At 49.6% G+C, this 57,671-nt stretch carries 49 protein-coding genes (2 of these 49 running past the window's edge); 5 read left to right on the top strand and 44 right to left on the bottom strand.

All coding sequences use genetic code 11. The annotated features are described in order from the left end of the window. Positions 1 to 716, bottom strand: the 5' portion of a protein-coding gene (locus tag VV089_RS04200) for an ATP-binding protein (protein WP_172541246.1). Its footprint begins 544 nt before the window's first position; the window shows 716 of its 1,260 coding nt (coding positions 1-716); the start codon lies at positions 714 to 716; its stop codon lies off the left edge, out of view. Between the two features lie 152 nt (positions 717 to 868). Next, positions 869 to 2,455 (bottom strand): peptide chain release factor 3, encoded by a 1,587-nt coding sequence (locus VV089_RS04195; RefSeq protein ID WP_334335063.1) that lies wholly within the window; start codon positions 2,453 to 2,455, stop codon positions 869 to 871. Between the two features lie 246 nt (positions 2,456 to 2,701). On the opposite strand from VV089_RS04195, the gene VV089_RS04190 reads away from it, so the two are divergent. Further along, on the top strand, positions 2,702 to 3,778 hold the full coding sequence (locus VV089_RS04190; RefSeq protein ID WP_334335062.1) for a hypothetical protein: 1,077 nt from the start codon (positions 2,702 to 2,704) through the stop codon (positions 3,776 to 3,778). A gap of 232 nt (positions 3,779 to 4,010) precedes the next feature. On the opposite strand, the gene VV089_RS04185 is transcribed toward VV089_RS04190, so the two are convergent. From VV089_RS04185 to fliD (VV089_RS04140), 10 genes are all read right to left on the bottom strand, one after another. Further along, on the bottom strand, positions 4,011 to 4,649 hold the full coding sequence (locus tag VV089_RS04185) for a hypothetical protein (protein WP_172541243.1): 639 nt from the start codon (positions 4,647 to 4,649) through the stop codon (positions 4,011 to 4,013). Between the two features lie 110 nt (positions 4,650 to 4,759). Further along, on the bottom strand, positions 4,760 to 6,304 hold the full coding sequence (locus tag VV089_RS04180; protein WP_334335061.1) for a hypothetical protein: 1,545 nt from the start codon (positions 6,302 to 6,304) through the stop codon (positions 4,760 to 4,762). Positions 6,305 to 6,512: 208 nt separating this feature from the next. Next, positions 6,513 to 8,378 carry a methyl-accepting chemotaxis protein gene (locus tag VV089_RS04175; protein WP_172541241.1) on the bottom strand — a complete coding sequence of 622 codons (1,866 nt, stop codon included), beginning with the start codon at positions 8,376 to 8,378 and terminating at the stop codon, positions 6,513 to 6,515. Between the two features lie 145 nt (positions 8,379 to 8,523). Beyond that, a complete protein-coding gene (locus VV089_RS04170; RefSeq protein ID WP_334335060.1) occupies positions 8,524 to 10,194 on the bottom strand; it encodes a methyl-accepting chemotaxis protein in 1,671 nt (556 codons plus the stop codon). Between the two features lie 3 nt (positions 10,195 to 10,197). Next, positions 10,198 to 11,421 (bottom strand): nucleotidyltransferase family protein, encoded by a 1,224-nt coding sequence (locus tag VV089_RS04165; RefSeq protein ID WP_334335059.1) that lies wholly within the window; start codon positions 11,419 to 11,421, stop codon positions 10,198 to 10,200. A 133-nt stretch (positions 11,422 to 11,554) separates the two neighbouring features. Further along, a complete protein-coding gene (gene fliD / locus VV089_RS04160) occupies positions 11,555 to 12,856 on the bottom strand; it encodes a flagellar filament capping protein FliD (protein ID WP_334335058.1) in 1,302 nt (433 codons plus the stop codon). Between the two features lie 199 nt (positions 12,857 to 13,055). After that, positions 13,056 to 13,808 (bottom strand): cell division ATP-binding protein FtsE, encoded by a 753-nt coding sequence (locus VV089_RS04155; protein ID WP_334335057.1) that lies wholly within the window; start codon positions 13,806 to 13,808, stop codon positions 13,056 to 13,058. Between the two features lie 134 nt (positions 13,809 to 13,942). Continuing rightward, positions 13,943 to 14,347 (bottom strand): hypothetical protein, encoded by a 405-nt coding sequence (locus VV089_RS04150; protein ID WP_172544020.1) that lies wholly within the window; start codon positions 14,345 to 14,347, stop codon positions 13,943 to 13,945. Between the two features lie 12 nt (positions 14,348 to 14,359). Continuing rightward, a complete protein-coding gene (locus tag VV089_RS04145) occupies positions 14,360 to 14,731 on the bottom strand; it encodes a flagellar export chaperone FliS (protein ID WP_172544021.1) in 372 nt (123 codons plus the stop codon). A gap of 79 nt (positions 14,732 to 14,810) precedes the next feature. Next, positions 14,811 to 17,222, bottom strand: coding sequence for a flagellar filament capping protein FliD (gene fliD, locus VV089_RS04140; RefSeq protein WP_334335056.1), 2,412 nt, complete (start codon positions 17,220 to 17,222; stop codon positions 14,811 to 14,813). Between the two features lie 134 nt (positions 17,223 to 17,356). Between fliD (VV089_RS04140) and VV089_RS04135 the strand changes: the two genes are divergently transcribed. The 3 genes from VV089_RS04135 to VV089_RS04125 all read left to right on the top strand — a co-directional run bounded on the left by VV089_RS04135 (position 17,357) and on the right by VV089_RS04125 (position 19,945). Further along, positions 17,357 to 18,148, top strand: a complete 792-nt coding sequence (locus tag VV089_RS04135; protein ID WP_172541129.1) for a ParA family protein — start codon at positions 17,357 to 17,359, stop codon at positions 18,146 to 18,148. Next, entirely contained in the window at positions 18,132 to 19,127 is a 996-nt protein-coding gene (locus VV089_RS04130; RefSeq protein ID WP_334335055.1) for a late competence development ComFB family protein, read from the top strand. The genes VV089_RS04135 and VV089_RS04130 overlap by 17 nt, the downstream gene beginning before the upstream one ends. 86 nt (positions 19,128 to 19,213) lie before the next feature. After that, positions 19,214 to 19,945, top strand: coding sequence for a GTP pyrophosphokinase (locus VV089_RS04125; protein WP_172541131.1), 732 nt, complete (start codon positions 19,214 to 19,216; stop codon positions 19,943 to 19,945). Between the two features lie 123 nt (positions 19,946 to 20,068). On the opposite strand, the gene VV089_RS04120 is transcribed toward VV089_RS04125, so the two are convergent. From VV089_RS04120 to VV089_RS03980, 29 genes are all read right to left on the bottom strand, one after another. After that, positions 20,069 to 21,013 carry an Rpn family recombination-promoting nuclease/putative transposase gene (locus VV089_RS04120; protein ID WP_334335054.1) on the bottom strand — a complete coding sequence of 315 codons (945 nt, stop codon included), beginning with the start codon at positions 21,011 to 21,013 and terminating at the stop codon, positions 20,069 to 20,071. A gap of 337 nt (positions 21,014 to 21,350) precedes the next feature. Continuing rightward, a complete protein-coding gene (locus VV089_RS04115) occupies positions 21,351 to 21,944 on the bottom strand; it encodes an HD domain-containing protein (RefSeq protein ID WP_334335053.1) in 594 nt (197 codons plus the stop codon). Between the two features lie 43 nt (positions 21,945 to 21,987). After that, the gene (locus tag VV089_RS04110) at positions 21,988 to 23,646 is read right to left on the bottom strand and encodes a nucleoside kinase (protein ID WP_334335052.1); all 1,659 of its coding nucleotides are present in this window, start codon (positions 23,644 to 23,646) and stop codon (positions 21,988 to 21,990) included. Between the two features lie 310 nt (positions 23,647 to 23,956). Next, positions 23,957 to 24,730 (bottom strand): Nif3-like dinuclear metal center hexameric protein, encoded by a 774-nt coding sequence (locus VV089_RS04105; RefSeq protein ID WP_334335051.1) that lies wholly within the window; start codon positions 24,728 to 24,730, stop codon positions 23,957 to 23,959. Beyond that, on the bottom strand, positions 24,727 to 25,443 hold the full coding sequence (locus tag VV089_RS04100; protein WP_334335050.1) for a tRNA (adenine(22)-N(1))-methyltransferase: 717 nt from the start codon (positions 25,441 to 25,443) through the stop codon (positions 24,727 to 24,729). Before VV089_RS04100 ends, VV089_RS04105 begins: the two co-directional genes overlap by 4 nt. Before the next feature lie 3 nt (positions 25,444 to 25,446). After that, positions 25,447 to 26,550 (bottom strand): RNA polymerase sigma factor RpoD, encoded by a 1,104-nt coding sequence (gene rpoD, locus VV089_RS04095; protein ID WP_172541017.1) that lies wholly within the window; start codon positions 26,548 to 26,550, stop codon positions 25,447 to 25,449. Between the two features lie 38 nt (positions 26,551 to 26,588). Next, positions 26,589 to 28,352: a DNA primase gene (gene dnaG, locus VV089_RS04090; RefSeq protein ID WP_334335049.1), complete on the bottom strand. Its 1,764-nt coding sequence runs from the start codon at positions 28,350 to 28,352 to the stop codon at positions 26,589 to 26,591. Positions 28,353 to 28,391: 39 nt separating this feature from the next. After that, positions 28,392 to 29,435, bottom strand: a complete 1,044-nt coding sequence (locus tag VV089_RS04085; protein WP_334335048.1) for a deoxyguanosinetriphosphate triphosphohydrolase — start codon at positions 29,433 to 29,435, stop codon at positions 28,392 to 28,394. 123 nt (positions 29,436 to 29,558) lie between these two features. Beyond that, entirely contained in the window at positions 29,559 to 30,125 is a 567-nt protein-coding gene (locus tag VV089_RS04080; RefSeq protein ID WP_334335047.1) for a DUF5662 family protein, read from the bottom strand. Between the two features lie 4 nt (positions 30,126 to 30,129). Further along, positions 30,130 to 32,010, bottom strand: a complete 1,881-nt coding sequence (locus VV089_RS04075; RefSeq protein ID WP_334335046.1) for an alpha-amylase family glycosyl hydrolase — start codon at positions 32,008 to 32,010, stop codon at positions 30,130 to 30,132. A gap of 239 nt (positions 32,011 to 32,249) precedes the next feature. Further along, positions 32,250 to 33,218: a Gfo/Idh/MocA family protein gene (locus tag VV089_RS04070; protein ID WP_334336204.1), complete on the bottom strand. Its 969-nt coding sequence runs from the start codon at positions 33,216 to 33,218 to the stop codon at positions 32,250 to 32,252. Between the two features lie 30 nt (positions 33,219 to 33,248). Next, positions 33,249 to 34,763, bottom strand: coding sequence for an FGGY-family carbohydrate kinase (locus VV089_RS04065; RefSeq protein WP_334335045.1), 1,515 nt, complete (start codon positions 34,761 to 34,763; stop codon positions 33,249 to 33,251). Positions 34,764 to 34,904: 141 nt separating this feature from the next. Beyond that, positions 34,905 to 36,206, bottom strand: a complete 1,302-nt coding sequence (locus tag VV089_RS04060) for a hypothetical protein (RefSeq protein ID WP_334335044.1) — start codon at positions 36,204 to 36,206, stop codon at positions 34,905 to 34,907. 21 nt (positions 36,207 to 36,227) lie between these two features. Then, positions 36,228 to 37,259 (bottom strand): aldose 1-epimerase family protein, encoded by a 1,032-nt coding sequence (locus VV089_RS04055; RefSeq protein WP_334335043.1) that lies wholly within the window; start codon positions 37,257 to 37,259, stop codon positions 36,228 to 36,230. Between the two features lie 9 nt (positions 37,260 to 37,268). Continuing rightward, the gene (locus tag VV089_RS04050; RefSeq protein WP_172541170.1) at positions 37,269 to 37,697 is read right to left on the bottom strand and encodes an RbsD/FucU family protein; all 429 of its coding nucleotides are present in this window, start codon (positions 37,695 to 37,697) and stop codon (positions 37,269 to 37,271) included. Positions 37,698 to 37,801: 104 nt separating this feature from the next. Then, positions 37,802 to 38,842 carry a substrate-binding domain-containing protein gene (locus VV089_RS04045; RefSeq protein WP_172541169.1) on the bottom strand — a complete coding sequence of 347 codons (1,041 nt, stop codon included), beginning with the start codon at positions 38,840 to 38,842 and terminating at the stop codon, positions 37,802 to 37,804. Positions 38,843 to 38,953: 111 nt separating this feature from the next. Continuing rightward, on the bottom strand, positions 38,954 to 39,901 hold the full coding sequence (locus VV089_RS04040; RefSeq protein WP_334335042.1) for an ABC transporter permease: 948 nt from the start codon (positions 39,899 to 39,901) through the stop codon (positions 38,954 to 38,956). Position 39,902: 1 nt separating this feature from the next. Further along, positions 39,903 to 41,414 (bottom strand): sugar ABC transporter ATP-binding protein, encoded by a 1,512-nt coding sequence (locus VV089_RS04035; protein WP_172541167.1) that lies wholly within the window; start codon positions 41,412 to 41,414, stop codon positions 39,903 to 39,905. 348 nt (positions 41,415 to 41,762) lie between these two features. Continuing rightward, positions 41,763 to 42,842 carry a LacI family DNA-binding transcriptional regulator gene (locus VV089_RS04030; RefSeq protein WP_172541166.1) on the bottom strand — a complete coding sequence of 360 codons (1,080 nt, stop codon included), beginning with the start codon at positions 42,840 to 42,842 and terminating at the stop codon, positions 41,763 to 41,765. A gap of 178 nt (positions 42,843 to 43,020) precedes the next feature. Then, positions 43,021 to 44,340, bottom strand: coding sequence for an ABC transporter substrate-binding protein (locus VV089_RS04025; protein WP_334335041.1), 1,320 nt, complete (start codon positions 44,338 to 44,340; stop codon positions 43,021 to 43,023). A 240-nt stretch (positions 44,341 to 44,580) separates the two neighbouring features. Beyond that, positions 44,581 to 45,252 (bottom strand): response regulator transcription factor, encoded by a 672-nt coding sequence (locus VV089_RS04020; RefSeq protein WP_334335040.1) that lies wholly within the window; start codon positions 45,250 to 45,252, stop codon positions 44,581 to 44,583. Beyond that, positions 45,245 to 46,558, bottom strand: coding sequence for a sensor histidine kinase (locus tag VV089_RS04015; protein WP_172540431.1), 1,314 nt, complete (start codon positions 46,556 to 46,558; stop codon positions 45,245 to 45,247). Before VV089_RS04015 ends, VV089_RS04020 begins: the two co-directional genes overlap by 8 nt. Before the next feature lie 43 nt (positions 46,559 to 46,601). Beyond that, complete coding sequence (locus VV089_RS04010; RefSeq protein ID WP_334335039.1) at positions 46,602 to 47,558, bottom strand: sugar ABC transporter substrate-binding protein; 957 nt, start codon at positions 47,556 to 47,558, stop codon at positions 46,602 to 46,604. A gap of 56 nt (positions 47,559 to 47,614) precedes the next feature. Beyond that, complete coding sequence (locus VV089_RS04005; protein ID WP_172540430.1) at positions 47,615 to 48,586, bottom strand: ABC transporter permease; 972 nt, start codon at positions 48,584 to 48,586, stop codon at positions 47,615 to 47,617. Between the two features lie 24 nt (positions 48,587 to 48,610). Continuing rightward, on the bottom strand, positions 48,611 to 50,095 hold the full coding sequence (locus VV089_RS04000; RefSeq protein WP_172540429.1) for a sugar ABC transporter ATP-binding protein: 1,485 nt from the start codon (positions 50,093 to 50,095) through the stop codon (positions 48,611 to 48,613). 144 nt (positions 50,096 to 50,239) lie between these two features. Then, positions 50,240 to 51,280, bottom strand: a complete 1,041-nt coding sequence (locus VV089_RS03995; protein ID WP_172540433.1) for a sugar ABC transporter substrate-binding protein — start codon at positions 51,278 to 51,280, stop codon at positions 50,240 to 50,242. Positions 51,281 to 51,459: 179 nt separating this feature from the next. After that, entirely contained in the window at positions 51,460 to 52,458 is a 999-nt protein-coding gene (locus VV089_RS03990; protein WP_334335038.1) for a DUF4349 domain-containing protein, read from the bottom strand. Positions 52,459 to 52,556: 98 nt separating this feature from the next. Next, positions 52,557 to 53,489, bottom strand: a complete 933-nt coding sequence (locus VV089_RS03985) for a hypothetical protein (RefSeq protein WP_334335037.1) — start codon at positions 53,487 to 53,489, stop codon at positions 52,557 to 52,559. Beyond that, positions 53,473 to 54,033: an RNA polymerase sigma factor gene (locus VV089_RS03980; RefSeq protein ID WP_334335036.1), complete on the bottom strand. Its 561-nt coding sequence runs from the start codon at positions 54,031 to 54,033 to the stop codon at positions 53,473 to 53,475. Before VV089_RS03980 ends, VV089_RS03985 begins: the two co-directional genes overlap by 17 nt. Before the next feature lie 223 nt (positions 54,034 to 54,256). Between VV089_RS03980 and VV089_RS03975 the strand changes: the two genes are divergently transcribed. Then, on the top strand, positions 54,257 to 54,571 hold the full coding sequence (locus VV089_RS03975; RefSeq protein WP_172541151.1) for a YbjQ family protein: 315 nt from the start codon (positions 54,257 to 54,259) through the stop codon (positions 54,569 to 54,571). Positions 54,572 to 54,668: 97 nt separating this feature from the next. Here VV089_RS03975 and guaB read toward each other — a convergent pair whose 3' ends face one another. The 3 genes from guaB to VV089_RS03960 form a co-directional block, all read right to left on the bottom strand. Then, positions 54,669 to 56,126: an IMP dehydrogenase gene (guaB, locus tag VV089_RS03970; RefSeq protein WP_172541150.1), complete on the bottom strand. Its 1,458-nt coding sequence runs from the start codon at positions 56,124 to 56,126 to the stop codon at positions 54,669 to 54,671. 172 nt (positions 56,127 to 56,298) lie between these two features. Beyond that, entirely contained in the window at positions 56,299 to 57,057 is a 759-nt protein-coding gene (locus VV089_RS03965) for an ABC transporter permease (RefSeq protein ID WP_172541149.1), read from the bottom strand. Next, on the bottom strand, positions 57,054 to 57,671 hold the 3' portion of the coding sequence (locus tag VV089_RS03960; protein ID WP_334335035.1) for an ABC transporter ATP-binding protein. Its footprint extends 300 nt past the window's final position; the window shows 618 of its 918 coding nt (coding positions 301-918); the start codon falls outside the window, past its right edge; its stop codon occupies positions 57,054 to 57,056. The genes VV089_RS03965 and VV089_RS03960 overlap by 4 nt, the downstream gene beginning before the upstream one ends.

Raw genomic sequence — 57,671 nt, 5'->3', positions numbered from 1 at the left:
ACATCTTTCCCAATCTCGGATGCAATAGCAGAATAATTCAATATCTCTCCGGTTCTTGCTGCAGCCGCAATCATAAACTGCCTGAAAACATTTAGATCCTGCACCGCCGCCAACTCTCTGACATCCCTCTCTATATAAGTCTTTACATAGTCTGCGTAAAACGAACTCCACTCTTTATTTCCATCCTGGAGTTCCGGATATCCTCCCTTATGAATCATTTCCCAGATATTCTCTGGTTTCTGCAGCGTTTTCCTTCGCTCTGCCACATATTCCAATGTAGGAAGAAAATGCTTATTAAATCCGTCACCCATACATTCCCGCATAGACAAACCGGCAAGCTCCATAATGCCGATTCGTCCGGATAAAGATTCCGATATATTCTGCATCAGATGAAAGGGCTGTGAACCCGACAGGCAGAACAATCCATTTTCCTCGCTTTCATCACATTTAAGCTTAATATAGCGAAACAGTTCTTTGGCCCTTTGCACTTCATCAATGGTGACGGGAGGGGGATTTAATGTCAAAAACATATTTCCCGCTTCTTTTGCCTGTTGTTCCAGAAAAGGATCATCCAAAGATACATATTTTCTGTCCGGAAACACTTTTTTCAGCAGAGTAGATTTTCCTACCTGACGCGCTCCTGTCACCAGGGTTGCTTTATATGCTTTTTCATATCTGCGCAGTCTGTCCTCCAAGGCTCTTGAAATATAATCCATATCTCACCGCCTCCCTTCCGCCTATTTTTATGGCAAATTTAGATTTCAATTCCAAATCTGTCATAATCATAACATAGAATATCCAATTATTCAATCTTTACTCTAACTTCCATCCATAAAAATTCAGCCAGTCTGCGGCGGATTCCGGCCCACTACCTTCCAAACTCCGAAAGCACCAGCCCTGGATTCCGATCCAGGGTCATGCCCACACTCCACGCATTGGCCCAGATAAGCAGCGGACGTCCCTTCAAATCCTTGATTTTCTTCATATCCGAAGTTCCCACAAGCTTCCCCATATCAATCTCTTCATTCTCGATCCACCGGATATGCTCATAGGGCAGAGGCTCCAGCTTAATCTCCACATTATACTCATTTTCCAGGCGGTACTTGAGCACGTCAAACTGCAGGACGCCTACCACGCCCACGATAATCTCCTCCATACCCGTATTATACTCCTGGAAAATCTGGATCGCGCCCTCCTGGGCAATCTGCTCAATCCCCTTCACAAACTGCTTCCGCTTCATGGTATCCATCTGCCGCACCCTGGCAAAATGCTCCGGCGCAAAGGTAGGAATCCCCTCATACTGGATCTTCTTCCCCGGCATACAGATCGTATCCCCTATAGAAAAGATCCCCGGATCAAACACACCGATAATATCTCCGGCATAAGCCTCCTCCACAATCTTCCGATCCTGGGCCATAATCTGCTGAGGCTGCGACAGACGGAGCTTCTTCCCCCCCTGGACATGATTTACCTCCATGCCGGCCGTAAACTTACCGGAGCAGATGCGCATAAACGCAATCCGATCCCGGTGAGCCTTATTCATATTCGCCTGAATCTTAAATACAAAGGCAGAGAACTCCTCCTTCATGGGATCAACCACCCCGATATCCGCCCGCCTTGGAAGCGGAGAAGTCGTCATCTCTAAAAAATGCTTCAAAAAAGTCTCCACGCCGAAATTCGTCAAAGCCGATCCGAAAAACACCGGCGAAAGCTCTCCCTTACTCACCTGAGCCTGATCAAACTCCGCACTTGCACCGTCCAGAAGCTCAATATCCTCGAAAAGCTTTTCCTTCTGCCCTGGATCCAGAATTCCTTCAAGCTTCGGATCCTCCAGATCAAGCTCCAGCTCCTGCCCCTCCTTCGTTCCCTTTTCCGTGTCCGAAAACAGCAGAACCTTCCTTGTATTCCGGTCAAACACACCCTTGAAGGCCTTGCCGGAACCAATCGGCCAGTTCACCGGGCAGGTGGCAATGCCAAGTTCATTTTCAATATCATCCAGAAGCTCAAAGATATCCATAGCATCCCGGTCCATCTTATTGATAAAAGTAAAAATCGGAATATGCCGCATGGCACATACCTTAAACAGCTTCCTGGTCTGAGCCTCCACACCCTTAGAGCCGTCAATCACCATCACCGCTGAATCAGCCGCCATCAGCGTCCGGTAAGTATCCTCAGAAAAGTCCTGATGCCCCGGCGTGTCCAGAATATTAATACAGTAATTGTCATATTCAAACTGAAGAACCGAGGAAGTGACAGAAATACCCCTCTCCTTCTCAATCTCCATCCAGTCCGACACCGCATGACGTGCCGTAGCCTTCCCCTTAACCGAACCGGCCAGGTTGATAGCTCCTCCGTACAGCAGAAACTTCTCCGTCAGCGTAGTCTTACCAGCATCCGGATGGGAAATGATGGCAAACGTCCTTCTCTTCTCAATCTCTTTTACATAATCAGCCATTTCATATTGTCCTTATCTCTAATCTCTCTTATCCTTCATAACCACGCTGTTACCGCGGCTCAAATACATACTTCTATTAGTATACACATTTTCCATATATTTTCAAGACGAAAAACAAAGGAGAATCCACACAATTCTTTTTTCCGCAGGCCTTTTCCCCTTATGCTCCTTCAAAAACCTGTCGAAAGAATAAATAAGAAACTATCGTCAATACGTCAGGTTAATAGAACGAAAGGGGGGAATTCTATGAAGCCTGTTACCAGTCATTACCAGGAAACCAGACTGTGGCAGAACAGCCGCACTACACTGCGCTCTCTGTCCGAACCAGTATCTAAAACCAGCCAAAAGCAGAACACCGTCATAAAAGATCAAGCAGATCTCACCGATCCGCCTTCCGTCAGTCCCGATGCCCGGACCCAGAAGCTCTTAGACCAGTTAGCCAAAAGCTTTCCCGGCATCACCTTTGAGATCGTTCCGGACAGCGACTTTCTGAATCTAAAAGAAAAAGCCGCAGCCTTAGGCCAGGGAAAGCATCTCCTTCTATCCGAATCCTTCATCGCCCGTATGGGCAGCAGCGATAAAGAATTCGAGAACTGCAAGACCATGCTTCTGGCCTCCGTTCTTATGCTGTCCGAAAACCACGCCGCCGGCGTATTCCTAAGCGAAAAACAGGCCGTCTCCTGGAAAATCAACGAAAAAGACGAAAAAAAAGACTCAGAAACCGAAACCATAGCCAAAATGCTGGAAAGCCTAAAAGAAGCCAAGGCCAACAGCTCACAAAAATTCAAAGTATCCTCCAATGTTTCCTACGAAACAGGAGAACTCCACCGAAAGCTGGCCCGGGCCGGCGACAAAGCCCTGGTTCAGTCCGTAATGAGCGAGATCTACCGAAACATAGCCTCACTCCGCCTGATCGCCTGCATGGGAGATGACAAAGAGCGCGCAAAAGCCCAGAAAGCCGTCCGCGCCCTCCAAAAACTCTCCATCCGCAGCCGCCAGAAATTACGCCACCTAGACAAAGAAACACTTCTCAAACTCAAAAGGCAGCGCGCCATAAAACGCCAGGAAGAAACCAAAGCAAGAGAACTCCAAAACGAGCTAAAGAAAAAGCAAGCCAAAAGAATACGCCTAGACAAAAAAATCGTAGAAGAAGGCGACGCCGCTGACCGGGAAATCCGAAGGCTCAAGCAATATCTATCCCAAGCCAGCAATCCCCAACTCCCCGTCTCCTCCGAAATCCCCGCCCCAGGCAGCCTCACCCCAGCCGAAGCCGCCCCAATCACCACCGACCAAATAACCCTATCCGAACCAGTAACCTTCTAACCCGGCTCCGTTGGAGCCAGAAAACCAAACCCCATTCAATCAGACTAACTATACTCAACCCCAGCCAACAACCAGGAAAATAAGCCGGCAGCCTTTTCCGTATCCCCCGCAAGGCGGGAGGATTCCTTATTGCGGGGGATACGGAAAAGGCTGCCGGCTTATTTTTCGTCCACACACAAAAAAAAAGAGCCATCCGGTCCCCCCGACAGCTCTTTTCCACGAAAGCAGCTCCCTACTTCCCAGTCTTCTCATAATACTCACTAAACAGATCATTCACCGCCTTATAAGTCTCACCAGAGATAGAAGGCAAAGATCCGCCCCAAGCTTCCTCAGCCTGCTCAAAGCCCTTCTCAATCGCCTTCTGCATCTTCTCCATCTTCGCCGGATCATCTCCTGCAAGAGCCTGTGCAAAATCAAAGAGTCTCTGAGAAGTCTGCTTCACTCCCCAGTAGCCATCCTCCGAGATAGCAGCCTGGGCCTCAGCCTTCGTCTTGGCATCCACCGTAAAATTACCGCTGGCGATTGTCCTCCAGAAGTCATCGCTGCCTGCCTGCAGACCAGTGATTCCCTGCTTATTGAACACCTGCATCATCATGTTCGTAAAGCGGGTCGTCTGATTCTCCAAATCAGCCTTCAAGCTGTTCACCAGAGATGCGCGCTCAGAATCACTCATCTTCTTCGTAACCTGGGAATCCTTGCTAAACTCCGCCCGATCCGTATTCGGCTTCGCAGCTGCGCCGGAAACGGCATCCACAGCCTTCTGATCCTCTTTCTGTGCCACCTCCGCAGCCTTAACCGCATTATTCACATTAACGGGAGCATATCCGGAAGTTGTCTGGACATTCTGATAATAATTATCTTCAAGTCTCAAACCAATTTCCTCCTTTCTTGTTAAGTACTAAAAGCATTTATTTTCTATATACATTATATCGACCCTTACCTGGAAAAAAATAAGTGTTCTCCCAAAATCCGTATAAAATTTCAGGCAAAAAACACCTTCCAGACCAGATAAATCGCCACAATCCCAGCAGCCACAAGCATCTGCCTGAAAAATACCTTCTCCGCCTTCTGATCCCTGGCCTTCCTGCGCTCCTCCGCCTCCATCACAGCCCCCCAGGGACTATATCTCTGCATCCGAAGCGTAATCCCTTTCCCCTCCTGCCCCAAAGCAGAAAGAAAGTCCCTCCAGTTCTTCTCCAGAAGCCGCACTCCCCTTTGAAGGTCTTCATCCAGGGTCCGGCCTCCAAGCATCTGAAAAAAACCGGCTTCCTCTGAATAGGCTTTCTGATTTCTATAAGACGCCTCCCCCTTCTTCTCCAGAAAAAGACGGTAAGCAAAGACAAGCCCCTCGGCAGCTGCCTTCTGGGGATCCTTCGTCTTCTCGTAAATCCCAACCGTATGGTAATAGGCCTCATAAGCCCCCTTCTGATTGAGGTAGTAATCCACCATCTGATTCACCAGATTTTTCACAGGCAAAGCCATCTCCCCGGACTGCCTGCCTCCTGAAAGATAGATCTCTCCCTTTATGGAAGTAAGGGCCGCCAGATACCCTGCAGCCTCCTGGTTCCCCTTCAAAGTTCCCATACCTTCAAGAAGCCGCCCGCTCTCGCTTAAATGCCTGGCAAAAGCATCCGCCCGAACAAGCTCGCCGACCCCAAAGCTCCTACTCTCCCGGCTTCCGCCACGGACTTCACCGGATGCCAGATTCCGCTGATTCATCTCCATCTGGCCTGATTTCCTGTGAGCGTCAAACTCCTGGCTGACACGCACATCCCTTCCGCCATAGGAGCGATACACGCTTCCCTCCTCGCCAAAGGCCTTCCCTGTCCCCCTTGTCACAGTATGGGAAGCAGTGGCAGCCTCATGCCCTTTCCCAGTACTGCTCCCCAGTGAAAAAAACCGTTTTGCCTCCCTGGGAGAAATATTCTCCCCTGTAGTCCGCTTATACAAACTGCAGCGGATATAGTCAATTGTCTCCCTCTGTCCCACCCGTTCCAAAAGGGAAACAAGATTCTTAAGCCGAACCTCCAGAACCAGATTCAGCTTCTCAGAGAGTATACCGTCCAGCCGCCCTTTCTGTTCCGTCTGCTCCGCTCCTGTCGTATGAATCAGCACAGCCTCCAGAAGAGCCAGATACAGACGGGACAGTTCCTCCAGCTCCTTGGATAAATCTCCTGAAGGCGAAGGCTGCCAGTTCAAAAGAGCCTCCCAGAGCTCCTGCTCCATCTCCAGGATCCATCTGAGATTTGCTTCTGTCAGAAGCTTCCCCTCCAATCCGAACCATCTGCTCTGCCTGGAAAGCTCCGGCGTATCACGCTGTTCCCTTTCCTGTTCCTTTTCCCTGGTCTCAAGACGCTCTTCCTCAAGCTTTGCTCTTGCTTCCTCCGCCTGCTTTGCAGCCTGTGCCACCAGAACCTGCCCGGCCTCCAGCTCCATCAGCTTTCTTGCCGCCCTGTTTTCCGCTCCCGTAGGAGCCGGCAGCGTCTGAAGCTCAGCCCCCTTTGTACTTGTACCAACTTTCTCCATACCCCTCGCCTCATATTGAAAATATCCCGGAAAAATCTGCCAAAGCCTTTCCGGCAGCATTCTCTCCAAGAATAAGCCTAAACTCCTCTATTAAAACTATCGACCGGACTGCCTCTCCTTATAACCATCATTCGTCACAAAGAAACCGCCCTTTCGTGGAAAACTATACCACGAAAGAGCGGCCTCTTTTTTATAAGAATCGTTCTTTTTAATACTTGCTGTTGTTATCTCCCGTATAGTAAGAGCTATAACTCTCCTTGCTGGAAGAAGATGCGGAAACAACCGGATCGGAATCATAAGCCGTATCCATCCCCATGTCCATAGCCGGCGCCGGCTCCTCCTCATAGGTAACAGACGCAGCAGAAACATCAGAACGAAGCTTGAAACGTCTTACCTGGCTCTTGAGCATCTCTGCCTGGCTGGACAGCTCCTCGCTGGCTGCCGCACTCTGCTCTGCCGTAGCGGAATTGGTCTGGACCACGCTGGAGATCTGGTCGATTCCCTGGGTTACCTCCTGGATAGCATTGGACTGCTCTGTCGTAGCCTGCGTAATCTTATCCACAACGTCTACTGCAACCTTGGTGCTCTCCACAGTCATCACAAGGGCGTTGGCTGTGCTGTCGGCAATCTTCGTACCATTCTCCACTGCATGAATGGATTCCTCAATGAGAGCTGTGGTATTCTTAGCAGCTTCCGCACTCTTGGAAGCCAGATTCCGCACTTCATCCGCCACAACAGCGAAGCCCTTGCCTGCGCTTCCTGCCCGGGCTGCCTCTACAGCCGCATTCAGAGCAAGAATGTTAGTCTGGAATGCAATATCCTCAATGGTCTTAATAATCTTTCCAATCTCGTTGGAGCTCTGGCTGATCTGGGACATAGCCGCAATCATATCCTGCATTCTCTGGTTGGAAATGGTCAGCTCCTCACCGGCCTTGCCCACCTGCTCGCTGGCAATCTGGGAATTCTGTGCCGTCTGTACCACCTTCTGAGAAATCTCATTGATGGATGCTGCAAGCTGCTGAATCGAGCTGGCCTGCTCCGTAGCTCCCTGGGAAAGAGCCTGGGCTCCGCTGGATACCTGATCGGATCCGCTTGCAACCTGGTCGGAAGCCTCATTGATACGGCTCAGGGTCGTACTTAAATTGGAACTCATTTTCCGGATAGAAACCAAAAGGGGTGCAAAATCACCTACGTAGTATTCTTCTGCCGCTGTGCGGACGTTGAAATTGCCCTTGGCCATCTCAGCCATCAGACGGTTCAAGTCTGTAATCATAGCGTCCAGAGCCTTAAAAGTCACCTTAAAGTTATCCACCAGAGTGCCGATCTCATCTCTGCCCGTATAAGCCAAATCATTCTTAATCAAGCCTCTGGACAGGTTCTTTGCGGCGCTCTCCACCTCTGCGATAGGTCTTACAATGGAAGCCGTCACCTTAATGCTGATAAAGAATGCAAGGATAACCGATGCAATCAAAAGAACAACAACAAGAATCATATCCTGGTTCGTAGACTTCACGCTCTCATCCAGCGTCTCGTCCTGGAGCACTGCCGTAGCGTCATCCAGAACCATAGCCTGGGCAACTAGTTTATCCAGAGTCGGCGTACACTCTTCCACCAGTATCCGCTGGGATTCCGTCATTCCTGTGGTATTGGAATTGCCGGCTGCTGCCTCGGCTCTCAGGCTTTCCTCTACTCTTCCGCCAATGACAATCCACTCCTCCATCAGTGAGGAATATGTATTAACCTCATTTGCATCCAGAAGGTTCATTTCCTTCAAGGAGGCAATATCACTGCGGATGGATGCAATCAGATCATCCACCTTCTTAGCATTGGCTTCTAAGGTTGCATTGTCTTTGGAAATAGCCATATCACGCAGATACCGGGCTGCTGTGTTGGTGCTCATCCGGCTGTTGCGCACATAGCTTCTGGCGGTCATAGCGCCGTTTGAGAAATTATGCAGGTTCTGGTTCGCACTGTTCAGCTTGGAAATCGCCGTCACGGAAATAATAACCGTCAGCACCAGAACAATGGCATAGCTTACCAGCAATCTACTTCTGATTTTCAAGTTCTTTAACATGTCTTTCCCCTTCTTTTCCTCTTTATTGTGCAGTATTCAACACTCTATTTTATCATACTGCGAATTTGCTTCTTTGTCCACAGAAAACAAATATTTTTTTCTAAAACTGTATCATCCCTTCACTGTTCGCAGAGCGAACCGCAGCTTAATCCCTTCTCAAGGTAAAGCGGCCTGTAAGCTCCTTGAGCATCTGAGACTGGCTGGACAGCTCCTCGCTGGCCGCCGCGCTCTCCTGAGCCGTTGCGGAATTGGTCTGGACCACGCTGGAAATCTGATCCATGCCCTGCGTAATCTCCTGGATGGAATTCGCCTGGTTCTCTGCGGCACGGGTGATCTTTTCCACCAGCTCTACCGCATTCCTGGTACTCTCTACCGTAGACAAGAGCGCCTCCGCCGTACTGCCTGCAATCCTTGTTCCGTTGTCCACCGCCTGCATGGAGCCTTCGATCAAGTGGGTTGTATTCTGTGCCGCCTCCGCACTCTTGGAGGCCAGATTGCGCACTTCGTCCGCCACTACTGCAAAGCCCTTGCCGGCGCTTCCCGCTCTCGCCGCCTCTACCGCCGCATTCAGCGCCAGGATATTGGTCTGGAATGCAATATCCTCGATGGTCTTGATAATCTTGCCGATCTCGCCGGAACGATCGCTGATCTCGGACATAGCCGCAATCATCTCCTCCATCTTCTGGTTGGAAATCTGAAGATCCGCTCCCGCATTCTCCACCTGCTCGCTTGCCTTCTTGGCATTCTCGGAGGTCTGCTTTACCTGGCTGGATATATCATTGATAGAAGCTGCAAGCTGCTCCACTGCGCTTGCCTGCTCCGTAGCTCCCTGGGAAAGCCCCTGGGCGCCGCTGGATACCTGATCGGAGCCGCTGGCCACTTGATCGCTGGCATCGTTGATCCGAAGGAGTGTTGTGCTCAGATACTTATTCATCTCACGGATAGACAACAGAATTGCCTGGAAATCACCCACATAATAATTCTCCGCCTTGGTACGGATATCCAGATTTCCCTTTGCCATCTCGTTCATCAGATAGGAGATATCCTGAATCACTGCAGAAAGCACCTCGCTTGTCTTGCGGAAGCTGTCCGCCAGAACGCCAAGCTCATCCTTGGATTCATATGTAACATGATTTTCAATATTTCCGGTAGAAATAGCCTGGGCTGTCTTCTCCAATTCATAGATAGGCCGGGTCAGTCCCTTAATCAGGATCGCCATAATTCCCACTGCAATGAGAACGGCCAGAACCAGCAGGGCCAAAAGAAAGAGAGCCGCATTGTTGGTCGTATTATTGACAGACTTGTTCATATCCTCTGCCGCTTCATTGGCCTCCTTATAGATAGCCTCTGCCGCAGCGGAACTCCTGGTAAAAATTTCAGAAAAATCTCCTGTGAGCAGTGCCCGGGCTTCCTCCCAGTTTCCCTGCTCCATGAGCCCTATGATCTCCCCGATGAGGGCCTGGGCTTCACCGCTGTCGTCCAGAAGATCCTTTACAGCCCCGCCGGAGGAACCGGAAATCTCCTGAAGCTTGTTCAAGCCTGCAACGACTTCCGTAGCGCTTGCGTTGATCCGATCCGCATATTTTGCCAGATCCTCTTCTACCAGAGCTGCATTCAGGCTTCCCCAGACATTGTACATCTTCTCGGCTACACTCATGCCTTCCGTAGCCGCCACAAAGGGTCCCTCAAACATCTGGTGTGATTTACTTCCGATGGAGCGTAAAGCCGTTATGGAGAGTACCACCAGTATGATGCTGATCAACAAAATCGTTCCAAAGGAAACAATCAGCTTTTGTGAAATCTTTAAATTCTTCATGTCTTACTCCATTCTTATATTATTTTCATGTTCTTCCTGTGAATCCGGCGGCGCTTCCTCAGCGTCTTTTTTCCGCGTCAGCTTTGCCTTGAGCTGGTCTCGTTTTTCTGCAAAAAACTGCTTCACCTTGGAAAACCAGATTCTCCATAAACGAAGGAGACAGCAAAGCCCATACAGCCACGGAAATTTTTTCAGAACCGGAAACATGCCTGCCATATAGTCCCTGGGCGGAAATAAGGCTTCCTTTTCCCGTTTCATCCACTCCCTCCGCCGGTCTCTTTTATAAAAATCTGCTACATCCTGCAGCAGCGGAAGAATTTTTCCGCTTAACTGTCTCCCCTGTTCCCCTTTTGAGAGAATGTAAGCCTCCATAGCATTGTAGATATCCATCTCGCTGCTGATTCCGTTCTGAAACCAGATATCTCCCAGCTTCAAAAGACGCTCCGAGAATTCCAGAATCTTATGCCGCTTAAGCACCTTATCCACATAGGGCCAGTTCAGTTCTTCCTTGTGGGCCTTCTCATACAGCCAGAAGTCCAGGACTGTCCGGACCGTGGCTCTGCCAAGAGCGTAATCATTGGCCGCCCTGCCTGCCATGTACAGGTAAGCCTCCTCTTTGTCAAAACACCTGAGATACCGATACCCCTTTTTCTTGGAATACATGCGCACCGGCGAATCAAAGTAACGCTCCAGTTTCAGATTCACAAACTTTATTTTATCATAGAACTTCACATAGATGCCTGGTATTTTATAGTATAAAATGCCCTCATCCTCACGGTTCTCCTGGGGCTCATAGTCCATGCTCCGCATAATAGTATCAATGCGTACCAGATCCCCCTTGGGAACCAGAATGCTGATGCAATCCATCTTACGCATTTCTTTCTGAGGATACAGCTCCCGCAGGTCCTTTCCCTCCAGAATCAGAAAATGTATCTGTTTGCGCTCCAGCTGCCAGATCAGCACTTCCTCCGCACTCTGATAACCGGAAACATTCTTTAACTCCCTCTGATAGCTCTCATAAAACAGGCCTTTGATCTCTTTATCTATCTCTGAGCTTAATCCCAGGATACCCAGCCAGCACAGATTTGCGACCTGATTGATGTCTGCCAGCCGGTAGATGGTTCTCCAAGGCATCAAACTGCCCGACATGGCAGGAACCTTCTTCTGATTCATGACTGCCGATACCAGCAAAAGCAGATACCGGCGATCCTGCTGTAATACGTTCATCAAAGGAATCTCTCTCTTCCTATTAAAGAATTCCGCCTGCAAAGCCTTCTGCCTATGCAAAGCGGTTCCCTGTGTCTTTCATTCTGCTTCTTCAGACACAAGAAGAAGGGCCGCCTTTCCCGGCCCTTTTCTTTTATACGAAATAATCCATCATCAGCCCAAGGGCCATATAATTACTCAGATTATAAGCGCCTGCTTTGGAAAACGTATTCAAAAAATGATAGCCGTCCGTATTCTGGCTGCTCTCCGCCTGCCTCACACTCTCTTGCACCAATCCGGCGGAATTGGCCCGAAGTCCGGCGCTTCCCCTGTCAAAGGCTGCCTGGGCAATGCCGTTCCTGCCGGAAATCACATCCCGCACCAGAGCCTCATCCTCCTCCAGATTCTTCGCAAGCTTCTCCTTGTCAAAGGAAAGTGTTCCATCCTTGTTGGCGGTAATTCCGGCCATCTCAAGAGACTGCTCGGAACCTAAGCTTCTCACCATATTCCGAAGCTGCCGGCTGACCTCCGCTCCCTGGCCTGCGTTGCTCCGAAGAAAATCCACGGTTTTATTGTAGTGATTGACCAAATCCTCCACACCGGAAATCAGGCTCTCATTGTCCTCCTGAGGCTCAATATCCGCCGTTCCTTCCTTCTTGAGGGTGGCCTGAATCCTTCCCATATCCAAAGAAATCTCATTGGTAGAGGAAATGTAATTGCGGCTTGCACCGTTCTCTGTCACAGAGTACTTCGCATTCTGGGCTTCCTGAGCCGTCTCGCTCAAGCCCTTTGCAATCCCGGTGTCCCCGTTTACCTGGAAGGTATTGCCTTCCCCGGTCTTTCTCCCTGTAATCTGAAGCGATGCCTCTCCATCCTTCACAACAACACTCGCCTGCACACCGCTCTTCGCCCGGTTAATCTGGCTGGCCGCTTCTTCCAGCATCTCCTGGTTGGTTCTTAGACCGCCGTCCTTCTTACGGGCATCCACCTGCACGAATACATTGGACACTCCGCCGGAAGCGCTCTTGGACCGAATGCTGAAATTCATGCCCGAGGACGCTTTCGCTTTTGCGTTCACCCCTGCGCTCTGATTCATCTGGGCCTTTGCCACCTGGCTCACATTGACGGAAAGCTTCTGCCCGAAGCCGCTGCCAAAACGCTCCTTCGCCGTCAATACACTGTTATTAGAGCTTCCAAGTTTTTTCGTGTTCGCTGCGCCGGAGGAATTCGATCCCCGCAGCGAATTCGCCGACTGCATCAGATCCGTCATCTTAGAATTATAATTCTTAAGAAAATTCAGACTGGAATCCTTATAGGTCCGGTTTACACGATTCACTGGAGTGACAGCCTGGCGGTTTGAATGATAGTTATTGAGCGCCTGCTGAAGCCGAAGCTGATTGATGGAGGATGTATAGTTCATATAGCTCATGGATGAACCTATCCTGCCAACTGCCATATCCATTGCCCCCTTTCAAATCTATCTTTTCGAAATAACAGGAACTGTTACCTTTAAAAACACTGCTGACTTCTTTTAAAGATACCAATTGCCAGTGCACAACTGTCCGTCCTGCCTTTGGACAGAGTAGTACGCTGGTTATTCTTATATAATATATCGGTTCTTTAGAAAGATAAATAACAAAAAATTTAAAAAATCTTTAAAATTTTTCAGATTTTCCTTCCCGGAGCTGCCGAATCCGCCGTTCCTCAAAAATGTCCAGGGCTTTCGAGCTGTAACCCGCATTCTTTTCATCCGAAACAAGCATCCCCTCCACCAGGGTGAGCACCCGCTTCCGCATAATATTCACCAGATCCACCGAATGACTGCTGACAATCACCGTAATCCCCTGATGGTTCACATCATTAATCAGATTCATCATATCCCAGGCCGCATCCGGATCCAGATTCGCCGTAGGTTCATCCGCCAGAAGTATCTTCGGCCCTGTGGCCAGCGCACGGGCCAGAAGCACCCGGGCCTCCTCCCCCACAGACAGTTCCTGGGGAAATGCCTTGACCTTGTGAGCCATGCCCACCCGTCCGAGGGCCTCCCCAATCCGTCTCTTACTCTCCCTCCGGGAAAATCCACAGGACCGCATCACCAGAAAAAGATTCTCATACACATTCCGATCCCGCAGGCACTTCATGTCCGCCTGCATAATCCCGAATTTTCTACGAAAAAAAGCCAATTCCCGTCCCTTCAAAGAGCCGATATCCTGCTCATCCACAAAAATCCGCCCTCCGCTCACCTCTTCCTGCCTGCTGAGAAGCTTCAGAATACTGGATTTCCCCACCCCGCTCTTCCCGATAAGAAACAGAAACTCCCCCTTCTCAACCCGAAAAGAGATATCCTCCAGCACCAAATCATCCGGCTCAAAAATCTTCGTCACACAATCAAACACAATCTGGGCCATGTCATTCCCTCACTCTTCCCTATGCTCAAGAACCTCCCTCAAGGGCTGCCCGAACTATTATCTAGATTTTACAATAAACCCATAAAAAAAGAAAGGGCAAATTTGCATCCGCCCTTTCTTCTTAGGAACCTCATTTACTTCTGATAGAAAGAATCCTTTCCGGCCAGTTTCACACTGATTATCCGATCCACTTCCAGAATCTTCTCCAGATTCCTTCTTATGTTACATCCTATCTCCCCAATCCTTTTCTCCTCAAAAGAAGCCTCCGGGGAAGCCTCCCGTTCCCCTTTCAGCAGTCCCAGGATCTCCGACCGCTCCTGCAGTCCCACGCACTCCAGAAGTATATAGATATTTTCTTCACTCTCCGAAAGATGCTCGATCTCCTCCTGGCGCATCCCTAGAAGCATCTGAGCCGCCACCCGGTCGTCCCTTGACAGGGTGTCCGCAATCTCCTTTGTCAAACGAAACACTTCATTTACCGCCTCATAACGCCGGTGCATCTGCTTTAGAAGCTCCGTCCACAATTCCTGTTCTGCCATTTCCTTGTCCTCTCAATGATCGAGCATCCGGCTGGCTTCCCGGAATGCCCCGCGAAGCTCCTCCACCAGTTCCTTAAGCTCTGCGATTACTTTGGGGTTCCTGCCAGCACTGATGCGCGACAGCTCATAAATAAAGAAGTCATACATTACGCTCAGCTCTCTGCTGATGGCATAGCTCCTGTTCAGGGTTGTCTTCAGATACTGTACAATCTCCCTGGAACGGGTTACGGACTGTTCAAACAGTACCTCATCCTTTACCTCCAGTGCCAATTCCGCTCTGGTGAGTCTCTTTACCAGTTCATCGAACAGGAGAAGAAGCATCTCACTGGCCGTCATGGTGTTGACGGATTGGGTTTTATACTGCTGATAACCGTTTGCATTCATCACTGTCTCACTTCTTACCCTTTCTTTGCTCCGCTCTCAAAGAGCGGAGCGTCTTACAGTATGCCCGCCGGCCGGTACGCTAGAAGCCCATTCCGCTTAAATAGCTGCTCTGGGAATTCATCTGGGAAATCAGCGTCTCTAACTGTGTAAACTGGCTGATGTAACGGTCCTGCTCGGACTTCAAGCGGGCCTTTAAGTTCTCCAGAATCTTATCCACATCATCAATCTCCGTTTTCAGAGAGTTGTTGAGCAGGCTTAAAGGTGCATGGGTAGAACCAGCCTTCTCGATGAGGATACCCTTGGTAGCGCCTAACGTATTCACGTATTTGTTCATGGTATTCTTTAAGTTGGCAGCAATGCCGTTGTCCTTGGTGAAAGCAGCCTTCACGGCATCCGGATCCTTCTCCAGGGCAGCCTTGAACTTGTTCTCGTCAAAGGCCAGCTTACCGTTGTCCTGCCAGCTTTCGGATACAGAGATTCCGAGAGCCTCCATGGCCTGCTGATCCGCCGGGCTGATGATCCAGCGCAGGTCATCGGACAATTGACGCAGTTCGCTGGAGCCGAAGAGAATACCTGCCTGAGCCTTCTCCTCCCAGAGCTTAATCTCACTCTCGCTCATTTCCTTCTTCTGTTCGTCGGTCAGAGGGAAGTAATCCCGATCCGGACGGGTGCTCAGCTGAGTATTCACCAGTTCCAGAATCTCGTTATATTCTTTTACCATATCAGAGACGGCCTTTACTATCTTTTCAGATTCCACGTTCGTCTCGAAGGTTACGGCCTCAGTGGTTTCATCCAACTCCTTGGTTTTTCCGTCTGCCCCCAATTTATAGCCGAATTCTCCCTTGATGGTTACATCCAGACCGTCGATGGAGAAGCTGTTATCTCCCCTGGTCAGCTCAATCGCCTCATCGGAGCCTGCATATTTTACGGCTATGATTGCATCCTGGCCCAAAGTAACAGTATTCCTTCCTGCAGCAGTGGGATTAGCGGAATCAATCTCCTCTCCAAACAGCGCCTTTGCACCGCTTCCGGACAGCTTCAGCACTCCGCTGGCACCGCTGTCTGTCGCTTCCAAAGAGAACTTATCCGCCATTGACAAATAGGAAATCTTCACGCCGGCATCCGCATTGTTGATCCGATCCATAATGGTAGCAAGAGACTCATCCTCTGTAAATTCGATCTTCTTTCCATTGATCTCCAGCTCATATTTTCCATCAGCAGTTTTCTCGCCGAAATTCAGGCCCGAATTCTTTAAGCTTGTATTCAGATTCAAACGGTTGGACTCGCCGCTCGTAATTCCAAGACCGCCGTAACTGGACATAATGGACTCGCTGCCCTCTGTAATGGCCAGAGTGGAGCTGTCATCGCTATTGCCGTCCGGTGTTGTGGTTTTAAAGGTAAGACGTCTGTCGCCGCCGGCCGAATCTTCCTCAACCTTTGCTTGCACACGTCCTTTTCCAAAAGCTGCGTCCAGGCTTTCCTGCATCTTTTCTGCCAAAAATTCCAAGCCGTCCTTACCGCTATTTATAGCATCTTCAATCTCTTTCTGAGAGGGCATCTGAATGGTCTTTGTAGAGCCGTTGTAGCTAAAGGTCAGGCTCTTGTCACCCATGCGCTGTGCAAAGCTCTGGGTTTCTTTCAGCGTTGCCTCTTTACCAGCCGCAGTTCCTGTATTTCCCGCAATATCCAGACCAACTCTCTTGTTTGCTTTTGCTTCATCCACCTGCTCTTTAAAGCCCATAGCTTCCAGAGCGGAACCGCCGGTCAACGTTACGGCATTCCCTTTCGACTTCAAAACAAAAGATTTACCATCATCACTCACTCCGACTTCTACGGAATCAAACAGTGTCTGCTTCTTTGCGCCTCCGGTCTGGGTGATCTCTACCTTTTTCATAGCCTCATTGAATGCATCTGCAGCCTCCTGCATGCTTCCGAAAGGCTCGCCGGTTCCGTAAGGCAGACCAACACTGTAGTACTTGCCGCCTACCGTAAAATCAAGATTCTTCCCGGCTAATGTACTGATATCCACATCTCCCGTATCAACGGCACCAGTTGACAGCTTTCGATCTGACACATAGTTGTCAGACATCACCTTGGCGTTCTTCGCCATCTGCTTGACGCCGAGAATGGATACATTGGCTGCCGCTGTCCGGTTGGCCCCTGCCACGCTGATGAACTTGCTGTTAATACCCTTCACCATTGTACTTGCCGCTCCCCACAGGGCCTCGCTGAACAAGTTGGTGGTGGAAGACATGGTAGATGTATATTTGTTAGCAAAGGCAATCATCTTATCACTGATGTCCCGATACGCCTGCTGCTGCCACTCAAGCTTCGTCTTTGCCTGCTCCTGTTTTGTAATCTTTGTCTGTGTTCCTGAGGTCATTCCCGCAATCAATTCATCTCTGTCCAGGCCGCTGGCCAGACCGCCATAGCCTCTTAAACTGGACATTGCATTATTGGTAGATCCGCTCAGACTGCTTATACTTGCCATTATAACCACTCCTTTTATCTCTTTTTTGCTTTACATTTCTATACATTTTCGAAATTACTCTGTACTTATTTATCGGCATATAGTATACTTTAGTTAATACTTAATTGAAATTTTTAGAAACGGAGGAATTTACCTTGGCTACAATCATTGCACTTACCAATCAGAAGGGCGGCGTCGGCAAGACCACGACTTCAAGTGCTTTGGCAGCCGGACTTACCAGAGAGGGCAAAAAAGTACTTGGCATTGATCTGGATCCACAGGGCAATTTTGGATTCAGTCTCGGCCTTGATATCGAAGATTCAAAGACCATTTATGAAGTGTTCAAATATCAGATTCCGATTGAAGCTGCCATCCAGCCTACGGAATACTGCGATCTCATTACATCCAATATTCTCTTAAGCGGTGCGGCGCTGGAGTTTAACGAGCCTGGAAGAGAGCTGATGCTCAAGCGGCTTCTGATGCCGATTGAGGATCGCTATGATTTTATTATTATTGATACGCCGCCGGCTCTGAATATTCTGACGGTCAATGCCTATGCGGCGGCTGATTATCTGATTATCCCCATGGTTGCGGAGATTCTCAGTATTGTGGGCGTAGCGCAGATTAAGGAGACCATCAATTCCGTCCGGCAGTCCGTGAATCCCAATCTTCACGTATTGGGGATTATTCTGACGAAGTTTAACCGGCGTACCATCCTGGCCCGGGAAGTGAAGGAGATGGCGGAGAATATTGCCGCCCAGATTAACAGCTCTGTATTCGAGATCCAGATCAGGCCCAGCGTCACCGTTGCGGAGGCTCCGGCCCATGGAGAGAGTATCTATGATTACTCCCCCCTTTCCAAGCCCTCCTTAGACTATAAGGCGTTTGTCCGGGAGGTATTATATAAGATCAAACAGCAGGAGGTTCTCCATGGCACGCAAAAGTAATAAAACCGCACACGTTTTGAATTTACTCTCGGGAGGAGAACCCGAAAAGGAAACACAGCAGCCGCAGAAGCCAGAGGCTGAGACTGCGGCTGAAACTGCGGCCGCAAAAGCGGAAACCGAGCCGGAAAAAGAAGAGGCAGCGTCAGCACAGGCTGCGGCTCCTGTCAAAGCCCAGACGGCTGCACCGGAGGTTCCTTCTAATATATCGATCATTGACAACGGAGCAAAGGAAGCTGATCTGGTTGCAGAACGGATTCACGAAGAGCTTTTAAAGGAGCTTGAGAAGGAAGAAGGGGCTGCTGCCGCAGAGGAAACTGTTCCTGCTGCAAAACCTTCCGAAGCAGAGCTTTCTCCCACTGCAGAAGTTCCGGCAGCGGAAGCTTTAGCTTCTCCCGTACAGGAAGAGCCAAAAGCCGAAATTCCTGCTGCTTCCGATACAGCAGCGTCTCCGGCTCCTGCGGTGGAAGAAGCTGAAGCTTCCGCTGCTCCTATGACAGTAGAACCTAAGGCCGAAACTCCCTCTGCTCCTATCGCAGAAGAGCCTAAGACCAAAACTTCTTCTGCTCCTATGGCAGAAGAGCCTAAGACTGAAACTTCCTCTGCTCCTATCGCAGAAGAACCCAAACCGGAACCAGCTGCCTCTTCGGAGCCGGAACAGGAAGAACCGCAAGAAGTTTTAGAGCTTTCACCGGAACCTTTGGCAGAACCGGAGCCGGATTATGTAATGCTGAATGTAATGCAGCGTGTTGTAGAGGACAAGATCATTTATTTTATGAAGCAGTTTGAGGTCTGTACCTGTGCCCGGTGCAAGGCAGATACCATTGCGCTCACACTAAGCGGCCTCCCGGCCAAGTACAAAATTGTAGACAGATTTGCGGTGGATCCCCTTGTGAGCTATTATACAAGCCGGCTTATCAGCCAGGTTACGGTGGAAGCCTTAAAGGCCTGCACCCAGGTAAAGGAGAATCCGCGCCACTGATGCCGTCTTATATCTCCAAAAGCCGTTACGGACATTTGCAAGACAATCTAATTTTAAAAAACACCTGCGAAAATGGGAGCGATTTTATGGAACACGAAGCACATATCTCCTATACCGATACAAATACTCTTCCGGAGATACCAAAGGATTTTGCAAATCAGGCCTTTCAGTTTCAAGAACTGATGATGATGTACAACTGCGCCATCCGGGAGGTTCGTACCAAGCTTGAAGTTTTAAATGACGAGCTGAGCATCCGGCATAAACGTAATCCCATCAAACACATTACCTCGCGCATTAAGCGGCCCCTGAGCATTATACAAAAGCTGGGACGTTACGATGCCCCCTTCACGGTGGAATCTGTGGAGGAACGGCTGAATGACGTAGCCGGTATCCGGGTAATCTGTTCTTTTATTGATGATATTTATGCCATTGCGGACATGCTGCTCCAGCAGGATGATATTACGCTTATCCGGCAGAAGGATTATATTCAGAATCCAAAGCCCAACGGCTACCGGAGCCTGCATCTGATTGTGGAAATTCCGGTATTTTTCTCCGAGCAGAAGAAAAATATGCGTGTGGAGGTACAGATCCGCACCATAGCTATGGATTTCTGGGCCAGTGTGGATCATCAGCTTAAGTATAAGCAGGATGTGGAGAATCCGGAGGCTGTTTCCGCCGAATTGAAGGAATGTGCGGATATTATCGCCCAGACGGATGCCCGGATGCTTGCAATCAAGAATCATATTTACTTCAATGAGCCCTTCCATAAATCCTGGCAGGACAAGCTGGAAAAACTGGATCTGCCATTGAATCGGTAAGCAGAAAGAATCCCTATAGACATTCTCGTTTGAGCATTGCTTCAAAGAATTTCTATAGGGATTCCTTTTTAGCTGGTTATCGTAAACCGCATTTGATTCTATATCGATTTCCTACTGCCAGTATCACTTCATTTTCCAATACCTTTCTAAATATTCCTTTGCAGCTTCTTTGGAAATGGTGAACTTTTCAAGCATCTTCTCCAAAATAATTTCTCTCGAAAAATTATTTTCCTGGCAGATTTCTACAAAAGCCTTTATCCCCTCTTCCATTCCTTCTTTTCTTCCCTCTTTTCTTCCCTCTGCTAATCCCTTATTTAAATTATAATTCATCAGATAAGTTTGATCCCTCCAAGCCTTCTCCCTTGCCTCGTATTCCAGGCGCTTCTTATCATCCGCACTGAGCTCCGTCAATCTTTCATAGGCTCTTCCAATATAAGAACTACCCTCTGCCGCCATCTCAAACTCCTCCTTCTTTTCCGCTCTGAAAAAGCTGGCCCACTTCAGCAGCTCTGTCTGTGGATATTCCCTTCCTGCAAGCTTCGGCAGCTCCAGAATATGGATCTCCAGTTTATCCGAATACATTCGATGTCTGGTATCCTCCCAGAGATGAAAACGGGAATAAAATTCCTCATCCTCCTCAAAGAGAAGAAAATCCAATATGCCCACATGGATACACTTTGAGAGCACATCATAACTCTGGCCTTTTTGAATCGTTTTGGCATACATTTTTGCCAGATAAAACATAGAGCGCTCCGGCCATAACGGGAAAGGCGCCAGCTGAATTTCCAGATCCATCTGGCTCTCCCCCTTATGGCTCCTTTCTCCTAAAACTGCCTCTTCCCTGCCTGACTGGCCGCAGACAAAAACACGGACATCTAGAATTCCCAGTTTGTCCTCTTCATGTTCCTTCCTCAAATGAGTAGACAAAAGCTCTGTTCTCGTGATTTCTTCCGGCTTCACATTCAGCAACGCAGAGATAAATCCCTTACGGACCTCTACATCCTCCATCAATTCCTTGAAACAGAAATCCACCTTTGGTTTCATTAAAAATGTCTGTTCTTTACTCAATACTGCTCTCTCCTTTCCTCGAAGCAATCATTCCTTCGGAAAGAAAGACATCAGCAGCAGTATGTCTGCTTTTATTATAAAGGATTTCCCTATCTGATACAATATCTTTCTTTCCTAATTAAAGTTACGTTTCATCTCATGGATTTTTCTGACGGAAATGTCCGAAAATTGCTTAGAATCCTTTGACAAAATTAGTATATACGAAATGCGTGTAAAAAACAAATTAAATTTCTATAAAGTTTTTATCCTTTGTTGAAAACAAAATTTAAACTTTTCCGCATCAAAAAAGAGGCGTGGGAAAACCTCTGTCTCATTTCCCAACACCTCCCGTTAATCACTATTCTCCTGTCACTGCCTCCAGCTCCTGTGCTGCCTGCTCCTCACAGGAACGCATGGCGTCAATGGTCATGGAAAAGAGCTTCTCCAGCTCCCAGCCCAGAACCTCCGCACCTTCACGGATCACATCCCGGGAGCAGCCGGCTGCAAAACGTTTGTCCTTGAATTTCTTTTTCAGGCTGGAAACCTCCATATCAGACACGCTCTTGGAAGGGCGCATCCGCGCAGCCGCTCCAATCAGGCCGGTCAGCTCGTCTGCGGCAAAAAGGACTTTCTCCATCTCATGCTCCGGCTTCACATCACTCACAAGGCCATAGCCGTGACTGCACACCGCATGAATCAGCTCTTCCTCTGCTTTGCCTTCTCTTAAAAGCTCCGGGGCTTTTTGGCAGTGTTCCTCGGGATACAGCTCAAAATCAATGTCGTGAAGAAGTCCGGCAATGCCCCAGAAGTCTTCTTCCTCTCCATAGCCAAGCTCTTTTGCATACCAGCGCATAACGCCCTCTACAGTCAGGCCGTGAAGAATGTGAAAGGGTTCCTTATTGTACTTTCTGAGCAGCGAAAGGGCCTGCTCTCTTGTCAATGCTGTTTTCATCCCATTGCTCCTATTCCAGTTTTATTCCAGTTTTATAATATCTTTAAACCCGGAAGCATCCGCCTCCGATAAACTCCCGCACGAGGGAATTATCCGGTATAAAGGAGCTGTCCACGCCCAGGAAGTAATCCAGGAATTTCAGCAGCCGCTTGGCCTCCAGATATTCCGGCTCCTCCCGTCCGATTCCAAAGAGCAGAGGCTCCGCATACTGCTTCAGCACCGCAAGCTCATAGATGAGAGCCGAGTTGAACATGGCATCCGCCTCTTCCTGGTAAGGGAAGATATTTTCATCCTCTCCCCGGCGCACGGAAGGCCACATGCTGATCGTCCGGGCCGCTCCCGAGCCTCTTGTCCTGGCATCCCGCACCATCCGGCGGATCAGCCGTCCGTCCGTAGTCGGAATCCGGTTATGCTCATCCACATTCAGCTGGGTCAAGGCGCTGATATAGATCTTGAACTTGCTCTCCCTGGGCAGACTGTAGGAAAGCTTGTCATTGAGACAATGAATCCCCTCCAGTACCAGAATGTCCTCATCTCCCAGGGTCATATAATCCCCATGGTACTCTTTCTTCCCAAGCTTAAAATTAAAACGGGGAATCTCCACGGTCTTTCCCGATAGAAGCTCGCTCATCTGCTTGTTAAAGAGCTCCACATCCACCGCTTCCAGGCACTCAAAATTGTAATTGCCTTCCTCGTCCTTCGGTGTCAGCTCCCGTTCCACAAAATAATTATCCACGGCGATGGGATGGGGTTTCAGTCCCGCTGCCTTGAGCTGAATCGACAGCCGGTGGGAAAAGGTCGTCTTTCCCGAGGAAGAAGGGCCCGCAATCATAATAAACTTCCGGCTCCTGTCCTCTGCAATGGTTCGGGCAATCTCCGCAATCTTGCGTTCCTGCAATGCCTCCTGTGCCATTACCAGATCCTGCATGCCGCCCCTGGAAATACAGTCGTTCAGGTCGCCTACCGTAGAAACCTCGAGCATATCTCCCCAGGAGACCGATTCCTTCATTACCTGGAATACCTTGTGCTGGGGCTTAAAGGGCGGCACCGTATCCGGCTGCTTCTGTAAGGGGAACTGAATCACAAAGCCTGCGTCATAGAGATACAGTTCAAAATACTTCAGATAACTCGTATCCGGCACCATATATCCATAGAAATAATCCTCAAAATTCCCCAGCCTGTAGATATTCACCCGGGAAGCCCGGCGGTAGCGGAACAGCTTTTCCTTGTCATACATCTTGTGGGCGTGGAAAATAGCAAGAGCCTCGTCCGTATTGACATTGCGCTTCTCAATGGGCATTGCCTGTTCTGCCAGCTCCAGCATCTTTTCCTTGATCTTTCCCAAAAGCTCCTCATTCAGAAGCAGATCCCCCTCCAATGTGCAGTAGTAGCCGTTGCTGAGGGAGTACTGAACCTGGGCGCGGTGGATCCGGTCATGGCCCAGCACCTTATAGACAGCCTTCATCAAAAGCAGCGTCATGCTCCGCCGGTATGTCTGCTGGCCGATAAAGGAAGCCGTAGTCAGAAAACGAAGCTCACAGTCTGAGACCAGCTTTTTGGAAAGCTCCTGAAGCTTGTGATTCACTGACACCAGGACAATATCCCAGGAATAATCCTTCTGGCAGTCCTTCGCAATGGTCTGATAAGCAGTTCCTTCCGGGTATTCATAGACCTTCCCGTCAATCGTTACTTTGTAATCCATACCTCATCCTCCTATTCCACTTCCGTAATATCCCTCAAAGTACACGGGTATGAAATCAATTTACAGCCACAAATACATGTGTCTGTAAATTGATTTGTGCACTTTAAGGGATATTACTGATTTAAAATCGCTGCGCGATGGCACTAAAGGGTAAAGTCGCTTCGACACACTGGTAGTGAGAGAAACTTTTATTCGAAAGAGCACTCATAAAAGTTCCTCTCGTGCGCCTTTGCGACTTTACCGTCCAGCAGAAATTATTATGAAAAAATACTTAAGCTTCTTAGCTGGACTACTCCAGTTCCGTAATATCCTAAACCACCAAAAACGGCTGCTTCACCGTCTCCGTATAAACGGCAAGCCCAGGGAAATTCCGCTCCACAAAGTCTTTCAGATCTGCGATAAAGATATGCTCAATCCCATAATGCCCCGCATCAATCACCGCCATGCCGCAGTCCTCCATGTCAATTCCCGTATGGTGATCGATATCTCCGGTAATCAGCACATCCGCTCCCGACACAAGAGCCGGACTCGCCATACTTTTGCCCGCCCCCGGCGACAGGGCGGCTATCCTTACTATCTTATTCAAATCCCCGAAAACCTTGACATTGGGCAGGTGAAAACGCTCCTTCACAAGCTCTGCGCACTCCTTAAGGGTCATGGCGGACGGCAGGCTTCCCACCCGTCCGATGCCCTCCCCGTCAAATACCTCCTCCAGCACAAAGGTATCCCTAAGCTCCAGGTAAGAAGCCGCAAGCTCTGCCATACCCATCACGTCATAGTTGGTATGCATGGCATAACAAGAGACATTTCCGCGAATCAGGCGTATCAGCCGCTCTCCCACATAATCATCCGCGGTAACGGATTTGATGCTTCCGAAAATCATGGGATGATGGGTCACAAGCAGATCCGCCCCTGCCTGAATGGCTCCGTCAATCACCCTGTCTGTCGCATCCAGGGCAATGTACACGCTCTGAATCTCCTGCTCCCGGTCTCCTGCCAGAAGCCCTGTATTGTCCCAGTCACAGGCATAGATTCTCGGATACCGCTCCTCTATCTTCTCAATCAAATCCTGACATTTTATCATAAAACCACCTCCTGCTGCTCAAGAACACAGGCTTTTAGAGCCTCCTTCAAAATCCGGATATCCCTCTGGACAAAATACTCCCGGGCAAGTGTCCGCTCTTTTCCTTCCTTGGGAAGCCTCTCAAGAATCTTCTCATGGGCCTGAAGCTGCTTTCTTAAGTATTCTTCCTGAACCGGAAGAGACTGCTGCAGATCGGCCCGCCCATATCGGAATTCCGGCAGAGTGTAAGACCGCCCTCTCCCCTGCACGGCCTTCATCATGGGATAATACTTTCCCTCCTCCATGACAATGTCTTCACAGACAATCTGCCACTCATTTCTGTCAAGCCACTGACGGACGCCCGCAATATCAGACTGGGGCTGCAGGATCAGCTCCCGGACAGAAGACAGCGTCTCTCTGCCCTCATGCAGAATCTTCTCCATCAGAATGCCGCCCATTCCGGCAATGAGAACCGTGTCTCCTTCCCCTGCCTTCAAAGCTGCCAGACCGTCCGAAAGCCTTGTTTGTATGTATCCGGTAAGCCCCGCTTCCTCAATATGGCTTTTTGCCCTCAGAAGAGGGCCTTCGTTAATGTCCATAGCAATGGCTGAGGGAATCTGTTTTCCCTCACAAAGGCTGATGGGAACATATCCATGATCTGTTCCCACATCCACCAGGCGGTTTCCCGGAGAAACCATTTTGGCTAACCGCTCCAATCGTTCTGATAACTTCATAGCTTAATCCAGATAATCCTTCAGCTTCCTGCTGCGGCTTGGGTGGCGGAGCTTCCGAAGGGCCTTGGCCTCAATCTGCCGGATACGCTCTCTCGTTACATTAAACTCCTTGCCCACTTCCTCCAGGGTACGGGCCCGGCCGTCGTCCAGCCCAAAGCGCAGGCGCAGTACCTTCTGCTCCCGATCCGTCAGGGTGCTCAAGACCTCCACAAGCTGCTCCTTCAAAAGAGTAAAAGCGGCTGCGTCAGAAGGCACCGGAACATTATCATCCTGGATAAAGTCGCCCAGGTGGCTGTCCTCCTCCTCGCCGATGGGTGTCTCCAAAGACACGGGCTCCTGGGAAATCTTTAAAATCTCACGGACACGCTCCACCGGAAGCTTCATCTCCTCCGCAATCTCCTCCGGAGATGGCTCCCTGCCAAGCTCCTGCAGAAGCTGGCGGGACACACGGATCAGCTTATTGATAGTCTCCACCATATGCACAGGAATCCGAATCGTCCTGGCCTGGTCTGCAATGGCCCTGGTAATGGCCTGGCGAATCCACCAGGTAGCATAGGTGCTGAACTTGAAGCCCTTGCGGTAATCGAATTTTTCCACCGCCTTGATAAGGCCCAGATTTCCCTCCTGGATGAGATCCAGAAACAGCATGCCCCGGCCCACATAGCGCTTGGCAATGCTGACCACCAGACGCAGGTTCGCCTCCGCCAGACGCTTCTTGGCTTCCTCGTCCCCCAGCTCCAGCCGCTTTGCCAGTTCAATCTCCTCCTCTGCGCTTAAGAGGGGAACCTTTCCAATTTCTTTCAGATACATACGCACGGGGTCCTCTATGCTGACGCCCTCTGGTACGGAAAGATCGATCTGCTCAACATCAACTTCATCCTCGTCTGTGAGAATAATCTCGTCGTCATCGTCGTCACTGGTAATCCGGAGCACGTCAATGTTGTGGGCTTCCAGATATTCCAGGATCTTCTCGAAATGCTCCGCATCCAGTTCCATGTCGTGGAAAAAGTCGTTAATCTCCTGGTATTCCAGGATATTTTTCTTTTTCTTCGCCATAGCCAGAAGCTCTTTTAACTTCTCCTCAAACTTTACCATGTTTTCTTCCATGTTGTTCCATCCTTCCATAACTTGTTAGTATTTTATCCTTAATCCAAAGAAATATGCAATTTCTCCAATTGGCGTCTGCGCTGCACCACTCGCTGAAGGCCTGTCATATCCGCAGGATCCAGTTCCTTTGCCTCTTTTTCCAGTCCGTTCTTGCAGACCTTATAGATGGTTTCCCGAAGGGCCTTCTCCATCTCTTCCCTGGTTTCCACCTTAAGCACCGCGTTAAATACGCCTGCCGCCTGCCGCTGCTCCTGCGTATCCTCAAAGGCTCCGATGATCCGGGCCGGATTCAGCGCCCCCTCCTTCTGCTGCTCATAAAGCATCCCGGCAATCCGGGCATACATAGGAACGGTAAAATCCTCCGGCTCCACATAACGCCGGATTTCCCGGAAGTAAACCGGATCCGAAATCATCCAGGTCAGCAGAAGCTTCTGGGAGACCTCGCTTCCATCGGCCTTCTCCTTTTTGCGGGCGGACACGTCTCTGGGCCGTTCCACCGGCGGAACGCCCCCCAGGGTAATCCCCAGGGTATTTACTTTCTTCCGAAGCGTCTCATAACTGATATGATACTGCTCCGACAGGGTTTCTATGTAATTATTCCGCTCCAACTCGTCCGAAAAGCCCAGAAGCTTTCTCGCCATCTGATCAAAGAAGGCCGTCTTTCTCGCCGGATCCTTCAGATTGAAATTCCGCTCCAAGACCTCTATCTCAAAGAGAAAGCTGCTCTGAGCCTTCTCTATGCGCTCCTGAAACGCCTCTGTTCCCAAAGCCTTGATAAATTCATCGGGATCCTTATAGGGCTTCAGATTGAGCACCCGGACCGAAAGCCCCGCCTCCTTTAAAATGGGAATGGCCCGTAAAGCCGCCTTGGTTCCGGCCTCGTCACTGTCGTAGGTCAGAAGCACCTCCTGGGTATACCGCTTCAAAAGAAGCGACTGCTGAGCGGTAAGGGCCGTTCCCAGAGAAGCTACTGCCTGGTTGAATCCCGCCTGGTGAAGAGCAATCACATCCATATAGCCCTCGCAGATAATCATATTGGATTTCCTTGCGCTTCTGGCAAAATTAAGCCCGTATAGATTCCGGCTTTTATCAAAAATCTTTGTCTCCGGAGAATTCAGGTATTTGGGCTTCCCGTCGCCCATGACCCGGCCTCCAAAGCCGATAACCCGGTTATTGCCGTCCATAATGGGAAACATAACCCGGTTCCAGAACTTATCATAGGCCCCTCGCTTCTCATCCATGGTAATCAGCCCCGAATCCTTCAGAAGCTCGTCCGGATAGCCTTCCTTCTTCAGATAGCTGTAAAGCTGCCCGTTGTATTTGCTGGAATAGCCCAGGCCGAAGCGGCGGATGGTATCCTCGGACAAGGCCCTGCTTCTCAGATAAGCGTAGGCATCCCTTCCGCTCTCCTGCTTCAGCTGGTAGTAGAAAAACCGGGCCGCTTTCTTGTGAATCTCCAGAAGCCGGCTTTTTTGGTCCGCCTGCCGCCTTGCTTCCTTTGAATACTCCATCTCCGGCAGCGCCATCCCGCAGCGATCGGCCAGATGCTTCATGGCCTCCGGAAAGGTAAAATTCTCATATTCCATTAAAAAGGTAAATACGTTCCCTCCGGCATGGCAGCCAAAGCAGTAATACATCTGCCTGTCCGCCGAGACGGAAAAAGAGGGAGACTTCTCACTGTGGAAGGGGCAGAGCCCAAAGTACCTGCTGCCCTGTCTCCGAAGGCGCACATAGCCGGATATGACATCCACAATGTCATTCTTTAAACGTACCTCCTCAACCAAATCCTCCGAATAATACATCTCTTACCACCTGTTCCAGTCAAAAGCCTCTCCATCAGACTAAATACTCCATGCCTTTGGAATAAAATACTCGTTAAACTTGTAAATTGCATACTGATCTGTCATGCCGGATATGTAATCGCAGACTACAAGCTCCTTCTCCTCATGCTCCTTAAAAAGCATGTCCAGAAACTCCTCCGACATCTCCTCCGGATGCTCCATATAATAGGAAAACAATGCCTCCAAAAGCTCCTGGGCCTTGATCTCCTCGCTTTTTGCCAGAGGATTCGTATACAGGCTCTTAAACATAAAGCTTCTCAGATCCTGCATGGCGCCGCCAACCTCCTGGGACATCCGAAGCTTTGGCCTCTCCACGGGTTCCTCTTCCGGTCTCTCCCTCAGCCAGTCTGCATTCTGCATCACAATATCGTGAATCAGCGTATTGAGCCGCTCCCGGGTGGAATGTCCCAGAATATCCCGGTACTCCCTGGGAATATCCGCCTCTTCCAGAATCCCGGCCCGGATGGCGTCGTCGATATCGTGATTGATATAGGCAATCTTATCTGCAAAGCGCACAATCTGCCCCTCCAGGGTATAAGGGCTTCCGTTGGTTCTGTGGTTGCGGATGCCGTCCCGGACCTCCCAGGTCAGATTGAGGCCCCTGCCCTGCTTTTCCAGACGCTCCACCACCCGGACGCTCTGCTCGTAGTGGGCAAATCCCTTGGAACACAGGCCGTTGAGGGCCCTCTCCCCCGCATGGCCGAAGGGCGTGTGTCCCAGATCGTGTCCCAGGGCAATGGCCTCCGTCAGATCCTCATTCAGCCGCAAGGCCTTTGCCACCGTTCTTGCCGTCTGGGCAACCTCCAGGGTGTGTGTGAGACGCGTCCGGTAATGATCTCCCCTGGGCGTCAGAAACACCTGGGTCTTGTGCTTCAGACGGCGAAAGGACTTGCAATGAAGGATCCGGTCCCGGTCCCTTTGGTACACCGGCCGGATATCACAGGGCGGCTCCGGCGCATCCCTCCCCTTAGAAGCCCTGCTGAATGCCGCATAAGGGCTTAGATACTCCTGCTCCCACTGCTCCGTACTCTCTCGAATCGTCATAGGCCGCTCCTTTCGCTCCTGCTGAACTCCTGTCATTTCCTTAAGTCCGAAGCAAAGCTTCCCGGACTTAACGAAACGGCACTGCCTAAAACTGCCTCTATTATATCTATTCTGCGTCCGCTCTCAATTCCCTCTTTTTTTCTTCAAATTTGGATATTCTTTTTTTCCCACCAGATTTCGACGGATATATGCAAGGGTTTTCTCCTCTCCCTGCCTTGACAGCATACGAAGCAGGTACTCCAAAAGAGCCTTCGTCTCCTCATGGATCACATAGGCTTCCTTTCCCTGTTCATAATAGGCCAGCGGCGCATGCTGATCGTAGGCGTTTCCCTTGTAGATCCGGGAGGCCGCTATGCGGTCCATCATCATCTCCGCCACATACTTTGCCGGCATCTTCATTCCGGCCAGCCCTCTGCCCGTCTTTAAGCTGTAATCAATCCAATACTCATAGTGGTGCTTGTTCCGCCCTTTGTGATGAAGCCATGCCGAGGAATAGCCTCTGCTCTCCCTCTCCGCATTGTTAGGGCTTCGATAACCCTGGTAATACCGGCACCCCGGCACAAACTCTGCCGGGGAATATTTTGACAAATCATGGGTCAGCCCCTGCCGGTAAAGACCGATTTTAAAGCAGTATTTCATCACAAGCAGCCTATGGCGCGTGATAGTGCAAAAATGCTTCCAAGCCTTCATATCTCTACTTTCCCGCCAGCACCAGGATCGTGCGCTCCGGCACCGTAACCTGCCGCTGCTCTTTAAGAATCACTTCCTGCCCCTCCGCAGAAATGGCGTCCATCCCTTCCAGTCCCGTATCCAGCGCAATCCGCCACTTGCGGTCCCCCGGAAGCCCGGGCAGGGCAAACTCATGGGGCATCCAATGCATATTATATGCGACATAGAAGAAATCGTCCTTCTCCTCTTCCTTCGTTTCGGCCTCCGCATAACCGCCGGCATACAGAATACCTACGCTTCTGCTGTAATTTTCAAAATCTGCGAACCATGCCTGCTTTCCGTGGTAGGATACATCGGGATAACCGCAGGAAAGATAATCCATCATCTGAAGCTCCCGGCTCTGGCGGAACACCGGATGGGCCTTGCGGAAGGCAATGAGCCCTTTTACAAATTCCAAAAGCTTTGTCTGCTGCTTCCCCGTCTTCCAGGGAATCCAGGAAATCTCATTGTCCTGGCACCAGGCATTGTTGTTGCCGGACTGGGAATTGCCCCTCTCGTCCCCCGCATAGATCAGGGGGGTTCCCTGGCTCAGCAGAAGGATGACAAAAGCATTGCGCAGCTGGCGGCTCCGAAGCTTTAACAGCCGCTTTTTCCGGCTCGGCCCCTCCTCCCCGCAGTTCCAGCTGTAATTCACGCTGGAGCCGTCCCGGTTGGCTTCCCCGTTGGCCTCGTTGTGCTTCTCGTCATAGGACACCAGATCCATCAGTGTAAATCCGTTGTGATTGGCCATATAATTGATAACCCCGTGCCGCGCCGGATTACGCCTTGCCCGGCTGGTGACAGCGGCAAGCTGCCCCTCGTCGCCCTTTAAAAAGCGTCTGGCATCCAGCATAAAGCCGTCGTTGTACTCCGCCAGATTCCGAAAAGCCGGCACGGCCTTTTCCTCATAAATCTCATCCAGGGCAAAGCACTCGCTGAGAATCTTCGTATGGCTCAGGAGCGGATCCTGGGCCAGAGCCTCCACTGGGGCATTGTCCCGGTTGATATGTACGCCGTCAATGTGGTATTCCACCACCCAGTACCGGATGCAGCTCAGTACCAGGGAGGCCTTTGTCCCCTTTGGAAAATAAAATTCCAGAATAAGCTCTATTCCGTTTTTGTGAAGCTCCTTCACAAGCTCCTTTAACTCCTGCACCGGATTGTCCGAAGCCGCATAAGAAGCCTTGGGGGCAAAATAATATGCCTTAGGAGAATAGCCCCAATAGTTAATCCGTGTCTCTCCTCCGTCCAAAGGCGCATATTTCTTAAGCTCCGGGCTGTCCATAGAGGCAAGCTCGGAAAATTCGTATACAGGCATCAGCTCAAGCTGATTGATGCCAAGCTCTTTTAGATAAGGAATCTTTTCCTGAAGTCCCGCAAAGGTTCCTTTTGCCTTCACCCGGGAGGTTCCATGCTTTGTGAAGCCCCTCACATGGGCTGCGTAAGCCACAACCTCCTCATAAGGCAGACGAAGGGGCCTGTCCCCTTCCCAGTCAAAGACGCCGGGGCAGATTCTTCCCCTCAGCTCTTCCTCCTTCACAGGCTTTCCAAAGCTCTCTCTGCCCGCTATCCGGCAGGCGTAAGGATCCGTAACCACCTTTCCTTCAATCTCATAATTATATTCGTATCTGTCTGCCGGCAGACCCTTCACCAGCACAGAGCGCAAATCTCCGTACTGCCCAGAACCCTCCATGGAAATAGCGGCCTCCGGCTCTTTTCTTCCTTTTCTGTAAAGCAATAAACTGCAGGTTTTTTTATCCGGTACTGCGACTGTAAAACAGGTGTCTTCCCCCAGTTTTCGGACACCCGGCCCTTGAAGAATGCCTTCTTTAATGTCATGCTGAATATTTTTGTCCCATTTCTTCATTCAGTTCCTTTCCTTTCCGCAATGTTCTGCTTTGTTTCGATTTGCAAAATCTTAATATTACCCCCATTATGAAATAATAAAATCGTATTTTTCATTATAGCAGATTTCGGCAATATTTGACAAGGAATTTTCCATTCATTTGTAGTAATTTTTTCCAAATTTTTAAAAAAATGCTCTTCTTGCAGAAATTTCATTTTCCCTGCAAAAAGAGCATTTTCAGCTTTTATAAGTCTAAGGATTTATTCCAGTACCGGTATCTCGTACCCCCAGCTTTTGCGGATTCCGTCCATAATCTCCATGACCTGTATGGTCTCTGCGTGGGGCATCTGCGGACATTCCAGACTGCCGCTTTCAATGGCACGGACACAGGCTTCTACCTCATACTCGTAACCGGTTATCTGTTCCGGGACGGCATAGGTCCTGACCGCCTGGTATTCCTCATTATATACCTTAATCTCCTCCGGATTATTGATATTGGTGATCTCCAGATAGCCCTTTGTCCCGAAGATGCAGCCTGTGCGGTTCAAAACTGCATTTACATTGCACTGCATGGTAGCTGTCTTTCCGCCCTCAAAGGTCATCACAATACTGTCAATCATATCTACGCCGTCTTTAAATACCGCATAGGATGAGACGCTGGTCATGTCTTCCCCAAATACCATACGGGCGAAATTCACCAGGTACACCCCTACGTCCAGAAGGGCGCCTCCTGCCAGAGCCGGATCCCAGATACGCTTAATCTGGCTTAACTCATAGCCCAGGTTGGCAGTGAGGGAGGTTACTTCTCCAATCTCTCCCCTTGCGATAATATCATCAATGATCTTTCTGGAGGGCATATATCTGGTCCAGATAGCTTCCGTCAAAAGCAGCTTCTTTGACTTCGCCAGAGCCAGGACGTCCCTGGCCTGCTCCGCATTTACCATAAAGGCTTTCTCGCAGAGAACATGCTTCCCGGCCTCCAGGCACAGCTTCGTCATTTTGTAATGATGAGAGTGGGGAACTGCCACATAAACCAGATCCACCGCCTCGTCTGCCAGCATTTCCTCATAGGATCCATATGCCTTTGTAAAACCATACGCTTCTGCAAATGCCTGCGCCCTGTCCAGATCTCTGGCCGCAATGGCATATGCCTCAACCTCATCCATCTTTGTAATGGTCGCCGCCATTTTATTCGCAATGGCGCCGGCTCCCAAAATTGCCATTTTTATCATCTATTATTCCTCCAGGATTTTCCATGTTTAGTTTTTAAATCTCTCCCAGGCGCTGCTAAGCCCGTCAATCACCGCCCTGTATGTAGCATACTTCTCCTCGTAGATCTCCTTGTATTCAGGCCTTGGATAGATCGTCTTGGTAATCGTCACCGTGCGCCGGATGGCTTCCTGGTAATCCGGATAGATTCCAGCCGCAATCCCCGCCGCGATGGCTGCGCCCTGGGCCCCCAGCTCTTTGTCTGCAATCACGTCAATGGGGATCTGCAGAGCATCCGCAAAGATCTGCACCCATACATCCGAGTTGGCCGCTCCGCCGGAGAGACGGATGCTTTTGGGCGTTTCCCGGTTCCGAAGAAGCTTCTTTACATGGGTTACATGAGAGAATACGATTCCCTCATAGACTGCCCGGAGCATGTGCTTCTTGCTATGGTAGGCAGTCAGCCCTACAAAGGTTCCCTTGGCCAGGGCATCCTCATTGGAGCCGTTTAAGAAGGGCAGGAAAATAATCTGACTGTCCTTCGGTTCAATGGAGTACACCCACTCATTGGTAATATCATATATGGAACCGCCGCTCTTCTTTGCCTTTTCTTTCTCATCATTCATCAGATTTTGGATAAACCATTCCATGTTTCCGGCAGAGGTAGGGCTGCTCTCCTCAATCAGATAATATCCGGGTATGCAGAACATCGAGTTTAAAGCTACGGTTCCGTTTGTTACCGGCTTCTTTCCGATAAACTCATTGATGCTCCAGGTTCCCGCAATCATGCACATCTGCTCTTCGTCAGACAGGCCGGAGGCAATGCCGCAGGCATTGACATCAAACATACCGGCCGCCACAGGGGTTCCCTCCGGAATCAGCGTCTGTTCACTTGCCTCCCTGGTCACGCAGCCGCAGAGATCAGCCGAATGACGCAGGGGCGGAAGCTTCTCGTAGCATTCCTCCAGATCGTAAAGGGCCATCAGCTCTCTGTCGTGCTGTCCGGTCACCATATTCACCAGATTGCCTCCGGAGCAGTCCGTGTACTCGCTGTAGGCCTCCCCGGTCAGCATATAGCGGATATAATCCTTTACCGCAAAAATGTATTTCGTATTTTTCAGAACCTCCGGCTGATTCTCCTTAAACCAGGCCAGCAGGCTCACCGGCTGTACTGCCAGAATTTCCTGAAATGTTTTCTCGTATACTTTTTTGCTGGTGCCGTCCTGATACCAGCGCTCTGCCTGGGCCCACGCCCTGGTATCAGTCGACATAATACCGTTGTAAGAGGGCTTTCCGTCATGCCCAATCAGATATAGGCCTTTGCCGGCTCCCGAAAAAGATACGCCTGCAATGTCCTTCGGATCAATACCGCTCTTTTCAATGGCTGTGCGGACAGCCTGGGCATTCACTTCCCAAAGCTCATCCAAATCCTTTTCTGTATATCCCGGCTTAGGCGTCAGCGTAACCGTAGGAACACTGGCCACGGAAATCTGCTTTCCGTCCTCATCAAATACAGCCGCCTTAGAAAAGGTTCCGCCGTTATCAATTCCCAGTAAATATCTCATAAGTCTCACCTTCACTTCCATGTAGGAAAAGAGCCCGGAATATCGCCCATTCTTTTGATATCCCGAGCTTCTTTTCATGGGATCTCTCTTCCCTCATTCAGTGGATCTAACAAGCTAAGCGAATGCTTAAGCTCTTATATTTTAGTCCTCTTCCGCCTGGGGAACGCCCGGGCAGTTGGGGCCGAAGTGCTTCAGTACAACCAAAGGCTCTACCTTGCTTGTGTTGGTAATGACTACGCCTTCCACAGCCGCCTTCTCGGATACGAAGAACTCGTCGGAGCTCTGCTGTCCAAAGTGAAGCAGGGTGGGAGCCTCGCAGTCATAAACGCCGAATCTGCCATGGCCCTGTACAAAGATACAGCCGTAAGCGGCGCCGTCCTTTATGGTTACCGTCTCGCCGGGATTTACCGTCAGTTCTTTTGCTGCAATGTACGGATTCCCGTAGGTGATCCATTTCTGGACATACTGCTCTGTCTTGGTCTCCACAATGGGTCTGCGGAAGTAATGCTTTCTATAATGAGGATCTACGTTCTTCTCCCAGTCAAGAAGCTTAAATACGTCTTCCACATCCTTCTGTCCTTCCGGCAGCTCCTCGTCCAGCATCTCCGGCGGATAAACCTCTCCGGATACAATGTTCTCATATACAGAGTTCACATCGGAATTCCACTGCGGTTCGTAGGTCAGTACGGAAGCCGGCGCATGGATCACTCCCGCAGGCGTATACCAGCCGGTTCCCAGCTCAATGCGGTAAGCTCTGGACAGATCCGTGATTCTCGTATCATCGTCTGCAAAATGACGGATCCTCTCCTTCACCTCTTCGGGATCCATATCTGGGTCAAATCCGAAGTATGTATAATTGGCCTCGCCAAAGTAATTGTTCAGCTGCTTGGGGAAGTAGTAGCACTCGGGCTTTCCAAGCTTCCCTACCCGCGCCGCATCCTCGAAGCCCAGGTGCAGGTGGTGGAACAGCGGATTTTCATTGTCAAAGAACTTGGAGTACATGGGCCAGCCGTTGTATTTCTCCATGAGCTCTTTTCCCACGATCTCCTCTCCCAGAACCTTCACTGCCATGCGCAGGGAAAACTTTTCGTCGCTGCCGTAGTCTACGCATACGTAAGCCATCCCCTCGTCTGCTTTGGCAAGCTCGCCGTTCTGGGCTGCAATGGTGGATGCAAACCAGCGCTCTGTGATGGAACCCCTTGCCATTCCGAATGCAAAGTAATCGTCCGGATGCAGCTTCAGCCTGCGGCCCGCTTTTCCGAATCTTCTCGGAACGAATGCCGGGAAGAGGCGGAGGATTCCCTCGCCCTTCTTGAAGGTCTCCCGGATTACGCTCTCATCCTCGGTTGCATTCTGAACAACCAGATTTCCTGTTTTCTTTGCCTCGGCCAGACGCATATCCAGATCTTCGCCTGCTTTAATGGTTAATTCTTTTTCTGTCATTTCAGTCCGTCTCCTTTATTTTTATTTTTCCTTTATGTTCTCAAACTCTTCCCTGCCCTTTAAAATATGGAAGGTCAGGTGATAGTCTACAGATTCCCCTGGCTCCAGGTATTTCATAGAACCGTTGGCAACCGCATCCTCGATGCCGTCAATGGTGGAATTGCCCGGCTCAAGGCCCATCACGTAATCGCCCGCACCCATCATCTTCCACTGTACCAGGTGATCCAGGGTGCCCAGATCCACCTCAATGGCAATGCCCAGTTCCAGTTTGGGATTGTAGACAGCCACTGTCCCGTGGTTCCTGTCATCGGGCTTTAAGGTGTGGTAGTAGCACATCTCCTCATAGAACGGATCGGCCGGTTCCGTCTTTCTGCAGTCGGCAATTCCCTCTTCCGAGTGGGCGTTCCTGGCTTTTGTCTCAAGGGCCGGAATGTACACCTCGCTGTCCGGGGAGAGAACTGGGTAGCCGATATTGCAGTGATAAAGGATCATATGCCTGGCCTTTTTGTATCCATCGTTTGTCACCTTATCGTGAAGGGTGAATTTCCGTTCCTTATAAAAGCATCGAATCTCTCTGTCCAGTCTCAGCTTTTCCCCAAAGATAACGGCATCCCTTACGGTTCCCCGGATAGCCACGCAGGGCGTCTCTCCCTCCTCCACCCGGCAGCTCACGTCCTCCGCCGGAGTATGGGAAATATTCCCGTGAAGCCCGTAGGACTGCCCCTCATATTCACAGGGGGCTCCCGCCAGCTTCAGTCCGCATGTAGTCAGAAAGCCTGCGGTAAAGCTCTTTAAAAAGCCAAGTCCCTGATCGTCAAAATATTCCGGGGCAACCACGCCGCAGGGAGAGATAAACCCTACGTTCTCTCCGCAGAAATCCAGATAGGGAATGTCCATTCCCCTGCTTATATTTACATCAAAATGCATCCCCGAACGGTTCTGCACATCCAGAAGCTCCACGCCCCCGGCTTTTCCCTCCTGCATCCGGATGCGCTTTACCCGAATCAGCTGATCTCTGTGGCCGATATATTTTTTTTCTTCCTGATAATTCATACGCCGCCTCTAACAAATTCCCTTCTGAAGTATAATGTTGGCATACCGGGATTCATCCCCTGTCTGGACAATCACATATGCCTTTTCTGCGTCCTCATAAAAGGGCAGCCGTTCAATAAAGTCAAATTCATGGAACGCATCGTCTTTGTCATACTTCTTCAGCAGTTCCCGATAGGTTTCCCAAATCTCCGGGACTGGCTCCGTAGGAAGATTTCTCATCAGACGGACTGGATTGGGAATAAAGTTATCCAAAGGATACAGCTTGAGCACTGCCTCTAAGAGCTCTGGGATCCGGATACCGTCCATACGGATCATCCGCTTTGCATGGGCTGTTCCCGGGAAATTGGCATCTGCCAGAATCAATACATCGGAATGCCCCATTTCCATCATGCATTTTACCAGCTCTGGCGGAAGGACTTTTGGAATATTTCTTAACATGTCATCAGCTCCTTTTTCTTAGAATTGGATAGAATAAGGGCGCCGCTGCAAAGCCCTCTGATTCATTGCTTTACCAGCGGCGCCTTTTCCTTTTACCGCAATATTTATTCGGAGATAGCGTCTACGCCGCCCTCAAGGTAAGCGTCTACGTTCTCAGCCGTGATTGCGCGGAAGGGGATACGTGTATCCTTCTCGTACTCCTCGCCCTTGATAATCTGCAGCGCCACGTCAACGCCTACAGCGCCCTGGCCCTGGGAATCCTGAAGAACGCTGATTCCATACTCGCCGGCCTTAACTGCTGCAACTGCATCGTCCAGTCCGTCTACGCCGCCCACAACGATGTCGCTTCTTCCGGCTGCCTTGCAGGCAGAAAGGGCGCCAAGTCCCATATCGTCATTCTCGCAGATAATCGCCTTCAGATCCTCGCCGTACTGTGTAATCCAGTCTTCTACAAGCGCCATAGCTTCGTCACGCTTCCAGTTTGCTGTCTGAGTGGAAAGTACCTCAAAGTGCTCCAGCATTCCTACCGCTTCGAATCCTGCATAACGACCAACCTGTCCGGACTGTCCCATGGGTCCCTCAATGATACAAACCTTAGAGCCTTTCTCTACATTGTCAACAAACCACTGGCCCAGGATCTCACCGGATTCCTGATCCGTACAGCCTACAAATGCAGTGAAGTTGGTGTCTGCAATATCGCCATTATCAATGATGATGGGGATACCGGCGTCATTGCACTTGCCTACTACCGGCGCACTTCCCTCTACGCTCTGGGGAATTACGATGACTGCGTCCACCTTCTGGGCTATCATAGTCTCAACATCACTGATCTGCTTGTTTACATCGCCGCCTGCATCATACATTACCAGCTTTACGCCCAGCTCGTCAGCACGTGCCTGTGCCGCGTCAGCGATTGCTGCTACGAAGGTATCGGAATTATCCTTGGAAGAGAATCCGATGGTAATGTCTGCATTGTCCTTTGCCCCACTTTGCGCAGGAGCTTCTGCGTCGTCTCCGCCTGTCTCTGCCGGCGCCTCGGTTCCCGCATCGTCTCCGCCTGTGCTTGCAGGAGCCTCCGCCTTGCCGCCGCAGCCTGCCAGTGTCATTGCAGCCGCCAGTAAGAGTGCAATTGTTTTCTTCTTCATTTTTTGTTCCTCCTTTAATTATGTAGGTTTTTTTATTAAAAACTGTCTTTTGCCAGCCCACAGTCCCGGCTGAAGGCAGTTTTCATACGTTTGGTGTGCGTGTTCTTTTTATCAGTCCTTCTTGCCCTTGGTTCTCATATCCAGGAATACGGCCAGGATAATCAGAAGGCCCTTTACCATCTTCTGGTAGAAAGAGTTAATATTCATCAGGTTCATAGAGTTGCTCAAAAGTCCAAGGAGGACAAAGCCGCACATGGTTCCTGACAGAGAGCCGATACCGCCGCTCATACTCGTTCCGCCGATAGCCGTTGCCGCAATGGCGTCCATCTCATAACCTTCCCCCGCGATAGGCTGGCCGGAGCTGATACGCGCCGCCAGTATGAGGCCCACCATCCATGCACAGACAGAAGAAATCACATACACGGCCAACTGAACAACACGGGTCCGTACACCGGAGAGCTTTGCCGCATTCTTATTGCCGCCGATTGCAAATACATAGCGGCCAAAGGTGGTCATGTTCAGGATAACCAGGCCTGCTGCGCAGAAGATGAACAACAGGATAATCGGAATCGGAATTCCCGCTACGGTTCCCTGGCCAATCTTGATAAAAGAGGGATCCGAGATGGTGTAGGGCTTGCCGTTCGAATACGCAAGGGCGATACCGCTTCCAATGGTCATGGTAGACAGTGTTGCGATGAAAGGCTGGAATTCAATGTAGGAGATGAGCCAGCCGTTCACAAAGCCGCAGATGAGAGCACAAACCAGAGCTGCAATACAAGCCACAAACCAGTTGCATCCATTTGCCATCAGGGAGCCGCTGATAACACCTGTGATAGCGATTACGGAGCCTACCGACAAGTCAATGCCTCCGGTAAGGATTACAAAGGTCATTCCTATGGAAAGGATGCCATTCAGAGAAATCTGTCTCAAAATATTGGTGATATTCTGGCTTGTCAAAAATACCGGAGACACGAAGCTCATTGCAAGGATAATAAAGAGGGCTACAAATATCAGGCCAAATTGTCTAAGTATTTTTCCCATATCTTTTTTCTGTGTCATTTTACTTTCCTCCAAACGCTAAATTCATAATTTCCTGCTGGGAAGCAGCTTCCTCGCCCTCCAGCACACCTGTTACTTTTCCGCCGGACATAACCATAACCCGGTCGCTCATTCCAATCAATTCAGGCAGCTCAGAAGAAATCATTATGATTGCGATCCCCTGCTTTGCCAGTTCAATCATAATATGGTAGATGGCCGCCTTTGCGCCTACGTCAATACCTCTCGTCGGTTCATCCATAATCAAAACCTTGGGGTCGGACAGCAGACACTTGGCCAGTACCACTTTCTGCTGGTTTCCTCCGGACAAGCTGGATACCATATCCTCAATGCCGTTCATCTTGGTAGCCATCTGCCGGGTGTAGTCATCCGCCAGCTTCCGCTCTGTCCCTTTATTGATAAAGGAAGCGTTTGCCAGCTTATCAAAATTCTGCAGGGAAACATTTTCCTTAATGCTTCTGCAGAGAACCAGGCCCAGCTCCTTCCGATCCTCGGAAGCCATAATAATATGATTCCTTACTGCATCCTTGGGATGCTTGATGTCAACTTTTCTGCCTTCCAGGATCACCTCGCCGGAATCCAGGCGGTCATACCCTACAAGAGCCCGCATCACCTCGCTCCGCCCTGCGCCTACCAGCCCGGCCATGCCGAGAATCTCTCCTGCATGTACACTTAAGTTTACATTTTCAAACACGCCTTTGCGGGTGAAATTCTTCAGTTCCAGAACTACATCGCCTTTTTCCGCCGTATTGCGCGGATAGCCGCCTTCCAGTTCACGTCCAACCATCATGTTAATCAATTCTTCTCTGGAGGCTTCCTTTGTATTGACGCAGCCGATAAACTGTCCGTCGCGGAGTACGGAAATCCGGTCCGAAAGCTCGAAAACCTCTTCCATACGGTGAGATATGTAAATAATCCCGATTTTCTTTTCTTTTAAGTTTGCTATGATCCGAAACAGTGTCTCTGTCTCTTTCTCGGAAAGAGACGAAGTCGGCTCATCCATGATAACGACCTTCGAATTGTAGGAGATGGCCTTGATAATCTCCATCATCTGAATCTGTGCAATGTTCAGATCCTTCATCTTCATGTCCGGCCTGATGAATTCTGAAAGTTCAAATTCCTCCAGCAGCTCCTGGGTCATCCGGTTCAATTCTTTCTTGTCTACAAAGGGCAGACCCTTAAACTTTTTCTGTTCTCTTCCCAGAAATACGTTCTCTGCTACCGTCATCTCAGGAATGGGGCTCAATTCCTGATGTATCATCGAAATGCCGGCGTCCAATGCATCTCTGGCGGATTTAAAATCTGTCTCCCTGCCGTCCAGGACTACCGTACCTGCATCCTTTGTGTAAATGCCCATGATAATCTTCATCAATGTAGACTTGCCTGCACCGTTCTCACCCATCAGGGCGTGAAGTTCACCTGGGACAATACAAAGCTCGGCACCCTTTAGGACGGTTACTCCGGAAAAAGACTTGTCAATTCCTTTTGCTTCCAGAATGTACTTTGTGCTCTCCAAGATTTTCCTCTCCTTATAAAATTATTTTTTAGAAAAACGTTTTTCTCATTTCCAAAAATAAAAAGCGCTTCCGTAATGGGTTGCTTTTTTGTTTTTTGGTAATTTCTAATGATAGAATAACTCAGAAAAACGTTTTTGTCAAGTGTTTTTCACGATTTATTTCTACTTTTTTATCAGTTTATTGTAAAAAACGTTTTTATTGTGTGTATTTTTAATGTTTTTATGTTATTTTCACATGATTTTTTTACTGTTTTTCTGATATCTTTTCCTACAGCCTCTAAATATCAGAAAAACGTTTTTACAAAGGGCCTGTTTTACCCTTCTACATAGATGCCGCCTATTCCAGTCTCACCAATCTACAAAGATCCACTCTTCCTCCGAATCCGCCACGGTAGAACGTCTTACCACCAGCCTGGCCCCCATCTTTACCGCTGCCGGCTCCTGGCTGGAATCCGGGTTTTCAATCCTCTGGAACAGCATCTGCGCCGCCTTCATGCCCGTGTGGGTCTTCTGGATGTGTATGGTGGACAGAGAAGGCTCTATGATACTGGACAGGAACACATCGTCATATCCCATGACTTTAATGTCTTCCGGAACACGCTTTCCATATTCCTTTAAAAGCTTCAGGGCTCCCACTGCCATCTGATCGTTTCCGCAGAATACCCCGTCCAGATCCGGCGTATTTTCCAAAAGCTTTTTCATAGCCAGATATCCGCTCTGATGGGAGTAATCGCCGTATTCAATCAGCGTATTCCAATTTGCCAAAAGCCCGTTCTGCAGGATACAGTCTTTATACCCCTCCACACGCTCCTGGGCAACCTGCATCATCATCGGCCCCATAATGTGCGCAATCTTCCTGCAGCCGCAGTCGATAAGATGCTGCACTGCCATCTTTGCGTTATTATAGCCGTCAAAATAGACCGAGTCGATCCCGATCTTCGTCAAATCACGCTCCAGGCTCACCAGCGGAATCTTCTTAGACTGGTTTGAACGGGCAAGAATCTCGTGAAAATGCCTTTCAATCAAATCCTGATGTACCATGGTTACAAAGAGAATCCCGTCCACCCGGCTTGCAAAAAGCTTTTTGAACAGCTCGCGCTCCCGGCTTATGGCATTGGTATCTCCGTATACGCTCTGGGCGTCGCAGATAACCAGCTGATATCCCTTTTCCATCACCACGGAATTGATCCCCTTTACAACATAGGGATAGAATACGCCGCACATATCTTCCACGATCACGCCAATGGTTCCCGATTTATTACTCTTCATACTCCGGGCAATCGGATCCACCTCATAGGAAAGCTCCCGTACCGCATCCTCCACACGCTTCACCAGCTCAGGACTGACATATTTTGATTGATTGAGCACATTCGAAACCGTTGAAATAGAAACGCCGGCCCTTTTCGCTACATCCTTTATTCCACTCATACTTTCACCCTCATATATCAGTTCTTATTTTTTGTATTTCCATACTATCATAGACATCCTGTTTTTTCAAGGGAGGCAGGGTACCGGCCGCATGCAGCACAATTCGAACAGGCCGGAAGCAGATTCTGCCTCCGGCCTGTCCGGACTGTTACGCATACTTTGTAATGCGGCATATCCGTCACTGCCTCAGATAATTGTTGATCGTCCTCTGAATAATTTTCAGACTGCTGTCCAAGGTTTTGTCATTTTCCAGGATATTGCTGATCTCACTGTCAGCCAGGGCAAGGACCTGCTCATACCGCTTGAACTGAGGCTCGATATGCCCCTCCTCAATCACCCGGCCCAGAAGCTTCCCGCTGATAACCGTATCGCCCTCCTCCATATCCTCCTGGACAATACTTTCCATCTCACTGGACTGTGTGACGGCTTTTAACACCGAAGCCCCCTGGGAATACCGGAAAATCTCCGTCTGCAGCTCCTCGTCATAAGTCAGAAGCTTTAAAAACTCCCAGGCCAGCTCCTCCTCCCTGGTACTGGCGCTGATGCCCATTAAAAGCGTCTCCACCTGAGAAAGGTTATCCCCCTTGGTCCCGGCCGGCATCGTAATACAATCCCACTGAAAATTAGCATACCGCTTGATTTTATAGGGATACGTTTTATACGTCCGGTACTCCGCAAACGTCAGCGGCATAAAGGCCACATTTCCGTTGTTGAAATCCTCCTGCACCACCTTCTGCCCTTGGTTCAGCTCATTCAACTCCCGGATATATTTCACCGATTCCGCCAGCCGCTCGTCCGTAAAATACCCCTGCGTCCCGTCCGAATCAAAGATCTCTGCCCCATTCGAACAGACAGCATCTTTCCAATCATAATTATAGATTCCAAACTGGTCCGGAACACCGTCCCCGTCCGTATCCTTCGTAACCTTCTCACAAATAGCAAGGAGATCCTTCCATGTCCAGTCCTGATCCGGCATAGAAATCCCCTCCTTTGTGAGAAGCGTCTTATTCACAAACATAAGAGTCGGCACCGTTTCATAAGGCAGGGCATACTGAACACCCCCATACTGCCCCGTACAAAAAGCACTGGAAAAATACCTCCCCGGATCAAACTTTGCATCCCGCTGAATCAGCTCATCCAGATTTTTCATCACCCCCAGAGAAGAAAACTGATTAAAATCCGTCCCCAGCACCATAAACACATCCGGCTCCTTATTCACCAGAAGCTTCCGCGAAAACCACTCCGAATAATCCTCCTTCAAGACACCGCTGTAATAATGAATACGCACCCCCGGATGCTCCGCCTCAAAACGCGCAATCGCCTTATCAATAATCACAAAGCTATTCGCATTCGCCACATCCCAGTTACTCCCCGTAAACATCCCAAACTCCAGAACAATCTCCCTCTCCCTCCCATTCCGAACCCCCAGCAGCATCACAACCCCCGCCAAAACCGCCAGCCCAATCCATACCCTGCTATAACCCTTCATACTCCTCATATCTCCACCTCCCAGGGGCTGCTGCAAGATAAGGCAGCAGGCTTTTCCAATATCCAGTGTCCGGCTGTTCGCGCACAGGCTGTCTGATATGGGCGCACATTGACAAAAAAACAAAAAGCATCCAAAACATCCAAAGTCAATGTACGCACAGAGCAGACAGCCTGTACGCGAACCGTCCGAACACAGGATATGGAAACGACTGCTGCCTTATCTTGCAGCAGCCCCGTCCGCCCCCGCTCCTTAATCCTCCGGCACCTGCTTCGCCGCATTCGTCTGCACTGCCCAGATAGCCAGCTGCGTCCGATCCCTCAAATCCAGCTTATTCAAAATCGTACTCAGATAATTCCTCACTGTCCCATCCGACAGCTTCAGCGTATCCGCAATCTCCTTATTAGCCGCCCCCGTCCCAACCTGGGCAATAATCTTCCATTCCGTCTTTGTCAGCTCCTTCACGCCCTTATTCCCCACAGGAATCGTGTAATCCCCCTGAGCCATCCGTGAAAACAGCCGCAGCACCTTTGTGGCAATATCCGGATTGATCATAGCCCGGCCGCCGTAAACCGTCCGGATAGCATTCTCCAGCTCATCCATGGAAACGCCTTTTAGCAGATAACCGCTGGCGCCGAATTTCAGTGCACTATACACATACTCGTCATCGTCAAAGGTTGTCAGAATGATAATCTTTATCTGCGGATAATTTTCCTTAATAATCTTTGTGCATTGTACCCCGTCCATCTTAGGCATCCGGATATCCATCAGCACCACATCCGGCTTCTGCTTCCGGATACACTGAATGACCTCCTGTCCGTCAGCCGCCACATCCGTTACCTCCAGGCCTTCCTTGCTGTCCAGCACAATCTGAAGACTCTGCCGGATCAGCTCCTGGTCGTCTGCAATCAAAATCTTAATCATAGCTCTCCCCCCAGCGAATCGGTATATGCGCAGTTACGGTAAAACCCTGGTGCTGTCCGTCAAAAGTCACCGTGCCCCGCAGCATTTCGATTCTTTCTTTCATATGCTTTGTTCCAAAGCCGCTTTTCATCTCCTTGCAGCCGATTCCGTTATCATGGATGGTCAGAAGCATCTCACCCTCGATGCGTTCCAGCGTAATCCAGATCTCTTTTGCCTTCCCGTGGCGGACTGCATTGGTAATGCTCTCCTGCACCACCCGGTAGATGGCATTCTCCTCATCCTCGTCAAATTTAAGATGCTTCTCCTCTGTTTTAAAATGGATCCGCACATCCGACACCCTGCTCATATCTGTCACCATCTTCCGGATAGCTACCTCAAGGCTTAAGCGCTCCAGGGAGTCCGGCCGCAGCTCATTCACCGAACGCCGGATATCCTGAATCCCCTCTCTCCCCGCCTTTGATAAAAGGGCCAGCTGCTTTCTTGTCTGCTCCGGCGACACGTCAACCAGAGCCAGGCATGCGTCCAGTCCGGTAACAATCCCCGTAAGGGTATGGCCCAGCGTGTCATGGATCTCTCTGGCCAGACGGTTTCTCTCCTTGGTCTGTGCCATGTGCTCCGTCACATCCGCATACTCCTGAAGCTGCTCATTCGCAATCTGCAGCTCGTGATAGAGACGGTTGACCTCCTCTATCGTGCCCCTCTGGACATTGATCACATAGACACAGTAGACAATAAACAAAATCATATTCAGAGATATCAGTATATTATAGATGCTGAACAGGTACTGCTGCGTATCGTAGGAGTAGTACTGAATATAATCGGAAATATTGTAAAGCCGCATATAAATGGACAGCAGCTCATAATCTGCCACCAGATAGCCTGCAATGGCCATAGCAACAAAAGCCAGCTTCATCTTGCCGTCCTTTACATAGGCGATCACACTGGCAAAAACAAGAAGCAGAAGGCCTTTGTAGTTAAAATTCAACAGAAAAATCACAGCACTGCATACAAACATATCCAGAATCAGTGTCGCCACATTCCATTTGTTCGGTATCTCCCTCCAGAGGTGCCGTACCAGAAAGGTCAGTATGAGAACTCCCATAAAGCCCATGCAGATAATGAGAGTTTCCTTGGGGCTTTCCGGAAAGGAGGAGATGGAATTGAGAAATTCCCGGGCGTCGTAATTGGCGAGAATTTTTCCGGTAGTCACATAGATCAGCACGCAGATAAAAGCAACGCATAATACATTTAAAATCAGCATTGCCCCCTGGAGCAGTGTTACAAAGCGTTCTTTACTGTCACTCATAATAATTCTTATTCCTTCTATGCGCCGCCTGGGCCCTGCTGTTTTACTGCCAGCCGTTGATTTCGTAGCCGCTTAGGTTTTCCTTGGTAATCATGTAAGGCTCGATGCTGATATAGGGTTCTATCTCCATCCCGTTCAGATAGTCATACGCCTTCTTTACTGCTACCTCGCCGATGGTCTTGGGGCTCTGGGCGCTGGTTCCCGACACGGCCCCAAGCTCCAGCATCGCCTTAAAGTCGGGCGAGCCGTCAATCCCGTAGATCAAAACCCCTTCCTCCCTGTGATACTGCTGCAGGGCTGCCAGAGCGCCCAGGGCGCTGGGATCATTTCCTCCAAGAACCACATTGAACTCCATGTTCTTTTTGAGGAATTCCGCTATCACATCTGCCGAGACCTCGAACTCTCCCGCGCCTGCATGGGTGTACACCACCTGGTAGCTGTCATTTCCCGCGATGGTGTCCAGAAAACCCTGGACGCGGTTTGTAATGGAGGTCTGTATGGGATTGTCTATGACCACGATCCGCGCGCTGTCCACCCGCTTCATCATATCCTCCGCACAGAGCACGCCGGCCTGGTAATTGTCCGTCTCAATGACGGTAACTACATATTCCCTGTCCTTTACGACCGTATCAATGTTAATCACCACAACGCCGGCCTCCCGGCAGGCCTCCAGGGCAGGCTTCACCTTCTCCCAGTCTACCGGGTTCAGGAAGAGCACTTCAATCCCTTCCTCGATCATCTCCATAATCTGGGCGTTCTGCCTTTCCTGATCCTGGCTTGGATCTCTGGAAATCAGGATATCCCCGTTTCCCTCCACCCCTTCTTCTATGGCTTCGTGGAGCACGTCAAAGTAAGGATTGTTTCTGGTCATATAAGTGGCGCCGAACACCCGGGGAACGTGCTCTTCCTTATTGTCTCTCATCATACCGCAGCCTGTCAAGATGCCAATACAAAGTGCAAAGCCGATTGCTAAGGTAGTTTTTTTCATCTTCTTCTCCATCACAAAAGCCTCCTTGGCCCGAAGGCCGCAGAGACTTTTGTGTATACCAGTACGTTTTATCTTCCCGCCTTTTTATTACGGATAAAGTCCACATATACCGCAAGAAGGATAACAAGGCCTTTGACAATATACTGCCAGTTGGAATCCACGCCCAACAGGTTCAAGCCGTTGTTCAGCACACCGATGATCAGGACGCCGATCAGAGTGCCGCCCAGCCGTCCGGAACCGCCGCTCATGGAAGTACCGCCTACTACTACCGCCGCGATGGCGTCCATCTCTGCGCCGTCGCCTGCCGTAGGCTGGCCGGAATACAGACGGGAAGCAACCACCAGGCCTGCAATACCGGACATAATGCCCGTATAGGTGTAAACGATAAACTTTACCTTCTGTACATTGATGCCGGAAAACTTCGCCGCCTGGGCATTGCCGCCCACTGCATAGATGTGGCGTCCAAGCTGGGTCCGGTTAATCATAAACGCCGCAATGATAAATACAATAATCATCAGGATAACAGGCGTCGGAACCGGGCCCACATAGCCGGCTCCCGGGAACTTAAAGGTATCCGTCATACAGCGGATGGGAGAACCTCCCGTAAGCACCAGCGCAATTCCCTTGGTAATGTTCATAGATGCCAGAGTTACAATAAAAGGCGGAATATCCGTCTTGCAGATAACAAAGCCGTTAAACATACCCACAAGGGCTCCCACACCGATGGCCGCAAGAAAACCTACGATCTCGGGAAGGCCGAAATTAATCACACAGCCCGCCGCCACAACGCCGGAAAGGGCAATTACGGAGCCTACCGAAAGCTCAATGCCGCCTAAGATAATGACCATGGTCATACCTGTGGCTAAAAATAAGTTGGATGCATTCTGACGAAGAATATTAAACACATTCTTCGGGGTCAGAAACGTCGCTCTTGTAGTAGGAAATACAACCAAAAAGATGCACATTACCAACAATGCAATTATAATACCAATATTATCCTTGAAATATCTGACAATTCCATTTTTTAATCTGGCTGCCATAGCTTCTCCTCCTTCACTTCGCACTTACTTCGCCGCAAGCTGCATGATCTTTTCCTGCGTAACATCCGTATGATCCAGGCATCCGGTGACCCGGCCCTCGTTCATAACATAAATCCGGTCGCTCATATTGATGATTTCCGGAAGCTCGGATGAAATCATAATGATGGACATTCCCTGTTTTACCAGCTCGTTCATAATCCCGTAGATTTCCGCCTTGGCGCCTACGTCCACGCCTCGGGTCGGCTCATCCAGAATCAAAATCCTGGGATCTGTGGCAAGCCAGCGTCCGATCATAACCTTCTGCTGGTTTCCGCCGGAGAGATTGCCGATGACCTGCTCCTGGCTGGGGGTCTTGGTTCCCATCATATCAATGTATTTCTGAGTGATTTCCTCTTCTTTTTTCCCATTCACCACCAAGTTTTTGATAAATTGGGAAAGAACCTCAATGGTGGAATTAAAGCGCACGCTCTGTACCTTGTAGAGCCCTTCCTCCTTGCGGCTCTCAGGCACCAGCGCAATTCCATATTTCAATGCGTCTATGGGAGACTTAATCTGCACCTTTTTTCCGTCCACATAAACATCTCCGGACATATGGGGCGCCAGCCCGAATACGGCCTTCATGGTCTCGCTTCTTCCGGCTCCCACCAATCCTGCAAAGCCGATAATCTCTCCCTTTCGAAGTTCAAAGCTTGCATCCTTTGCCATCTTATTGTCCGAGATATGGTCGCACTTAAGCACCACCTCTCCCGGCTTTAGATAATCCCGTGTATAGTAATTGGTCAGCTCCCGTCCAACCATCATGGCGATGAGCTCATCCTTTGTCGTCTCCTTCACCACCTTGGTTCCGACGGTTTCCCCGTCACGCATGACGGTTACCCGATCACAAATCTCTTCCAGCTCACTCATTTTATGAGAAATATAGATAATGCCCACGCCTTTTTTCGTAAGGGCACGCATGGTCTCAAACAGGAAGCCCACTTCCTTGTCCGAAATGGAGGAGGTCGGCTCATCCATAACCAGAATTTTGGAATTAAAAGAGATTGCCTTTACAATCTCGACCATCTGCTGCTGCGCAATGGTCAGATGCTCCACCAATGTATCTGCATTGATGTTCATCTCATAGGTATCCATAAGCTTCTGTGCTTCCTCTGTCATCTGCTTACGGTTGATATTCATTTTGCTTCCCGGCTCGCGGCCCAGAAAAATATTCTCTGCAACAGTCATATAGGGAACCAGAACCAGTTCCTGGTGCACTATGGAAATACCAGCCTCACGGGCCGCCACGACACCGTCGATGGTTACCTTCTGACCGTCTATGTAGATCTCTCCCTCTTCTGCATGGTAAATACCACCCAGTACTTTAATCAGGGTGGATTTACCGGCGCCGTTCTCCCCCAGAAGTGCATGTACTTCTCCGGCCTTTAACTGCAGGCCTACATTCTGAAGGGCCTTGACGCCAGGGAAGGATTTATGGATTCCTTTCATTTCAAGTAAATACTGTTCACTCACGCATCGCCACCACCTGTCTTTTAAAACTATCATATCAAAAATGATATACTTGGCAAAAGGGCTTTGCTCCGTCTATGGACCAAAGCCCTTTTTTCCTGTTTTATCAGTCACTCAATTTCTTACCAGCGTTTTACCGCCTTTTTCTTACTGCCATCCGTCCAGGCCGTAATCGCCTACATTTTCAGAGGTGATTAAGAAGGTCTCAATGGGGATAAAGGCTTCTACTTCTTTGCCGTCCAGCCACTCGTAAGCAGTCTCAGCAATGGTCTTGCCGATGGTGATGGGAGACTGTGCGCCGGTTCCTTCCAGTACAGTGCCCTCAAGAAGCTTCTTCACGTCCGGAGAACCATCCACGCCGTAAATAAGCGGAGTTACGCCGGCTGCGTCTGCTGCTGCATATGCGCCGAGAGCTGTGGGGTCGTTGCCGCCGAAGATAGCTACTACGTCGGGATGAGCAGTCAGAAGGTCGGTTGCCTTCTCATTTGCTACCTGCTGATTTCCCTGAGCATCCTGCTGTCCTACTATGTTAAAGGTTACGCCGGAATCCTCGATAGCCTTTAAGAAGCCGTCGGTTCTGTCGGTTACAGACTGCATGGTCGGAGAGTCAAGCACCAGAATGTCTCCGCCCTCGGGAACCTTCTTTGCCAGGTCCTCGCCGCATACATAGCCTGCATTGTAGTTGTCGGATCCTGCATAGGATACCAGATAGCTCATATCGCCAACCTGGGTGTCAAAACCGAACATGGGGATGTCCGCTTCCTTCAGTGCATCCAGCGCCGGAATAATTCCGTCTGCGTCTACCGGATTTACAAACATGATTTCAACGCCTCTGGAAATCAGGTCTTCAATCTGATCGATCTGGGTATTGGAATCGTTGCCCGGGTCTACGGAAAGCAGTGTATCGCCGTGAGCCTCTACTACCTCGCGGATAGCTCCCTCAAGGGCTACAAAGAAGGGGTTGGTTCCGTCCATACAGGTGTAGCCGAATACCCGTCCGCCGCCTTCTGCCGGAGCCTCTGCCTGTGCGTCGTCTCCCGACTCTTCTGCGGGCGTTTCTGCCGGAGCTTCCTCGGCAGGTGCCTCTGCCGGAGCTTCTGCCGGCTTGCTTCCGCATCCTGCTACTACTGCAGCAAGCATTGCGGTACTTAACAGCGCGCTAAGAATTTTTTTCTTCATTTTAAAAATCCTCCCTTGAATTTTTTAGTTGTTACAGTAATTATCATAAAAAATTTTCGGATTTTGCGCACCTGTATTTTGTAATGAATTTTCTATGACATTTGTCATTTTTTATAGAAAGAACCCCGCCGGAAGAAACCGCAAAAGTCAGAAACTCCATAGCTGCGGAGTCTCTGACTTTACACGGTTTACTCAAAATGGTCTTCCTTCATCTGTTCTTTTTTCTTTTTCCTAAAAAAGGGTTTCTTCCATATAAGCTTTCTCACCAGGCGTACCAGAAGCACAATCACCAGGGCCCAGATAACAAGATAGGGCAGGGAGCTGATAAACCAGATGGCAAAGCTTCGCAGGCCCTGGCCGATATCGTAGAAGTTGTCGGTCAGACGGTAGCTGATTTCCTCGAAGAAGGTCAGCTTCTCCACCACCGGCATGACACGTTCTACCTCTCGGATATCAATGTCCACCGTGCTGTAGCTCACCTGGTTGTCAAAGATCCGAAGCTTGGAGCCGTAGGCCTGGAGCTCGTAGCGCACCTGGGAGAGGCGGCTCTCGATTGTGAGGATGTCTTCCATGGATTCTGCCTGTTCCAAAAGCTCCAGAAGACGGGTCTGCTCGGTTTCCAAGGCCTTCTTATGACTTTCCACATCCACGTACTGAAGGGTAATGTCCTCAATGGACTCGCTTTTACCGGTGACGTTGCCAAGCTCGCTGACTACCGTTACAAAGCCGTCCAGCTTGTCACTGGGAATCCGAATGGTCATCCACCCCCGGCGGCTCTCATACATGCTGTAATAGCTGCTGCCGGAAATGTCGGAGCTTTCTATGTATCCGCCCAGTTCCTCTGCCTTGCTGCGGATGTTTTCCAAAAGGGAATCAAATTCCTTTGTCTCCATGTTCATGGAGACGGTTTTGATCAGTTTCTGGGCGGTTGGGGCAACGCTGTCGATTCCCGAAGTGGAGGATACGCCGCCTCCTCCCTCCTCTGTTGTATAAGCGGGCTCTTCTGCCGGAGCCTCCGCCGCTTCAAAATCCATGGCTGACTCACTGTAGTATTCCGTACTATAGCCTGCGTCATCCATTGCCGGTGCAGAAGACGACGCTTCCGCACTCTTATCATTGGAACCGCAGCCGCTTAAAATCAAGACGGCAGCCGCCAATAATGCAATTCTTCTCATATCCTTTTTCATTCGGTTTCCTCCTATTCCAGTTCCGTAATATCCTTCAAAGTACACGGGTATGAAATCAATTTCCAGACGCAAATGCATGCGCCTGTGTCTCCTCTCGTCTACTCCCAGGTCTGCTCCAGGGCTTCTTCCAGATCCTCCTCGGGGTTCTCAAAACGGAACTGGGAGCACAGAATCAGGCCGTCCAGATAGGTGACTGCCCGGTACATCTCTGCGTCATAGTCAAAGTGATAGTTTTCCAGAAAAATCTCTTCGTCCTGGGCCATGCCTGGCTCCAGGCTTACCAGGCGGCGTTCTTCCTCCTCCGAAGGCACCGTCTCTGGCTCAAGAAGATACCAGGCGCCGTCAATGAGAACCTCCAGATCCATAGAAGCATAGTAGTAAATGGTCCGCTCGTCCATATTGCCGATGGTGACCTTGATGCTCTCGGCATCCCGTGCAATCACCGGGCTGCTCACAAGGGTTTTCACGGTCTCTGTCTCTTCCGGAAGCCTCTGAATGTCTGCCAGGGATATGAAGCCGCCCATAAATTCCACGGTCCCGGGCACAGCTCCTTTGTCAGAATCTCCTGCGGCAGCCGCTTCCGGCTCTTCTGTTTCTTCTCCCGCTTCAAAGTCATAGACTCCTCCTGTCTCCTCCGACGCGGGAGCCTCCGCTTCCTCTTCTGCCGCTGCCGGAGCCTCCGCCGCAGGGGACGACATGTCCATGCTGCTCTTAGAGCCGCTTTTTGACACCAGAAGCAGTCCTCCTGCAAAGATTCCAGCCGCCGTAAGGAGCACTAAGATACAGGCAGCCGCCCGATTGAAGCTGTAAATAAATTCTTTTCTGTTCATGCTCCGGCGCTGCGGACGTCCCTTGGTCTTTAAAAGCTGTTCCATGTATTCCCGGAATTGCTGGGAAAAGGTATGCATACGGGCAATCTCACACTCTGGGGGAATAAAGCTCAACTGCTCTTCCATACAGGCATCCAGCGCCTCTTTTAAGAGTTCTTCTTTTGCATCCAAAGCTTTGTCTCTCTTATCGCTTCCCGGCACGGCCTGCCACCTCCTTTTCCAACATCTCCTGGAGCTTTTTCCTTGCACGGTAAAACCTCACATTCGCCAGCTTGGGGGAAATATTCAATAATCCGGCAATCTCTGTGTCCGACATCTGATGAAGATACTTATACTCAAACACCACACGGTATGCCTCATCCAGCTCCAAAATACAGGATATCAGATACTCATAATTCTCTTTTGTAATATACTGGTCCAGAATGTCCGAAGAAGGGTCGGGAATATCAAGGCCCATATCCTCCGAAGGACAGGCCTCTCCCTGATTCTTCCGCAAAATATCGACGGCCTTGCTCTTCACGATGGTCATAAGAAACTTCTTCGTTCTTGGACTGTCCACGTTCTCTACCTTATCGAGATGCCTGGTGAGCGCCAGAAAGGTCTCCTGCACCGCATCCTCTGCCAGATGGGCATCGCTAAGAAACTGATACGCCACATACCAGCAGAACTGCTGATACTGTTCATAAACTAAAGTAAACTTGTCTTTTTCCTCCTGGGTGTCCAGCATAGATAAGTATAAAAGCATCTTAAGGGTCCCCCTCCCCTGCAAAATACGCGTCTTTTGCTTGTCTTTTACATATATAATAACGTATATGACTTAGGATTTACTACAAAAAAATTTAAATTTCTTTTAATATATAAGATTTCCGCAGATAAAGCAACTGCCTTCGAAAAAAGTTCCCGAATAGGATTGACAATTAGATATCAAAGTGATATCATTATCATATACTCAAGAAAGGAGAACCACTATGATATTAGTTAATACCGATTACATCACCGGAAAAGAATTGGAAATGCTGGGCCTGGTGCAGGGAAGCACCATCCAGTCCAAGCATTTAGGAAAGGACATCTCCCAAAGCTTCAAAACTCTGGTCGGAGGCGAGTTAAAAGCGTATACGGAAATGATGGAGGCCGCCAGAACACTGGCAACCAAGCGTATGGAAGAAGAGGCACAGCGTCTGCAGGCCGATGCCGTCATCAATATCCGCTATTCCTCCTCCGCCGTTATGCAGGGAGCCGCCGAGGTAATGGCTTACGGAACTGCCGTAAAATTCAAATCCTAATGTTTTTCCGTTGCTGTCAAGAAAGGGCAGAAAGAAGGGGCGCCGCATAATTTTGCAGCGCCCCTTCTTTTTGCAGAGGAATTCTTTTTCTCCCGCTTTATAGAGCATCCGTACTGTAGTTCGGAGCCTCTTTTGTAATATGAATGTCATGGGGATGGCTTTCCTTCAAGGAAGCGGCGGAAATCTTGATGAACTTTCCGTTCTCCTTTAAGGATTCAATATCCGGCGTTCCGCAAAGGCCCATACCGGAACGCAGGCCTCCCAGAAGCTGGAAGATGGTGTCCTCCACCGTCCCCTTGTAAGCCACGCGGCCTTCCACGCCCTCAGGAACCAGCTTCTTTGCCCCCTCCTGGAAATAGCGGTCCCTGCTTCCGTTCTCCATGGCGGAGATGGAACCCATTCCCCGGTAAACCTTGTATTTTCTGCCCTGGAACAGCTCGAACTCTCCCGGCGCCTCGTCGCAGCCGGCAAAAATGCTTCCCATCATGCAGACGTTGGCTCCGGCCGCAATGGACTTGGTAATGTCGCCGGAGTACTTGATGCCGCCGTCGGCAATCACGGGAATTCCGTATTCCTTAGCCACCTCATAGCAGTCCATAATCGCAGACACCTGGGGCACGCCGATTCCGGAAACCACACGGGTCGTACAGATAGATCCCGGCCCGATGCCAACCTTAACCGCATCGGCTCCCGCCTCGATCAGATCACGGGCAGCCTGTCCCGTAGCAATATTTCCTGCAATCACAGGCAATTCCGGATATGCTTCCTTGATCATCTTCAGGCAGCGGATCACGTTGGCAGAATGTCCGTGGGAGGAATCCAGCACAATTACATCCACCTGCGCCTTAACCAGGGCCTCCACCCGATCCAGCACATTGCTTGTGATACCTACGCCCGCACCGCAGAGCAGACGGCCCTTCTCGTCCTTGGCGGACATGGGGTACTTAATCTGCTTCTCAATGTCCTTGATGGTGATAAGGCCCTTCAGATTAAAGTTATCGTCCACGATGGGAAGCTTTTCCTTTCTGGCCTTTGCCAGAATCTTCTTTGCCTCCTCTAAGGTGATGCCCTCCCGGGCTGTAATCAGTCCCTCTGAGGTCATGGATTCTTTGATTTTCTTTGTGAAATCCGTCTCGAATTTTAAGTCACGGTTGGTTATGATGCCCACCAGCTTCTTGCCCTCTGTAATGGGAACGCCGGAGATCCGGAACTTGCCCATCAGCTCGTTGGCCTCTGCCAGTGTATGCTCGGGAGAAAGATAGAACGGGTCTGTAATGACTCCGTTTTCAGAACGCTTTACCTTGTCTACCTCCTCGGCCTGAGCCGCGATAGACATATTTTTATGAATAATTCCGATACCGCCCTGTCTTGCCATGGCAATGGCCATGCGGTGCTCGGTTACCGTATCCATGCTTGCACTCATCATGGGAATATTAAGACGCACGGTCTTTGTTAAGTACGTTGACAAATCAACCTCATTGGGAATTACCTCCGAATAGGAAGGCACCAACAGCACGTCGTCAAATGTAATGCTCTCACCAATAATTTTACCCATTTCTCTCTCTCCTCTCGTGTCTATTGTAACAGCCCAAACAACGAATCTGTTACTGTTTCTCAGTTTTCATTTTGTTTATATTAATTTCCTATATTAACGAAAAGAAAGGTTATTGTCAATACAATTTCTTACAAAATTCTTATAATAGAAAATCCAACGCAATTTTCGACAATTAAAGCTGCTTTTTATTAAAAAGGCGAATGGCAGTCAACACCCCCAAAATGGATAAGGCAATGGAAATAACAGCAGGTATCATAAATTCTGCCGGAACAGCTTCGCCGGAAATCAAATCTATATTTTTTGAAGTTAAAATGAATGGATTGAATTTTGCAATCGGTTCTATCATTCCGAGCAAGGATATTATGGCGGCAATGCCGCCTGTAAAGAGTATGCTTGTGAAAGTCTGTCTGAATATCACGCACCCAATCATTAAAATACTCAAGTATAGAAAGCCGATTATCCAAAGTGAAACTGCCGCAAAAGCAACATTTGAAAGGTGGTTATCATTCCATAAAAGGGCTGTATAACCGTATGCGGCAGCATATCCACTCCAATAACTGATTGTCATAAGCGCGGCGGCTGCCGTATATTTTGCAAGGATAACTGCTTTACGGGATAATCCCTTCGTAACCATTAAAACTAAGGTTCCTTTGGAATATTCATTTGACAGACAACTCCCAAACAAAATGATAAATGCACTGAAACCAACGCCGGAAATGTTCTTGTAAAATTGCTTCCATGCGTCCAAAGCGACTGGTTCAGAGGTCATTTCCATATCTGCGGCTAAAGCCGATAATATTTCCGGCGTAAACTTTGCGAGAAACGCACTCATAATACCAAAAATCAGAAAGACTGCGAACAGAATAAGGAAACGATAGTTCTTCATATTTTCCGTAAACTCTTTTTTTATAAAAGCAATATATCCACTCATTTCACTACCTCCAAAAACAAACTTTCAAGGGACGGCTCCATACGTTCTATTTTTACGGGACAAATCCCTGTTTCCGCAAGTATGCGAAACAATGATTTTTGCACACTTACCATATCTCGGCTATGCAAAATAAGTTCCCTGTTATTTTCTTCGGAATGAAGCAGCAATGGCTCTATAGATTTTTGTTTTTTGAAAAGCCGTAAATCTTGATCCGCCGAAAATTCTAAAAGCAAGCTGTCATGTCCATGTAAAGCCTTAATTTCTGCAAGTGTTCCAGTAACAGCGATTTTTCCCTCATTCAAAAAGGCTGCATGGCCGCAAACGCGCTCCACATCAGAAAGAATATGCGTGGAAAATAACACCGTTGTCGTTTGGCTGATTTTATAAAGAATATCCAAAATCTCTTTTCTTCCTACGGGATCAAGCGCGCTTGTCGGTTCATCACAAATCAGTAATTTGGGCTGTGTGAGCAATGCCTGTGCAATTCCTAATCGTTGTTTCATACCGCGGGAAAATCCGCCGATTTGCTTTGTTGCACTGTTTAGACCGACAAGGGAAAGGAGTTCATCACTTCTTTTTGAAATTTCGGTTTTTGATAGACCAATGACTTCTCC

The organism is Candidatus Merdisoma sp. JLR.KK011 (genome assembly GCF_036941125.1).
Taxonomy (GTDB): Bacteria; Bacillota; Clostridia; order Lachnospirales; family Lachnospiraceae; genus Laedolimicola.
The sequence above is the reverse complement of the archived record's forward strand: the minus strand, read 5'-3'. Positions and strand labels throughout refer to the sequence as shown.

Bases quoted from the DNA above. Each gene is read 5' to 3' on its own strand.
- fliD (WP_334335058.1), bottom strand. From the start codon at position 12,856: ATGGCAGTTGGCAGGATAGGTTCATCCATGAGCTATATGAACTATACA.
- VV089_RS03990 (WP_334335038.1), bottom strand. From the start codon at position 52,458: ATGAAAAAGGATATGAGAAGAATTGCATTATTGGCGGCTGCCGTCTTG.
- VV089_RS04005 (WP_172540430.1), bottom strand. From the start codon at position 48,586: ATGGCAGCCAGATTAAAAAATGGAATTGTCAGATATTTCAAGGATAAT.
- VV089_RS04125 (WP_172541131.1), top strand. From the start codon at position 19,214: ATGGAACACGAAGCACATATCTCCTATACCGATACAAATACTCTTCCG.
- dnaG (WP_334335049.1), bottom strand. From the start codon at position 28,352: ATGTATTATTCGGAGGATTTGGTTGAGGAGGTACGTTTAAAGAATGAC.
- VV089_RS04055 (WP_334335043.1), bottom strand. From the start codon at position 37,259: ATGAATTATCAGGAAGAAAAAAAATATATCGGCCACAGAGATCAGCTG.
- VV089_RS04180 (WP_334335061.1), bottom strand. From the start codon at position 6,304: ATGGAGAAAGTTGGTACAAGTACAAAGGGGGCTGAGCTTCAGACGCTG.
- VV089_RS03980 (WP_334335036.1), bottom strand. From the start codon at position 54,033: ATGCTTTTATACTTATCTATGCTGGACACCCAGGAGGAAAAAGACAAG.
- VV089_RS04195 (WP_334335063.1), bottom strand. From the start codon at position 2,455: ATGGCTGATTATGTAAAAGAGATTGAGAAGAGAAGGACGTTTGCCATC.
- VV089_RS04085 (WP_334335048.1), bottom strand. From the start codon at position 29,435: ATGACGATTCGAGAGAGTACGGAGCAGTGGGAGCAGGAGTATCTAAGC.
- fliD (WP_334335056.1), bottom strand. From the start codon at position 17,222: ATGGCAAGTATAAGCAGTCTGAGCGGATCTACCAATAATGCAATGTCC.
- VV089_RS04155 (WP_334335057.1), bottom strand. From the start codon at position 13,808: ATGGCCCAGATTGTGTTTGATTGTGTGACGAAGATTTTTGAGCCGGAT.
- VV089_RS03975 (WP_172541151.1), top strand. From the start codon at position 54,257: ATGATATTAGTTAATACCGATTACATCACCGGAAAAGAATTGGAAATG.
- VV089_RS04065 (WP_334335045.1), bottom strand. From the start codon at position 34,763: ATGAGATATTTACTGGGAATTGATAACGGCGGAACCTTTTCTAAGGCG.
- VV089_RS04025 (WP_334335041.1), bottom strand. From the start codon at position 44,340: ATGAGGAGTATGAAGGGTTATAGCAGGGTATGGATTGGGCTGGCGGTT.
- VV089_RS03965 (WP_172541149.1), bottom strand. From the start codon at position 57,057: ATGAGTGGATATATTGCTTTTATAAAAAAAGAGTTTACGGAAAATATG.
- VV089_RS04105 (WP_334335051.1), bottom strand. From the start codon at position 24,730: ATGATAAAATGTCAGGATTTGATTGAGAAGATAGAGGAGCGGTATCCG.
- VV089_RS04115 (WP_334335053.1), bottom strand. From the start codon at position 21,944: ATGAAAACAGCATTGACAAGAGAGCAGGCCCTTTCGCTGCTCAGAAAG.
- VV089_RS04165 (WP_334335059.1), bottom strand. From the start codon at position 11,421: ATGAACGTATTACAGCAGGATCGCCGGTATCTGCTTTTGCTGGTATCG.
- VV089_RS04015 (WP_172540431.1), bottom strand. From the start codon at position 46,558: ATGAGTGACAGTAAAGAACGCTTTGTAACACTGCTCCAGGGGGCAATG.
- VV089_RS04145 (WP_172544021.1), bottom strand. From the start codon at position 14,731: ATGAATGCAAACGGTTATCAGCAGTATAAAACCCAATCCGTCAACACC.
- VV089_RS04030 (WP_172541166.1), bottom strand. From the start codon at position 42,842: ATGAGTGGAATAAAGGATGTAGCGAAAAGGGCCGGCGTTTCTATTTCA.
- VV089_RS04100 (WP_334335050.1), bottom strand. From the start codon at position 25,443: ATGAAGTTATCAGAACGATTGGAGCGGTTAGCCAAAATGGTTTCTCCG.
- VV089_RS04050 (WP_172541170.1), bottom strand. From the start codon at position 37,697: ATGTTAAGAAATATTCCAAAAGTCCTTCCGCCAGAGCTGGTAAAATGC.
- VV089_RS04170 (WP_334335060.1), bottom strand. From the start codon at position 10,194: ATGAAGAATTTAAAGATTTCACAAAAGCTGATTGTTTCCTTTGGAACG.
- rpoD (WP_172541017.1), bottom strand. From the start codon at position 26,550: ATGGAAGAAAACATGGTAAAGTTTGAGGAGAAGTTAAAAGAGCTTCTG.
- VV089_RS04150 (WP_172544020.1), bottom strand. From the start codon at position 14,347: ATGGCAGAACAGGAATTGTGGACGGAGCTTCTAAAGCAGATGCACCGG.
- VV089_RS04110 (WP_334335052.1), bottom strand. From the start codon at position 23,646: ATGGATTACAAAGTAACGATTGACGGGAAGGTCTATGAATACCCGGAA.
- VV089_RS04080 (WP_334335047.1), bottom strand. From the start codon at position 30,125: ATGAAGGCTTGGAAGCATTTTTGCACTATCACGCGCCATAGGCTGCTT.
- VV089_RS04010 (WP_334335039.1), bottom strand. From the start codon at position 47,558: ATGGAGAAGAAGATGAAAAAAACTACCTTAGCAATCGGCTTTGCACTT.
- VV089_RS04045 (WP_172541169.1), bottom strand. From the start codon at position 38,842: ATGAAGAAGAAAACAATTGCACTCTTACTGGCGGCTGCAATGACACTG.
- VV089_RS04020 (WP_334335040.1), bottom strand. From the start codon at position 45,252: ATGATTAAGATTTTGATTGCAGACGACCAGGAGCTGATCCGGCAGAGT.
- VV089_RS04060 (WP_334335044.1), bottom strand. From the start codon at position 36,206: ATGACAGAAAAAGAATTAACCATTAAAGCAGGCGAAGATCTGGATATG.
- VV089_RS04130 (WP_334335055.1), top strand. From the start codon at position 18,132: ATGGCACGCAAAAGTAATAAAACCGCACACGTTTTGAATTTACTCTCG.
- VV089_RS04175 (WP_172541241.1), bottom strand. From the start codon at position 8,378: ATGTTAAAGAACTTGAAAATCAGAAGTAGATTGCTGGTAAGCTATGCC.
- VV089_RS04075 (WP_334335046.1), bottom strand. From the start codon at position 32,010: ATGAAGAAATGGGACAAAAATATTCAGCATGACATTAAAGAAGGCATT.
- VV089_RS04190 (WP_334335062.1), top strand. From the start codon at position 2,702: ATGAAGCCTGTTACCAGTCATTACCAGGAAACCAGACTGTGGCAGAAC.
- VV089_RS04040 (WP_334335042.1), bottom strand. From the start codon at position 39,901: ATGACACAGAAAAAAGATATGGGAAAAATACTTAGACAATTTGGCCTG.
- guaB (WP_172541150.1), bottom strand. From the start codon at position 56,126: ATGGGTAAAATTATTGGTGAGAGCATTACATTTGACGACGTGCTGTTG.